This window comes from Halomonas smyrnensis AAD6, assembly GCF_000265245.1.
In the GTDB taxonomy this organism is placed as follows: Bacteria; Pseudomonadota; Gammaproteobacteria; order Pseudomonadales; family Halomonadaceae; genus Halomonas; species Halomonas smyrnensis.
In genome coordinates this window covers 281,894-337,281 of the sequence record NZ_AJKS02000002.1, presented here as the reverse complement: position 1 = coordinate 337,281, position 55,388 = coordinate 281,894, and the positions used below count along the sequence as shown (strand labels likewise).

The following is a 55,388-nucleotide window of genomic DNA, read 5'->3' as shown; positions in this document are numbered from 1 at the left end:
CCCCCCTGAGGCTGTTCGACGGCCACGGCAGCGAGGCCGAGGCGGTGCTGGTCGAGGCCGGACGCAAGCGCGTGGTGGCCCGCGTCGAGGCGCTCCATGAGGGTCGCGGAGAGTCGCCGCTGGCGGTGCACCTGGGCCAGGCGATCTCCAAGGGCGATCGCATGGACTACGCCATCCAGAAGGCCGTGGAGCTGGGCGTGGCCGAGATCACCCCGCTCTACACCGAGCACGGCGACGTGCGCCTCAAGGGCGAACGCGAGGTCAAGAAGCTCGCCCACTGGCAGGCCGTGGCCGCCAGCGCCTGCGAGCAGTGCGGCCGTGCCACCGTGCCGCCGGTGCATGCGCCGGTCGCGCTCGCCGAGTGGCTGGCCGGGCGCGACGAGGCGCTGCGCCTGGTGCTGCATCCCGGCACCCCGGGCGCGCTGGACCGCGAGGACGCCATCGCCAGCGCGGCGCTGCTGATCGGCCCCGAGGGTGGCCTCTCGGACGCCGAGATCGACGCCGCCACCGCCGCCGACTTCGCCGCCCTGACCCTGGGGCCACGCATCCTGCGCACCGAGACCGCCCCGGTGGTTGCCCTGACGCTGCTGCAGGACCGCTTCGGCGACGTCTGAGCCCCGTTCGCCCCAGTCCCTCGCGCCCGGCGCCTTTTCCCGCCGTCGGGCCGCGCCCATAATGACGGCACACTCGCAGTGGAATCCCGATCATGTCCGACTCCCGCCGATCCGCCCCACGCGCGGCCCATTCCCGCCGTGAGCCCATGCGCCGCACCCGTGAGCCGCGAGCCAGCGTCGGTGAGGTTGCCTACCTGCCGGTGGTGATGCTCAACGAGACCGGCGCCTTCCTCGACTGGGGCCACTCGCGGGACCTGCTGCTGCCCTTCGGCGAGCAGCGCTTCCGCCCCACGGTGGGGCGCCGGGTGCTGGTGATGATCCGCGAGGACGACCGCGGCCGGCCCTTCGCCACCCAGCGCCTCGACCGCTACCTCGACGACCATGCCGAGGGCCTGGCCGCCGGCAGCGCCGTGGCGCTGGTGATCGCCGACCAGACCGATCTCGGCTACAAGGCGGTGGTCGACGGCCGCTTCTGGGGCCTGCTCTATCACGACGACGTGACCCGGCCGCTGCGCCGCGGCCAGCGCCTGGAGGGCCACGTGAAGCGGGTCCGCGAGGACGGCCGCCTGGATCTGTCGCTGCTGCCGCCGGGCCCGGCGCGGCTCGACGTGGTCGGCGAGGCGGTGCTCAAGGCGCTGCGCGAGAGCGGCGGTTACCTGCCGCTGTCCGACGCCAGCCCCGCCGGCGAGATCAAGGCCCGGCTCGGGGTCAGCAAGAACGCCTTCAAGCAGGCCATCGGCCGGCTCTACAAGCAGCGCCGCATCACCATCGAGAGCGGCGGCATCCGCTTCGCGCCCGGCGGGGAGCAGGACTGAGCGCCTTGGAGTCCATGGCGGCCCTGCGGCATACTGCTCGCCATCATTCCCCGCCGGGATCGCCCGGCGCAGACGAGTAGACCGATGAGCCAACGCCCCCTCAAGGTCGGCGTGGTGATGGATCCCATCGCCGACCTCAGCTTCAAGAAGGACACCAGCCTGGCCATGCTGTGGGCCGCCCAGGACCGCGGCTGGTCGCTGCACTACATGGAGCAGGAAGACCTGTTCCTGCGCGATGGCCGGGCTCACGCCCGGATGTGCGACCTCGAGGTGTTCCGCGACGCCGAGCGCTGGTACACGCTGGGCGAGGCCGAGGCGCGCCCGCTGGCCGAGCTCGACGTGGTGCTGATGCGCAAGGACCCGCCGGTGGACGGCCACTTCCTCAACGCCGTGCACCTGCTGGGCTTCGCCGAGCGCGAGGGCGTGCTGGTGGTGAACCCCACCCGCGCGCTGCTGGAGTGCAACGAGAAGCTGTTCGCCCAGCAGTTCCCGCAGTGCTGCGCGCCAACCCTGGTGTCCTGCCGCGATGCCGAACTGCGCGCCTTCCACGCCGAGCACGGCGACGTCATCCTCAAGCCCCTCGACGGCATGGGCGGCAGCGGCATCTTCCACGTCCAGCCGGACGGCCGTAACCTGGGCGCGATCATCGAGACCCTCACCGAGGGCGGCCGGCGCCAGATCATGGCCCAGCGCTACCTGCCGGAGATCAAGAACGGCGACACCCGCATCCTGCTGGTCGACGGTGAGCCGGTCGAATACGGACTGGCGCGCATTCCCAGCGCCGGCGAGACCCGCGGCAACCTGGCCGCCGGCGGCCAGGGCGTCAGCCGCGAGCTGACCGACCGAGATCGCTGGCTGATCGGCCAGGTGCAGCCGATGATCCGCGAGAAGGGCCTGATGTTCGTCGGCCTCGACGTGATCGGCGACTACATCACCGAGATCAACGTCACGAGCCCCACCTGCGTGCGCGAGATCGACGACCAGCGCGGCACCGACATCGCCGGCCAGCTGATGGACGCCGTCGCCGACCGGCTCGCCGCGCGCCGGGGCTGACCCGGGAGACGCCGCCGTGGCCGCCCCCGTCAACGATCCGATCCGCTATGCGCCGGTGACGCGCGCCTACCGCTACTGGCTGGCCTGGGGCGTGTCGCTGCTGCTGCATCTGGCGGTCATCGGCGTGGTGGCCAGCCGCCAGTTCGCCCCGGCGCCGCCGGAGCGCACCAGCCTCGACGTGGTGCTGGTGACGCGCCCCGCCGAGGCGCCGGTGACGGCCGAGGCGCTGGCCGAGTCGGCCCAGCGCGCCGCCGGCGAGGCGGTGGAATCGCCGCCGGCGGAGTCACGCGCCACGCCCCGGGCCGAGGCGTCGGCGCCGCCGGCGGAGGTCGACCAGGCGGTAGACCCGGCCACGCCGGCGGAGCCCGAGGCCCAGGCATCTCCCGAACCCGAGGCGCGCCCGCTGCCGGAGGCGCCGGCCACCGCCGAGCGACCGCAGCAGACGGCCAGCCCCGAGCCGCGCNGAGAGCGCGCCCCGCTCGGCCGAGGCCACGGCCCCCGCGGCCGCCAGCGTGCCCGCGACCTCGGGGCGCGACCTGCTGGCCCAGGCCACCGCCAGCATCCGCGAGCAGGGGCTGTCCGCCGACTATGCCGGCGACGCCTCGGGGGCGGTGCGGCCGGCGGCCCAGCGGGCCGCCGAGGCCCGCTACATCGACGACTGGACGCGCCGGGTCGAGGACTACGGCAACCGCGTCCACCCGGCGCCGCGCGAGCTCGCCGGCCAGCTGCGCATCCGCGTGGTGATCGGCCGCGACGGTCAGGTCAGGCGGGCGGAAGTGATACAATCCTCGGGACATCCCGAACTCGATCGGGCGGCCCTGGACACCGTCCACGGCGCCGCGCCGTACCGCCCCTTCGATGCGGGCATGGGCGAGCTGGACAGCCTGTCCATCAGCCGCATCTGGCGGTTCGGCGAAGGCAACGATTACGGCGCGCGCTAGCTACCCGACGGCGGTGCGCGCAGACAAACGGCAGGCGCGCCCGATGCGCGCTGCCTTCCGCTGGGGAGCTCCATGCAAAGCTTGAAAAACCACTTCCTGATGGCGATGCCGCACCTGGAAGATCCCAATTTCGCCGGCACCCTCAGCTACCTCTGCGACCACGACGACAAGGGCACCATGGGCGTGATCGTCAATCACCCCATGGAGGAGCTGACCCTCGAGGCGCTGTTCGAGCAGCTCGAGCTGGAATGCAGCGCCAGTCCGCACCTTAGCGCCCCCGTCTACTACGGCGGCCCGGTGCACAAGGACCGCGGCTTCATCCTCCACGAGGGTGACAGCCAGCAGTGGGACTCCAGCCTGCAGGTGACCGACGACATCGCCCTGACCACCTCCATGGACGTGCTCGAGGCGCTGGCCGCCGGCCGCGGCCCGGAGAAGTTCCTGGTCTGCCTGGGCTGCGCCGGCTGGGAGTCCGGTCAGCTCGAGCAGGAGCTGATGGACAACACCTGGCTGACCGTGGAGGGCCGCGCCGACGTGCTCTTCGAGGTGCCGCCGGAGCAGCGCCTGGGCGCCAGCGCCAACCTGCTGGGCATCGATCTGAACCTGATGACCCGCGAAGCGGGCCACAGCTGACATGAACGGAACGGCCTGCGCTCGCCCAGGCGGTGTTGCCCGGAGACTCGCGATGCTCATTGAACCCCGCGTCAACTCCGCTGACTCGCCTCCGGGCGCCTGGCCTGGCCGTCGCTCGGCGCGTTCGTCGGTCGGGTGCCGCCTCGAGGAGCCTTGCCGATGAGTGCCAGTGGCCAGCGCCTGATCCTGGGCTTCGACTTCGGCACCCGCCGCATCGGCGTGGCGGTGGGCAACGAGCTCACCGCCAGCGCCCGGGCGCTGGAGCCGCTGCCGGCGCGCGACGGCATCCCCGACTGGGACCGGATCGCGCGGCTGGTGGACGAGTGGCGGCCCGACCTGTTCGTGGTCGGCCTGCCGCTCAACATGGACGGCAGCGAGAGCGTGATGAGCACCCGCGCGCGCAAGTTCGGCAAGCGCCTCTACGGCCGCTATGGCGTGCCCTGCGAGATGGCCGACGAGCGCGGCTCGACCCGCGAGGCCAAGAGCATCGCCCGGGAAGCCGGCCACCGCGGCAACTACCGCGAGGACAGCGTCGACGGCCTGGCCGCGGTGCTGATCCTCGAGGCCTGGCTGGCGCGGGCAGAGGGGCTGCCGCCGCGGCCCTGATCCTCTTCGCTCCCGCTCTCCTGACGGCAACGGGCCGGCATTCGCCGGCCCGTTACCGTTTCTGGCTGTCTGTCTCGTTCCTTCTTGCCCGTCAGAACTGGGCGTCGTCCACGCCGACGGTCTTCGGCACGAACCAGGGCACGTCGCGCAGGTCCTTCTCAATCTGGTCCTCGACCTGGAGCAGGGTGGCGAAGATCGCCATGCGCACCGGGATGCCGTTGTCGGTCTGGCGGAAGATCGCCAGGCGCGGATCGCCGTTGAGGTCCACGTCCAGGTCGTTGGCGTCCGGGCGGCTGTCGCGGGGCAGCGGGTGCATGACGATGGCGTGGTCGTTGACGCGCTGGTCCATGAACGCCTTGTCCACCCTGTACTCCCGCGACAGGCTGAAGCCCTCGCTCATCTCGGCGGTGAAGCGCTCCTTCTGGATGCGCGTGGTGTAGACCACGTCGACGTCGGAGAAGTCGCTGGCCAGGCTCTCGCGGGTCTCGACCCGATGGCCGCGGGAGGCGACCAGCTCGATCAGGTGCTGCGGCATCTCCAGGCCGGGGGGCGAGACCAGGGTCAGGCGCATCGGGTCGTGGAGCGACAGCAGCTTGATCAGCGAGTGCACGGTACGGCCGAACTTCAGGTCGCCAGTCAGCAGGATGTGGGCGCCGGTCAGGGCCTTGCCGCGCCGCGCGAATTCCTTCTCGATGGTGTAGAGGTCGAGCAGCGCCTGGCTGGGGTGCTCGCCGGGGCCGTCGCCGCCGTTGATCACCGGCACGTGGGTGGCCTGGGCGAACTCGGCCACCGCGCCCTGTTCCGGGTGGCGCATCACGATGGCGTCGCAGTAGCCGCTCATCACCCGGCTGGTGTCGTAGAGCGACTCGCCCTTGGCCATGGAGGAGAAGGTGAAGCCGGTGGTGTCGCAGACGCTGCCGCCGAGCCGGCAGAAGGCGGTGTGGAAGCTGACGCGGGTGCGGGTGCTGGCCTCGAAGAACAGGTTGCCGAGCACCGCGCCCTCCAGCACCCGGGTGACCTTGCGGCGTTGGGCGATCGGCTCCATGCGCGCCGCCACGCGCATCAGGTGATCGACGTCATCTCGTGACAGGGAATCGACGGAGAGCAGGTGAGAACTCATGCGCGGGCCTCGGCTGGCGGTGGGGGTCGCGCGCTAGTGTACTCCGCGTGGCGCCTGGCTTCAGCCCTCCCGCGCCAGGATGTCCTCGTCCGGCGCGGGCATCTGGGCGCACTCGTCGAAGACGCGCAGGGTGCAGTGCCGGCATACCTCCGGGTCCAGCGTCGGCACGATGGCGTCGAGCGCCTCCGCGGACGATTCGAAGAAGCGCTCCTCGCCCAGCCGGGCCAGGTCGCCGCGTCGGCGCAGCTCGTCGAGCACGGTGCCCTTGAGCGAACTGATCATCAGGTCGCCGCCCTGGTCGCGCAGCCGCTCGGCCTCCTGCAGCAGCAGCTCGACGCCGGCGGTGTCGATGAAATTGATGCCCTTGCCGATCAGTAGCACCCGGGTGCCGGGCGCGGCGCTGAACACCCGCAGGCGACGCTGCACGTGGTCGGTGGCGCCGAAGAACAGCGAGCCGTCGATGCGCAGCATCTTCAGTTGCGGGCACTGGGTGAGCTCGTAGCGGTGGACGTTGCGGATATGGCGGCGCGGATGATCCTGACGCGGCGCCACCTCCATCACCGTCGGCCGCGAGGTGCGCTTGAGGTAGAGCACCAGCGACAGCAGCACGCCGATGTAGATGGCGAACTCCAGCGCCACCAGCAGGGTGGCGGCGACGGTGGCCGCCAGCACCATCGCCTCGTGGCGGCTGGCGCGCACCAGCTGCACGATGTGCCGGGCGTCGATCAGGTTCCAGGCGATCAGCAGGATGCCGCCGGCCATGGCCGGCAGCGGCAGGTAGGCGGTGATGCCCGGGGCGAAGACCAGGATCAGCACCAGCAGCGCGGCGGCGAACACCGAGGCCAGCGGGGTGCGCGCACCGGCGTCGTAGTTGGCGCCGGAGCGGGTGAAGGAGCCGGAGCTGGCGTAGCAGGAGAAGAAGCCGCCGACGATGTTGGACAGCCCCTGGCCGATGAACTCCTGGTTGCCGTCGATCACCTGGCGCGAGCGCAGGGCGATGGCCCGGGCGATCGACACCGCCTCGATCAGCCCCAGCAGGGCGATGGCGAAGGCGCCGGAGGTCAGCACGCGCAGGCTGTCCGGCGACAGCTCGGGCAGCGTCAGCGGCGGCAGGGTGCCGGGCAGGGCGCCGACCAGCGCGACGCCGTGGGCCTCGCCGTCCAGCAGCCAGCAGGCCAGGCTGCCCGTGGCCAGGCCCAGCAGCAGGTGCGGGCTGCGGCGGTTGAGGCGCCGCGCGACTACCGAGGTGATCAGCGAGATCAGGGCGACGGCCAGCGCGTAGAGGTTGGTGTCCGGCAGCGCGCGGACGAGCCCGGCCAGTTCGACCAGGAAGCCCTGGCCGGGCACCTCGATGCCGAGCACGTGCTGCATCTGGCTGGTGGCGATCAGGATCGCCGCCCCGGTGGTGAAGCCGATCACCACCGTGTGCGAGATGAAGCTGACCAGGCTGCCGAGGCGCAACAGCCCCATGGCCAGCTGGATCACCCCGACCAGCAGCGTGACCGTGATCGCCGCGCCCAGGTACTCCGCCGGCGTCAGCGTGCCCAGGCCGCCGACCACGCTGGCCAGCACGATGGAGAGCGCCGCGGTGGGCCCCGAGATCATGTGCCAGGAGCTGCCGAACAGCGCGGCGACGGTGGCGGCGACGATGGCGGTATAGAGGCCGACCTCTGGCGGCAGGCCGGCGATGAAGGCGTAGGCGACGCCCTGGGGCAGCACCAGGATGGCGCCGGTGAGCCCGGCCATCAGGTCGGCGGAGAGCATCCTGCGATCGAGGTCCCGGCCCCAGCTCAGGAACGGCAGGTAACGCGAGAGTCGGGACGCCATGGGGGAACCTCGAATGTCGGATGGATGGGAGGCGCTAGCCTAGAAAAAAGCCGTTATCCTGAAAAACAAAATTTTTTGGCCTTCATGAACGGAAAAGCCGAAGGTGACCGCCCTGGATACTCAACTGCTGCAAACCTTCCTCGAGGTGAGCCGCCTGCGCAACTTCGGCCGCGCCGCCGAGAGCCTCAGCGTCTCGCCCTCCACGGTCAGCGCGCGCATCCGCCAGCTCGAGGAGCACATGGGCCTGGCGCTGTTCAGCCGCGGCCATCATCGCATCGGCCTGACCCCCGCCGGGGAGCGCATGGAGCGCCACGCGCGCTTCCTGCTCGACGCCTGGGAGCGGGCCTATGAGGACACCGCGCTCAGCGAGCGCCACCAGCGGCGGCTGGTGGTGGCCGGCGTCGCCAGCCTGTGGGATATCTTCCTCCAAGCGTGGCTCACCGACATCTATCGCGCCTACCCGGCGCTCGGCATCCGCGCCGAGGAGAGCACGCCGCTGCGGGTGGTGGAGAAGCTCGAGCAGAACATGATCGACGTCGGCTTCCTCTACGATACCCCGCGCATCCGCGAGGTGGGCGTCGAGGAGGTGGCGACCCTTCCGCTGGTGATGGTGTCGAGCCGCCCCGGCCAGCGCGCCGAGCAGGCGGTGGGCGATGGCTACATCCGGGTCGAGTGGGGCACCGCCTTCGCCAGCGTCCACGAGGGCCACTTCCCCCAGCGGCTGCTGGCGCGGGGCCGGGTCAACAGCGGGCGCATCGCCCTGAACCTGCTGCTGGAGTGCGGCGGCGCCGCCTACCTGCCGCGGGACATCGTGGCGCCTCACTGCCGGGAGGAGCGGCTGTTCATGGTCGAGGACGCGCCGCCGATCGAACTCAGGGCCTACGTGGCCTATCGCCTCCACGGCGAGCATCGCGAGCTGATCCGGGAGCTGCTCGGCAAGCTCAAGTGAGTGAGCGTTCACGTCGAAAAGAAGGGCGCCGTTGGCGCCCTTCTTCATCGGGGGAATATGAGATGGGATGTGGGGAGGTGCTGCCGAACGCTCAGCGCGCGTCGGGCTGCTCTCCGGGGGCCGCCCGCCGGAAGGCGTCTAGGGCGCGGGCGTTGTCGGCGATGCGCCGGATGCGCGGGTAGGCCGAGAGGTCGCAGTCGAAGCGCTCGGCGTTGAACACCTGGGGCACCAGGCAGGCGTCGGCCAGGCTCGGGGCGTCGCCGTGGCAGAACTGGCCGCTGCCGGCCTCGCGGCTGAGCATGGCCTCCAGCGCGGTGAAGCCCTCCTGGACCCAGTGGCGATACCAGCCAAGCTTGGCCGCCTCGTCGACGCCGAGCTCGCCGGTCAGGTACCTGAGCACCCGCAGGTTGTTCGGCGGGTGCATCTCGCAGGCCACCAGCTGGGCCAGGGCGCGTACCCGGGCGCGCTCGGCGGGCGCCTCGGGCAGCAGCGCCGGCTCGGGGTGGACCTCCTCCAGGTACTCGCAGATGGCCAGCGACTGGGTCAACCGCAGGCCGTCGTCGGTGACCAGCGTCGGTACCAGCCCCTGGGGATTGTCGGCCAGATAGGCCTCGCCGCGCTGCTCGCCGGCCACCAGGTCGATCGGGGCCTGGTCGTAGGCCAGGCCCTTGAGGTTCAGCGCGATGCGCACCCGGTAGGCGGCGGACGAGCGGAAATAGCCGTAGAGCGTGGTCATGGCCGGCCTCCTCACTGCGCCTCGTGCTTCACGACTCGCTGGTCGATGGCGCCGAAGATGCTCCGGCCCTCGCGGTCGAACATCTCGATGCGCACCCGGTCGCCGAAGCGCATGAAGGGGGTGCGGCTCTCGCCGTGGAGGATCTTCTCGACCATGCGTACCTCGGCCAGGCAGCTGTAGCCCACGCCGCCGTCGGCGACCGGCTTGCCGGGGCCGCCGTCGGCGTCGGGATTGGACACGGTGCCCGAGCCGACCACGGCGCCGGCGCCCAGGTGGCGGGTGCGGGCGGCGTGGGCGACCAGCTCGGGGAAGCCGAAGATCATGTCCGGGCCGGCCTCGGGCTCGCCGAACTTCTCGCCGTTCAGGTGCACGGTCAGCGGCAGGTGGACGCGGCCGTCCTGCCAGGCGTCGCCCAGCTCGTCCGGGGTCACGCAGATCGGCGAGAAGCTGGAGGCCGGCTTGGCCTGGAAGAAGCCGAAGCCCTTGGCCAGCTCGCCGGGGATCAGGCCGCGCAGGCTGACGTCGTTGACCAGCATGATCAGCTTGATGTGGCCGGCGGCCTGCTCCGGCGTCACCGCCATCGGCACGTCGTCGGTGATCACGGCGAGCTCGCCCTCGAAGTCGATGCCGTGGTCCTCGCTGACCGCCTCGATGTCTTCGGTGGGCGCCAGGAAGCTGTCGCCGCCGCCCTGGTACATCAGCGGGTCGGTCCAGAAGGTCTCGGGCATCTCGGCGTCGCGGGCGCGGCGCACCAGCTGCACGTGGTTGAGGTAGGCGGAGCCGTCGGCCCAGTGGTAGGTGCGCGGCAGCGGCGAGTGCAGGGCGGCGACGTCGAGGTCGAAGGCGCCCTCCGCGCGACCGGCGTTGAGCGCCGCGTAGCGCTCCTCGAGGCGCGGGGCGAGCTCGTCCCAGCGCTCGATCGCCTGCTGCAGGGTGGCGGCGATGTCGGTGGCGCGCACGGCGCGGGTCAGGTCACGGGAGACGACGATCAGTTCGCCGTCGCGGCCGACGTTCAGGGTGGCGAGTTTCATGGGGCGTTCCTGTTGGTATGTCAGAGGATTCGGGGCGTCCGGTTTCCAGAGCGTCTTGTCCCCGGCGCTCATCTTCTTCGGTAGCGGTTATCGCCGATTCGGGTCGAAGTGCGAGGCCAGCCCCTGCCACACGTCGACGTAGTCGCGCTGGCGGAAGTCCGCCGCCAGCGCCGTCTCGGTGGGCTGGAAGACGTAGCGGCTCTCGAACATGAAGGCCAGGGTGTCGCCCTGATATCGGGGCTCGAGCTCGGCCTGGGTGGCCTTGTCGAAGGTCTCGGCGTCCGGGCCGTGGGGCGACATGGCGTTGTGCAGGCTGGCGCCGCCGGGCGAAAAGCCCTCCGCCTTGGCGTCGTATTCGCCGTGGATCAGGCCCATGAACTCGCTCATCAGGTTGCGATGGAAGTAGGGCGGGCGGAAGGTGTCCTCGGCCACCATCCAGCGCGGCGGGAAGATCACGAAGTCGATATTGGCGGTGCCGGCGGTGTCCGACGGCGAGGTCAGCACGGTGAAGATCGACGGGTCGGGATGGTCGAAGCTCACCGTGTTGACGGTGTTGAAGTTGGCCAGATCGTACTTGTAGGGCGCGTAGTTGCCGTGCCAGGCCACCACGTCCAGCGGCGAGTGGTCGAGCCGGGTGCGCCACAAGCGCCCGGAGAACTTGGCCACCAGCTCGAAGTCGCCCTCGAGCTCTTCATAGGCGGCCACCGGGGTCAGGAAGTCGCGCGGGTTGGCCAGGCCGTTGGCGCCGATCGGCCCCAGGCCCGGCAGCTCGAAGGGGCTGCCGTAGTTCTCGCAGACGTAGCCGTGGGCCTGCTCGCAGCCCCGGGCCAGGCGCACCTGGAACTTGACCCCGCGCGGGATCACCGCGATCTCGCCGTTGCCGATCTCGAGCTCGCCGAACTCGGTGCGCAGCCGCAGGGCGCCGAGCTGGGGCACGATCAGCAGCTCGCCGTCGGCGTCGTAGAGGAAGCGCTCGGTCATGTCGCGGTTGCAGGCGTAGAGATGCACGCCGCAGCCGGTCTGGGTGGCGGCGTCGCCGTTGACGGCGACGGTCAGCAGGCCGTCGAGGAAGTCGGTGGGCGCCTCGGGCAGCGGCAGCGGGTCCCAGCGCATCTGGTTGGGGTCGGCGGCGGGGCGCGCCGGCGGCGCGGTGGCCACGCGGCCGGCATCGAGCGGCTCGTAGGCGCTCTGGGCCACCGAGGGGCGGATGCGATACAGCCAGCTGCGCAGGTTGTGCGGGCGCGGCGCGGTGAAGGCCGAGCCGGAGAGCTGCTCGGCGTAGAGGCCATAGGGGCAGCGCTGGGGCGAGTTCTGGCCCTCGGGCAGCGCGCCCGGCAGCGCCTCGCTGGCGAAGTGGTTGCGAAAGCCCGGCTGATGGTCGAGCGATGTTGTCATTGTGGTGCCCTCGCGGGATATGGTTTCAAATGAAACTATAGGGGCAGGCTAGCCCTCATTGGTTTCATATGCAACCATCTCGCGACCTTGGTAGTACGCCCGACACCGTCCCGACGAGATGCCCATGACGCCCGATGATGCCCCCGCCGAACGCTTCGACCTCGACCAGTTCCTGCCCTATCGCCTCAACCACCTGGCCGACCGCATCAGCCAGGCGCTGGCGCGCCTCTACGAGACCCGCCACGACCTGACCGTGGCCCAGTGGCGGGTGCTGGCCTGGCTGCATCATCGCGAGGAGCTGACCGCCAAGCAGATTCGCGAGGCCACGCGCATGGACAAGGCGCGGGTCTCGCGGGCGGTGCAGGGGCTGGAGGCGCGGGAGCTGATCCGGCGGCGGCCCTCGCCGGAGGATCAGCGCCGCCACGAGCTCAGTCTGACCGCGGCGGGCGAGGCGCTGCTGGCGGCGCTGATTCCCGAGGCGCGCGCCTGGGAGGCCGAGCTGGTGGCGCCGCTGTCGATCGAGGAGTATCGCCAGCTGTTCGAGCTGATGAGCCGGCTGGAGAGCCAGCTGACGAAGCTGGAGACGTGAGAAAGGTCTTGAGCCGAAAGGCCCGGCGGTGCCGGGCTCGAATCAGGCCGGCAGTTCGTCGGCGGCGGGAATGCGGCCGCCCAGCCGGGCGGTGATCTCCTCGGCGGCCTCGCGGATCTGCTCGCCGAGCTCGGGCAGGCGCTCCTCGGGAATCCGCGCCTTGGGGCCGGAGACCGAGATGGCGGCCAGCGGGATGCCCTGCTCGTCGTGGATGCAGGCGGCCACGCACTGCAGGCCGATGGCGTGCTCCTCGCGATCGCAGGCGTAGCCCTGGCGGCGGATCTCGGCCAGGCTCTCGCGCAGCGTCGACGGGTCGTGGAGGGTGTTGACGGTCACCCGCGCCAGGCCGCGCTCGTCGAGCACCCGCTCCAGCTCGTCGTCGGGCAGCCAGGCCATCAGCGCCTTGCCCACGCCGGAGGCGTGCAGCGGCGCCCGGGAGCCCAGGCGGGTGATCATGCGCATCATCTGCGGCGATTCGCTCTGGGCCAGGAACACCGCGGTGCTGCCGTCGCGCACGCCGAGGTTGGCGGTCTCGCCGGTCTGGGCGGTCAGCCGGCGCAGGAAGGGCCGGCTGGCGGCGACGAAGTCGCGGGCCTCGAGGAAGCTGTTGCCGATGCGGAAGGTCTTGACGTCGATCTTCCACAGCCCGAGCTCGTTGTCCTGGGTGATGTAGCCCTGGCTCTGCAGGGCCTGGAGCAGCCGGTGGGTGGTGGAGGGGGCGAGTTCGGCCTGCTCGGCGATCTCGGACAGCGCCAGGCCGCCGGGATTGCCCGCCAGGCGCTCCAGCAGGTTGAGTCCGCGCACCAGGGACTGGCTGTGGCCGCCGCTGCCCTTGCCGCTCGCCGGGCGTCCCGCCGTTCTGCGCTTGCCTTCACTCACTGCCTGATCTCCTGCTGCGACTGGTCGAGTAGTCGTTCAGCATACCGCGTCGGGCAGGAACTGTCTTGCCAGCGGAAATGGTTTCCAACTTGCCGGCCGGCGCGCAGGGGGCCAACGAGACGGCCGCCTCGGGCGAGGCGGCCGGGAGGGGGCCGTCGGGCTGGCCGGAGCGGGCCTCGCGCGTCAGACGTCGTTGCGGAACACGCGGTCGCGGCCGGGCAGCACCAGGTTGAGCACGATGGCGCACAGCGCGCCGGGAATCAGCCCGGACTCGATGATCGCCTGGACGTTGTCGGCGAGGCCGGCGTAGAGGCCCTCCTGGGCCGGCAGGCCGATGGCCGCCGACAGCGAGACGCCGATGATCACCATGTTGCGGCGGTTGAAGTCGATGTGGGAGAGCATCTTGATGCCGGCGCTGGCGATCATGCCGAACATGATCAGCACGGCGCCGCCGAGCACGGCGTTGGGGATGCTCGAGATCAGCCCGCCGAGCTTGGGCAGCAGCCCCGCCAGCACCAGGAAGCCGCCGCCGATGGCCACCACGAAGCGGCTGACCACCCCGGTCAGCGCCACCATGCCGACGTTCTGGCTGAAGCTGATCTGCGGGAAGGCGTTGAAGACGGCGGCGAACACGCTTGCCAGGCCGTCGGCCATCACCCCGCCGGAGAGCTCCCTGGCCGTGGGCTCGCGGTCGAGGCCGCCGGCGGTGGTGCCGACGATGTCGCCGATCGACTCGGCGCAGGTCACCACCGCCAGCAGCACCACCGGCAGGATGGCCGCCAGGTGGAATTCCAGGCCGATGGTCAGCGGCATGGGCAGCGAGACCCAGTCCGCCGAGGCGATCGGGCCGACGTCCACCAGGCCGAAGGCGGAGGCCGCCGCATAGCCCGCGACCAGGCCGATCAGCGGCGCGGCCTCGGACCAGATGCCGCGGCCGAACTGGTGCAGGCCCAGGGTGACCAGCAGCACCAGCGCCGCCAGCAGCAGGTTGTGCAGGGCGCCGAAGTCCTCGGCGCCGAAGCCGCCGCCGGCGTAGGCGAAGCCCACTGGCATCAGCAGGGTGCCGAGCATGATCACGAAGGTGCCGGTGACCACCGGCGGGAACAGGAAGCGGAACCAGGGCAAAAAGAGCCCCACCAGCGCCATGGCGATGCCGCCACACAGCGCCGCGCCGAGCGCCGCCGGCAGGCCCATGCCCACGGCGATGGGAATCAGCACCGGCACGAAGCCGAAGCTGGTGCCCATGACGATCGGCAGGCGGGCGCCGATCGGCCCCAGCCCCAGCGACTGCACCAGGGTCGCGATGCCGGCGACGAACATCGCCGCCTGGATCATGAAGGCGGTCTGGTCCTCGGGCAGGTCGGCGGCGCCGGCGATGATGATCGGCACGGTGACGTTGCCGACGAACATCGCCAGCACGTGCTGCAGCCCCAGCGGGATCGCCCGGTGCAGGGGCGGCATGGCGTTGACGTCGTGGGTGCTGCGCACCCGTGGCGTCGCCGCCTCGCCGGCGGTCTCGGTGGTCTCGGGGGTCGACATGGTGGTGGCTCCTGTTGTCGTTGTTGAAGCGGAAACCCTGTGATGTGTGCTGTCGCTTTACGGTTTGCCGTTGGCTACGCCCTCAGCGCCCGGGCCGCGCGGTCGTGGCGGGCCAGCAGCTCGTCGAGGTCGACGCCCAGCGGCCGGCCCTCGGCCACCCGCCACCGGCCGGCGACCATCACCCGGTCGGCGCGATGGGCGCCGCACAGCAGCAGCGCGGCGACGGGATTCTCGGCGCCGGAGAAGCGGGCCTCGTCGAGGCGGAACAGCGCCAGGTCGGCCTGCTGGCCGGGGGCGAGGCCGCCGATGTCGTCGCGGCCCAGGCAGCCGGCCGAGCCGCGGGTCGCCCAGCGGATCACGTCGTCGTGGCTGACCTCGCTCGGTGAGTAGCGCAGCCGGCCGAGCAGCAGCGCCTGGCGCATCTCCTCGGCGAGGTTGGAGTGGTCGTTGGAGGCCGAGCCGTCCACCGCCAGGCCCACCGGGCAGCCGGCGGCCTCCAGCTCCAGGGTGCGGCACAGCCCCGAGCCCAGCACCATGTTCGACGACGGGCAGTGGGCGATGCCGGTGCCGGCGGCGCCGAGCCGGGCGATCTCGCCGTCGTCGAAGTGGATGCCGTGGGCCAGCCAGGTGCGCGACGAGAGCCAGCCGGTGGCCTCCAGGTAGTCCAGCGGGCGCATGCCGAACAGCCGCTCGCAGTAGGCGGTCTCGTCCTCGGTCTCGGCCAGGTGGGTGTGCAGGCGCACGTCCCTGGCCTCGGCCAGCCGCGCGCTCTCCTGCATCAGCTCGCGGCTCACCGAGAACGGCGAGCAGGGCGCCAGGGCGATGGTGGTCATGGCGCCGTCGCCGCGCTGGTGGTAGGCGCCGATCAGCCGCGCGCTCTCGTCGAGGATGGTGCGCTCGTCCTGCACCACCGACTGCGGCGGCAGGCCGCCGTCGTCGCGGCCCACGCTCATCGAGCCGCGGGTCAGGGCGGCGCGCACGCCGAGCCGGCGGGCGGCCGCCACCTGGACGTCGATGGCGTGTTCAAGCGCGCCGGAGAACACGTAGTGGTGGTCGGCCACGGTGGTGCAGCCGCTCATCAGCAGCTCGACCATGGCCAGCTCGCTGGCGACGGCCAGCTGCTCCTCGGTGAGGTGGGCCCAGACGTCGTAGAGCGTCGTCAGCCAGGGGAACAGTGCCTTGTTCAGCGCCGGCGAATAGGCGCGGGTCAGGGTCTGATAGAAGTGGTGGTGAGTGTTCACCAATCCGGGCAGCAGCACGTGACGAGAGGCGTCGAAGGCGGCATCGATCGGCGTGGCGGGCGTGGCGCCCGCCGGCACGGCCTCGACGATGCGTTCATCGCGGATCACCACCCCGCCGGCGGCGGCGGGATCGCTGCAGGCGCGGGGGTGGCGGATCCACAGGGTCTGGGCATTGGCGGTCATGTTGTCCTCCCGAGGGTGCGGTGGACAACAAAGGGTTACCCAAGCCTCGTCGAGTCTCGGCGCGGGGCCTTGGTTCAGGTGCCTTTGTTGTGTTGTGTACGGCGTCTGTGTCGCAGACCAGGACAGTATTGTGTACAACACGGGGCGCTGTCGAGCCCGTCTCGCGACGAAAGTCTTAGAAAGTCTAACGGAGCCTGGCGTTTTCGCCCGGGCAAAAAAACCGCCGCGTCGAGGGCGCGGCGGTTTCGAGGGGCGAGGCCGGCGACGCCCGGGGCGCCGTGCCGGCTCAGTCGGTCTCGTCGGCGGTCGGCCGAGGCGCCGGCTTCATCTGCCGCGGATCGCGGCCCAGCGGATGCGGCTCGCCGCGCTCCTTGGCCAGGCGGATCTGCTTCTGGCGTTCGCGGGCGGCGGCGCGGGTCTTCTCCGGCAGCGAGTCGAAGCAGTGTGGGCAGCTGACGCCGGGCTCGTAGGTCTCGGAGCGCTGGTCCTCGGCGGAGATCGGCATGCGGCAGGCGTGGCACTGGTCGTACTCGCCCTCGCTGAGGTCGTGGCGCACGGTCACGCGGTTGTCGAACACGAAGCAGTCGCCGCGCCACATCGATTGGTCCTCGGGCACCTTCTCCAGGTAGTTGAGGATGCCGCCCTTGAGGTGGAAGACCTCCTCGAAGCCCTCGCCCAGCATGAAGCTGGAGGCCTTCTCGCAGCGGATGCCGCCGGTGCAGAACATCGCCACCTTCTTGTGGCGGCTGGGGTCGTAGTGCGCCTTCACGTACTCGGGGAACTCGCGGAACGACTTGGTCTGCGGGTCGACGGCGCCCTCGAAGGAGCCGATGGCGACCTCGTAGTCGTTGCGGGTGTCGATCACCAGCACCTCGGGATCGTTGATCACCGCGTTCCACTGCTCGGGATCGACGTAGGTGCCGACGGTGTCGTTGGGGTCGACGCCGTCCACGCCCATGGTCACGATCTCGCGCTTGAGCTTGACCTTGGTGCGATAGAAGGGGTGCTCGTCGCAGTAGGATTCCTTGTGATCGACGTCGGCCAGGCGCGGGTCGCGGGCCAGCCAGGCCAGCAGGGCGTCGATGCCCTCGCGGGTGCCGGACACGGTGCCGTTGATGCCCTCGCGGGCCAGCAGCAGGGTGCCCTTCACGTCGTGCTCGAGCATCGCCTGGCGCAGGGGCTCGCGCAGGTCTTCGAAGTCGTCGAGGGTGACGAACTTGTACAGGGCGGCAACGACGATGCCCCCCGTGGTCTGAGGTGTGGTCATGGTGATCTCCTGGTTGTCGTCCTCGCAAAGGACGGACCGGGTTGGGGTGGCGGCATTCTACCGCTCCGCCGATGCGGGCGCATCCCGGGCCCGAACGCGACGACCCCGGCGCGTGGCCGGGGTCGTCAGCGGGGCGAGGGGCGTTCGGGCGATCAACCCTCGAAGCTGGTCTCGGAGTAGAGCACCCGCACGCGCTTGGTGTGGGTGACCTGGCTCAGCGCTTCCAGTGCCTTCTGGCCGTAGTCCTTGTTGACGTCGATGACCACGTAGCCGATGCGCTCGTTGGTCTGCAGGAACTGGCCGAGGATGTTGATATCGTTCTCGGACAGCACCCGGTTGATCTCGGACATCACGCCCGGCACGTTGTCGTGGATGTGCAGCAGGCGATGCTTGCCCGGGTGCGACGGCAGCGCCACCTCGGGGAAGTTGACCGAGGTGATGGTGGTGCCGTTGTCGGAGTAGGTCACCAGCTTCTCGGCGACCTCGATGCCGATGTTCTCCTGGGCTTCCAGGGTGGAGCCGCCGATGTGCGGGGTGAGGATGACGTTGGACAGGCCGCGCAGCGGGCTGACGAACTCCTCGTTGTTGCCCTTGGGCTCGACCGGGAAGACGTCCACGGCGGCGCCGTTGAGGCGGCCGGCCTCGAGCGCCTCGGCCAGGGCCTCGATCACCACCACGCTGCCGCGGGAGGCGTTGATCAGGATGCTGCCCGGCTTCATCAGCGCGATCTGTTCCTCGCCGATCATCCAGCGGGTGGAGGGCAGGTCCGGCACGTGCAGGCTGACGATGTCGGCGCGGGCCAGCAGCTCCTCGAGGCTGCCCACCTGGCGGGCGTTGCCCATGCCGAGCTTGGTCACCACGTCGTAGTAGATGACGTCGAAGCCGAGCGATTCGGCCAGCACCGAGAGCTGGGCGCCGATGCTGCCGTAGCCGACGATGCCGAGCACCTTGCCGCGGGCCTCGTGGGAATTCTTGGCCGACTTCAGCCAGCCGCCCTCGTGGGCACGGGCGCTCTTCTCGGGGATGCCGCGCAGCAGCATGATCGATTCGGCCAGCACCAGCTCGGCCACCGAGCGGGTGTTGGAGTAGGGGGCGTTGAAGACCGGGATGCCGCGCACCAGGGCCGCGTCCAGGTCGACCTGGTTGGTGCCGATGCAGAAGCAGCCCACGGCCACCAGCTTCTCGGCGGCGCTGAACACGCGCTCGTTGAGCTGGGTACGGGAGCGGAGGCCGATGAAGTGGACGTCGCGAATCTTCTCGATCAGCGTTTCCTCGTCCAGCGAGGTCGGCAGGTGCTCGATGTTGGTGTACCCGGCATTGAGGAAGTGGTCCACCGCGCTCTGGTGGATGCCCTCGAGCAGCAGAATCTTGATCTTGCTCTTGTCCAGGGACGTCTTGGCCATGGTCGAATCAACCCTTCTACGGTGCGCGCCGCATGCCGCTCAGGCCGGTGCTGGCGCCCTTCGCCAGGGCGGAAGCCTGAACCGCTGTCGGCTCGAAATGAGGTGGCTAATGCTACCACAGCGCGGAAATCCCGGGATGAAAATGCTGCGTCGCCGACTTGAGCCGCATGCATGATAAGGCCCGCCCGGCGTGCCGTGCGGGGGCCGTCCGCCCCGGCACGCCCGGGGCAGACGACCCCCGGGGGGGAGCGTGTATACTGTCGCCCTCATGGTGGGAGCGACCGACGAGGAAAGCCATGGCGGAACAGCAAAGCCGGCCCCGGGGCGAGGCAGACAGTCCCTCCGAAGGCGAGGCCGCACCGGCGGACTTCGCCGCGACCGTCGAGCGCCTGGAGGCGCTGGTGGAGCGGCTGGAGTCCGGCGAACTGACCCTCGAGGGCTCGCTGGAAGCCTTCGAGAAGGGCGTGCGCCTGACCCGCGACGCCCAGCGCCGCCTCGACGAGGCCGAACTCAAGGTGCGCACCCTGACCGAAGGCGAGGGCGGCGGCATCGATCTGCAGCCCTTCGCCCCGCCCGCGGAGGACGATGGTGAACGCTGACACCCTGGTGGCGCGACTGGCCGCCGATCGCGCACGGGCCGATGCCCGCCTGGAGACGCTCTTCGCCCGCCGGGAGGTGGCCGATGCCCGCCTCGAGGCGGCGATGCGTCACGGCGTGCTGGTCGGTGGCAAGCGGCTGCGGCCGGTGCTGGTCTACGCCGCCGGCCGCGCCCTGGGCGCCGCCGATGCCGAGCTGGACGCCCCGGCCGCGGCCCTGGAGCTGATCCACGCCTACTCGCTGGTCCACGACGACCTGCCGGCGATGGACGACGACGACCTGCGTCGCGGCCAGCCCACGGTGCATCGCGCCTATGACGAGGCCACGGCGATCCTCGCCGGCGACGCCCTCCAGGCGCTGGCCTTCGAGGTGCTGGCCGAGACCGCCCATCCGCGGCTGCCGGCGATGATCGCCACCCTGGCCCATGCCGCCGGCCGCGACGGCATGGTCGCCGGACAGGCGCTGGACCTGGCCGCGGTGGGCGGCCACCCTGATGTCACCGCGCTGGCCACCATGCATCGCCACAAGACCGGCGCGCTGATCCGCGCCGCGGTGCGCCTGGGGGGCCTGGTCGCGGTGGCCGACGACGACCCCCGGCTGGCGGCCCTGGCGCGCTACGCCGAGGCCATCGGCCTGGCCTTCCAGGTCCATGACGACGTGCTCGACGTCACCGGCGACACCGAGACGCTGGGCAAGGCCTCCGGCGCCGACGCCGCCCGCGCCAAGCCCACCTATCCGAGCCTGCTGGGGCTCGAGGGTGCGAGGGCCCGGGCCGACGAGCTGGTCGAGGAGGGCGTGGCGTCGCTGGCGCCGCTGGGCGAGGCCGCCGCGCCCCTGGCCGAACTGGCCCGATACATGATCGAGCGTGACCACTGAGGCGGCCCGCGGCCGCCCTGACAGATAGAGTCTTCATGAAGCTGTTCGATGACATTCCGCTCGAGCGCCCGGCCACGCCGCTGCTCGACACCCTGGAAACGCCGGCCGCCCTGCGCGCCATGGACGATGCCCAGCTCGCTCGGGTGGCCGACGAACTGCGCGCCTACCTGCTCTACAGCGTGGGCGTCTCGGGCGGGCACTTCGGTGCCGGCCTCGGCGTCGTGGAGCTCACCGTGGCGCTGCATCATGCCCTCGAGACGCCCCACGACCGCCTGGTGTGGGACGTCGGCCACCAGGCCTATCCGCACAAGATCCTCACCGGGCGCCGCGAGGCCATGACCGGCATCCGCCAGTACGGCGGGCTGGCCGCCTTCCCGCGGCGCGCCGAGTCCGAGTACGACACCTTCGGCGTCGGCCACTCCAGCACCTCGATCTCCGCGGCGCTGGGCATGGCGCTGGCGTCCCGGGCCCGCGGCGAGAACCGCCGCGCCTGCGCGGTGATCGGCGACGGCGCCCTGACCGCGGGCATGGCCTTCGAGGCCCTGGCCCACGCCGGTCACGTCGACGCCAACCTGCTGGTGGTGCTCAACGACAACGAGATGTCGATCTCCGAGAACGTCGGCGGCCTGGCCAGCTACCTGGCACGGATACTGGCCAGCAAGCCCTACACCAGCATGCGCGAGGGCGGCAAGAAGGTGCTCTCGCACCTGCCCGGCGCGCTGGAGCTGGCGCGGCGCACCGAGGAACACATGAAGGGCATGGTCAGCCCGGCCACGCTGTTCGAGGAGATGGGCTTCAACTACATCGGCCCCATCGACGGCCACGACCTGCCGGCGCTGCTCCACACCCTGCGCAACATGCGCGACCTGGACGGCCCGCAGTTCCTGCACGTGAAGACCCGCAAGGGCCGCGGCTTCCTGCCCGCCGAGGCCGATCCCATCGGCTACCACGCGATCACCAAGCTGGAGAAGGGCGAGCCGCAGAAGAAGGACACCCCGCCGCCGCTCAAGCCGGCGCCTGCGCCCGAGCCGGAACCCAAGCCCAAACCGAAAAAGTACTGCAACGTCTTCGGCGACTGGCTGTGCGACATGGCGGCGGCGGACGAGCGGTTGATCGGCATCACCCCGGCGATGCGCGAGGGCTCCGACCTGATCCGCTTCTCCCAGGAATACCCGGAGCGCTACTTCGACGTGGCGATCGCCGAGCAGCACGCGGTGACGCTGGCCGCCGGCATGGCCTGCGAGGCCATGAAGCCGGTGGTGGCGATCTACTCCACCTTCCTGCAGCGCGGCTACGACCAGCTGATCCACGACGTGGCGGTGCAGGAGCTGGACGTGACCTTCGCCATCGACCGCGCCGGCCTGGTCGGCGAGGACGGCCCGACCCACCACGGCGCCATGGACCTGTCCTTCCTGCGCTGCGTGCCGGGCCTGGTGGTGCTGGCGCCGGCCGACGAGGCCGAGTGCCGGGCCATGCTCAGCGCCGCCTACCATCACGCCGGTCCCGCCGCGGTGCGCTATCCGCGCGGCACCGGCCCGGGCAGCGAGATGCCGGCGCACCTCGAGCCGCTCGCCATCGGCGAGGCGCAGACCCGCCGGCGCGCCGGCGGCGAGGGCCCGAGGGTCGCCCTGCTGGCCTTCGGCAGCCTCAACGTCCCGGCCGCCGAGGTGGCCGAGCGGCTCGACGCCAGCCATCTGAACATGCGCTCGGTGAAGCCGCTGGACCGCGCGGCGGTGCTGGCCGCCGCCGCCGAGCACGACCTGCTGGTGACCCTGGAGGAGAACGTGGTCGCCGGCGGCGCCGGCAGCGGCGTCAACGAACTGCTGATGGCGGAGGGCCACCGCGGCGCGGTGCTCAACCTGGGGCTGCCCGACGCCTTCGTCGAACACGGCAAGCCCGCCGAGCTGCTGGCCGAGTGCGGCCTCGACGCCGACGGCATCGAGGCGGCGATCCGCCGCCGGCTGGCGGGCGATGCCACCCAATCGGGAGAAGCCTCATGAGAATCATGATATTCATCGGCGCCCTGCTGGGCTTCCTGATCGGCGGGCCGCTGGGCCTGCTGATCGGCGGCGGCCTGGGCTACTGGCTGGCGCGCCGCCTGCGCAAGAGCATGCTCGGTAAGCTGGCCGGGGTGCAGGCGCAGTTCCTCGAATCGACCTTCGCGGTCATGGGCTGCCTGTGCAAGGCCGACGGCCGGGTCTCCGAGGACGAGCTCGAGGCCTCGCGCACCCTGTGGGACCGCCTGCGCCTCAACGAGCAGCAGCGCGCCAAGGCGCGGACCGACTTCAATCGCGGCAAGGCGGCGGACTTCGACCTCGACGCCGAACTGGCCAAGGTGCGCCAGATCGTCGGCGCCCAGCCGGCGCTGCGTCAGGTGTTCCTGCAGGTGCAGCTGGCGGCGATCGCCGCCGACGGCCAGCTGCACCCCGCCGAGCACGAGATGCTGACGCGGGTGATGCGCGGGCTGGGCTGTTCCGAGGAGGAGATCGCCCGCATCGAGGCGATGCTGCGCGGCGGCGGTGGCGCCGGCGCGGCGGCCGAGTCCGGCCCCTCGCTGGAGGAGGCCTACGGGGTGCTGGGGGTGTCGTCCGATGCCAGCGACGCCGAGATCAAGAAGGCCTATCGCCGCCTGATGAGCGAGAACCACCCCGACAAGCTCGCCGCCAAGGGCATGCCGGAGAGCATGCGCGAGGTGGCCAAGGAGCGCACCAGCGAGATCGGCAACGCCTACGAGCGCATCCGCAAGGCCCGCGCCGCGGCCTGATCGCCCCTGGCAGCATGCGTCAACGCGAAGAAGCCCCCGGCCTCGGTCGGGGGCTTCTTGTATCGGGAGGCGAGGCGAGATCGTGCTTGCCGGATCGTTCCGTGCCCCCTAGGATGCGCCTCGCCGTGACCGCGGCGAACGACATGACGACCCCGGAGATTCCCCTGATGTCATTCGGAGCCTTTTCCCTCCTGCCGCCCGTGCTGGCCATCCTGCTGGCGCTGGTGACGCGCAACGTCATTCCGGCGCTGTTCTGTGGCGTCTGGCTGGGCGCCACCATGCTGGCGGGCGGCAACCCCGCGGCCGGCCTCTACGACAGCTTCGGCGACTTCATCATTCCCAGCGTCGGCGACGAATGGAGCGTCACGGTGCTGATCTACTGCGGCCTGTTCGGCGTGCTGATCGGCGTGCTGCAGCGCACCGGCGGCGCCCAGGCGATCGCCCGCGCGATCTCCGCCCGGGTCGCCTCCCGGCGCGGCGCCCAGGGCGCGACCCTGGGGCTCGGGGTGCTGATCTTCTTCGAGGACTACTTCAACGCCCTGACCGTGGGCAGCGTGATGCGGCCGATCACCGATCGCATGCGGGTCTCGCGGGAGAAGCTGGCCTATATCGTGGACTCCACCTCGGCACCGATGTGCCTGCTGGGGCCGGTCTCCACCTGGGTGGTGTTCGTGATGGGCCTGATCGGCACCCAGCTTGCGACCATGGGGCTCGAGGGCTCCGAGTACCTGATCTACCTGTCGTCGATCCCGCTCAACTTCTACGCCTGGCTGGCGCTGGGGCTGATCGTCTTCCTGGTCGTCACCCAGGGCGATTACGGCCCGATGGCCCGCGCCGAGCAGCGCGCGCGCACCACCGGCGAGGTGATGGCCGAGGGCGCCAACCCGCCCTCCGGCCACGAGGTCGAGGAGATGATCTCGGTGCCGGAACATCAGTCTCGCAAGCGCAACATGCTGGTGCCTATCGGCGTGCTGGTGGGGATGATTCCCCCGCTCTTCCTGTGGACCGGCAACTTCCCCGAGAACGACCTGGTCACCGCGGTGGGCGAGGCCGACGGCGGCCAGTCGATCCTGATCGCCACCTTCGTGGCGGTGGCGGTGGGGCTCGTCATGGGCATGGCCCAGAAGCTGTTCGACTTCCGCGAGGCCATGGAGATCGTGGTCGACGGCATCAAGAGCATGACCCTGGTCTACATCATCCTCACCCTGGCCTGGTCGATCGGCAGCGTGACCACCGAGCTCGGCACCGCCGACTACCTGGTGACCCTGGCCGAGGCCAGCATCGCGCCGAGCCTGGTGCCGGTGCTGCTGTTCCTGATCGGCGCCCTGGTGGCCTTCACCACCGGCACCTCCTACGGCACCTTCGCCATCCTGATCCCCATCGCCATGCCGGTGGCCATGGCCATGGACCTGCCGCTGGCGCTGGCCATCGCGGCGGTGCTCAGCGGCGGCATCTTCGGCGATCACTGCTCGCCGATCTCGGACACCACCATCCTGTCCTCGGCGGGGTCGTCCTGCGACCACATCGATCACGTGCGCACCCAGCTGCCCTATGCGGTCACCGCGGGCCTGGCCGGCATCCTGGCGTTCTTCGTCGCCGGCCTGACCGGCAGCGCCCTGATCGGCGGGGCCACCGGCGCCGTCGCGATGGTGGCCACGGCCTTGGTGCTGCGTCGCTGCTGGGGCCTGCCGGCCGAGCGGGCCGCCGCCTGATCGCGCCTGGCAGCATGCGCCAACGCGAAGAAGCCCCCGACCGAGGTCGGGGGCTTCTTGCATCGGGACGCCGGGAGGCGGTCGCGATGTGGCTGGATGCCGGGCGGGGGAGGTGGTTTCCTCAGCCCTGAGTGGCCTGGCGGGCCAGCTCGGTGGCGTCGCCGCTGGAGGCGATGTGGGTCTGCTGCCGCTGGGCATTCAGCCGCAGGCGCGCCTGGGCCATGGCCTCGCTGGCGCCCCAGGTGGCGACGACGTCTTCCTGGCTGGCGTCCTGCGCCGCGGCGCCCTGGACGGTCGCGGTGGACAGCGGCTCCGGATTCAGCATCAGGGCGCGCTCGGAGGCGTTGTCGGCCTGGGCGGCGATGGGCAGGGCGGCGAGCAGCAGGCTGGCGGCGATCATCTTGGTCTTCATGAGGTGTCTCCTCTCTCTGGTCGGTCTTTTCCGTCGGTCTTTGTTTCGTGTGGCGTCCGGTGTGTCCCGGACCGTTCGATGAGGAGAATTATAGTAGCATGCTAAATATAAACAAGAGCACTGTTAGCTATGGCGCCGATAAAGTCGGCCTATCTTGGCCCGGCCCACGCCGTTGAGGGTCGCGAGCAAGCCTGCGAGAGCCTCTGACCGCGCGAGCGCAGGGAGGGCATCAGCCCGGATGGGGCAGCACGTCGACGACCACGGCGGCGAAGTGGCAGGCGCTGCCGCCCATCACGCACAGGTGCCAGGCCGCGTGGTTGTAGGGAATGGCGCGGACGGCGAAGAACACCAGGCCCAGCGAGTAGGTCAGCCCGCCGCCAACCAGCAGCGCCAGGCCGGTGGCGGTAAAGGCGGTCGGAAGCTCGCCGGCGGCGAGCACGATCAGCCAGCCCATCAGCAGGTAGTTGCCCATGTGCAGGCCGCCCAGCGCGAAGGGGCGCATGACCTTCAGGCCGATGCCGGCCACGGCCAGGGTCCAGATCACCGCCAGCAGCGGCGCGCCCACGGAGTCGCGCAGGTTGACCATCAGGAAGGGCGTGTAGGTGCCGGCGATCAGGGCGTAGATCGCGCAGTGGTCGAGCAGGCGGAAGGCGCGCTTGAGGCCGGGATGGCGCGTGCCGTGGTAGAGGGTGGAGGCGGTGTAGAGCAGCACCAGGGTGGTGCCGTAGAGGGAGACCGCGGTGAGCTTGTAGGGGCCGCCGGTCAGTTCGCGGCTGCCCAGCGCGATCAGCGTCACCAGCCCGGCGACGCTGAGCAGGGCGCCCACGCCATGGCTGACGCTGTGCAGCAGCTCCTCCAGGAGCGAATAGCCGGGATCGTCGCGGGGCGAGGGTCGAGGCATGACGGGCACCTCCCTTTGTCCTTCGACGGCGGCGTCGAAGGGGAGGTTCCCGTCAGGTCAGTGCGGAGTCGATCAGGACTTGCGCTCGATATCCACGTCGCTGGCCTGGGTGAAGTCGTCCAGCGCCATCATGTGGCCGAGCTTGCCGGCCTTGGTGGAGAGGTAGTGCTCGTTGTGCGGGTTGAGCCCGGTGGTCAGCCCCACCCGCTCGCTGACCTCGACGCCGACCTGGGTCAGGGCATCGACCTTGCGCGGGTTGTTGGTCATCAGCCGGAGCGCGCCGATGCCCAGCTGCTCGAGCATCGGCAGGCAGAGGTCGTAGCGGCGCAGGTCGGCATCGAAGCCGAGCTGCTCGTTGGCTTCCACGGTGTCGGCCCCCTGGTCCTGGAGGTGATAGGCGCGGATCTTGTTGAGCAGGCCGATGCCGCGGCCTTCCTGACGCAGATACAGCAGCACGCCGCGGCCCTCGGCGGCGATGCGCTTGAGCGCTTCCTGCAGCTGATAGCCGCAGTCGCAGCGCATCGAGAACAGGGCGTCGCCGGTCAGGCACTCGGAATGCACACGGCCCAGCACCGGCGCGCCATCGTCGACGTCGCCCAGGGTCAGGACGATGTGATCCTTGCCGGTGGCCTCGTCTTCGAAGCCGTGCATGGTGAAGGTGGCCCAGGGAGTGGGCAGCCGGGAGGCGGCGATGTAGCGAATCGTCACGGTGTACCTCGATGCATGACCATGGCGTGGCCGATGGATATGCCCGCATTCTATCAGGACGATGACGGGCTCACGAGCAGCCCGTGCGGTTCCGATGGGTTACAATGTCGCCACATTTTCCGTGGATGAGCGCCCGCATGGAACTCAAGAACGATCGCCTTCTGCGCGCCCTGGCGCGGCAGCCCGTGGACCGCACTCCGGTGTGGATGATGCGCCAGGCCGGCCGCTACCTGCCGGAATACCGCGAGGTGCGGGCCCAGGCCGGCAGCTTCATGGACCTGTGTCGCGATCGCGATCGCGCCTGCGAGGTCACCCTGCAGCCGCTGGAGCGCTATCCGCTGGATGCCGCCATCCTGTTCTCGGACATCCTCACCATCCCCGACGCCATGGGCCTGGGGCTCTACTTCGAGACCGGCGAGGGGCCCAAGTTTCGCAAGCCGGTGCGCACCACCGAGGCGGTGGAGGCGCTCACCGTGCCCGACGCCGAGCGCGACCTCGACTACGTGATGAACGCGGTCTCCACGATTCGCCGCGAGCTCAATGGCCGGGTGCCGCTGATCGGCTTCTCCGGCAGTCCCTGGACGCTGGCCACCTACATGGTGGAGGGCGCCTCCAGCAAGGACTTCCGCCACGTCAAGGCGATGCTCTACGACACGCCGGACACCATGCACCGGCTGCTCGACACCCTGGCCCACGCGGTCACCGACTACCTCAACGCCCAGATCCGCGCCGGCGCCCAGGTGGTGCAGATCTTCGACACCTGGGGCGGGGCGCTCTCGACGCCGGCCTACCTGGAGTTCTCGCTGCGCTACATGGAGCAGATCGTCGCCGGGCTGATCCGCGAGCACGAGGGGCGCAAGGTGCCGGTGATCCTGTTCACCAAGAACGGCGGCCAGTGGCTCGAGGAGATGTCGGCCTCCGGCGCCGACGCCCTGGGGCTGGACTGGAGCACCGAGCTGTCCGTCGCCCGGGAGCGGGTCGGCCATCGGGTCGCCCTGCAGGGCAACCTGGACCCCAACGTGCTGTTCTCGCGGCCGTCGGCGATCCGCGCCGAGGTGGCGCGCATCCTCGACAGCTACGGCGAGGGCCCCGGCCACGTGTTCAACCTGGGCCACGGCATCAGCCAGTTCACCGACCCGGATCACGTCAGTGCCTTCATGGACGCCCTGCACGAGCTGAGCCCGGCCTATCACCAACGCATCGCCCATGACTGAGCCCGCCCGGCTCATTGATCTGCTGCGGCGCTGGCACGACCGGCGCCGCCTGTGGGCCGGGCTGGCGCTGGCGGCGGCCCTGACGGTGGCCTGGGGCAGCCTGATGCCGAGCGACGAGCTGCCACGCTCGCTGCCCTGGGACAAGCTCAACCACTTCCTCGGCTACGCCGCCATCGCCGGGCTCGGTGGGCTGGCCGGGCTGCGCCTGCCGCTGGCCTTCGCCGCGGCGGCGCTGTTCGGCGTGGCGATCGAGTTCGCCCAGATCGCGGTGCCCGGGCGCTTCGGCGGCGATCCCGCCGACATCCTGGCCAACGCCTTGGGCGCCGGTTGCGCGGTGCTGGTGCTGGCCGGCCTGCGGAGGGCCTTGCTGCCCGGGCGCGCCTAGACGCCCCTGTACGGTCGCCGCGGCGGCCATGGTTTCCTTTCACTCGTCACCCCGAGGGTTTCCGATGAGTTCCTCTCTTGATACCGGCCCCGACGCTGGCCTCGATTCAGGCCCCGATGCTGGCCTCAATTCCGGTGATTCCGGCTGGTTCACCGAAGTCTTCGATAGCCACGGCAGCGCCTTCTCGCTGAAGGTCTCCGAGAAGCTGCACGAGGTGCAGAGCCCCTATCAGCACCTCGAGGTCTACGCGACCGAGACCTTCGGCAACCTGCTGGTGCTCGACGGCTGCGTGATGCTGACCGACCGCGACAACTTCCTCTATCACGAGATGATCGCCCATCCGGCGCTGTTCACCCACGCCGATCCGAAGCGGGTGGTGATCATCGGCGGCGGCGACTGCGGCACCCTGCGCGAGGTGCTGCGTCATCCCGGGGTCGAGAAGGTCACCCAGATCGATATCGACGAGGAAGTGACCCGGGCCTCCGAGCGCTTCTTCCCGGCGCTCGTCGAGTCCAACGGCGACCCGCGCGCCGAGCTGCGCTTCGACGACGGGGTGAAGTGGATCGAGGAGGCGGACGACGACAGCATCGACGTGCTGATCATCGACTCCACCGACCCGGTGGGCCCCGCCGAGGGCCTGTTCAAGACCGACTTCCTGCGCCGCTGCCATCGCGTGCTGCGCCCGGGCGGCGTGCTGGTGCAGCAGAGCGAGTCGCCGCTCTACCACAGCGGTTCGATCATCCGCGAGCTGCGCCATGACATGCGCGAGGCCGGCTTCGACAGCGTGGCCACGCTGCCCTTCCCGCAGCCGGTCTATCCCTCCGGCTGGTGGAGCGTGACCCTGGCCGGCAAGGCGACCGACGTGGCCAGCTTTCGCGAGGTGGAGGCCGCGGCCAGCGAGATGCCGCTCGACTACTACACCGTCGAGGCCCATCGCGGCGCCCTGGCGCTGCCGCCCTTCATGCGCCGGCTGCTGGCGGACTGAGCGAGCCTGGCAGAGACGTGAAACGACGAACCCCGGCCAAGGCCGGGGTTCGTCGCTTCAGGGCGGGCGCCCGCTTTGCGGCAGACAGCGCCTAGAGCCGCGGCTCGTTGGCGGGCGCCGGTTCCGCGTGGCCGCCGGCCAGGTCCAGGCTCGGCTCGTCGTGGCGGCGCTGTGGCGGCGCCTGGCCCGCCACCCGGGCCGGGCTCAGCACCGCGTCCTCGGCGTCGACCTCGCGGGCGCCGGGGACCCAGGCGTGCTCCCGGTCGTGGACCGCGGGGCGGTGCTCGATCGAGCGGGTGACCACCGAGCCGGCGGAGAAGCCGGCGCGCTGGGCGGCCAGATGATGGGGCAGCAGCCACAGCTCGGCCAGCAGCCGCAGGGCGACCATGGCCAGCAGCGTCGCGCCGCCGCCTAGGGCCAGTTCGGGCCAGGCCTCGCGCCAGCCGGACTCGGCCAGCCACGGCGTGTGCGGGGCCAGCCACAGGCCGCCGGCCGCCAGCAGGCCGAGCTGCAGCATGGCGTGGCAGAACAGCAGGGTGCGACGCGGCAGGGGATGCCGCGGGAACAGGAAGTGGCGCATATCGTGTCCTCCGGGAGTCGGCCGTCGGGATGCCGGGCAGTCGTGCCGGCGCTCCGTGCCGGCGAGGGCGGCATCCTACCCCAGCCGGCGGCCGCGCGGCAGTGTCCGCGGATGCCGACGGCGGGTGTCGCCGTTTGACGCTGGGCGGCGTCTTGCCAATGCTGTGGGAGAAGAGTGGCGAGCCCCTCACCGCTCTCTCATGCCCAGACAAGGAGCGACGATGACGACCTATATCGTGGTGGCCGATGCGGCCCGGGCCCGGGTATTCACCCGCGATGCCCTCAAGCTCGAAGAGAAGGACAGCCTGGTGCACGCCGAGGGGCGCCTGCACGAGGGCGACCTGGTGACCGACCGCGAAGGCGACGTGCATGAATCGTCCGCCACCTCCGCCCGTTCCGCCGGCGGCGAGAGCACGGCCTCCGACCATCACGAGGCGCTGTTCGCCCGCGAGGTGGCCGACCGCCTCTACCGCGCGCGGGTCGAGAACACCCTGGAGAAGCTGATCCTGGTGGCGCCGCCGCGCTTCCTCGGCCTGCTGCGCGACAAGCTCGACGGCCCCACCGCCAAGACGGTCATCCACTCCCTGGCCAAGGACCTGACCAAGGCCAGCGTCGAGGACATTCGCGAGGCGGTCAGCGACCTGCGCTGAGCCGGCGCCGACACGCCGCGGCGGTTTTCCGCCCGGAGGCGTCAAGTCTCCGGGCGGCCTGCTTCCCACGGACCTCGATTAGCTCTTGGCTATCGTCAGCATCGCCCTATTCAATTTAACCAATGAACGGGGGCTGGTTATTCTGACCGCGTCTTCACCACACATCCCCTCAATCAGGAGATAGACGCGATGTCACTGCTCAATACCGAAGTCAAACCGTTCAACGCCACCGCTTATCACAACGGCGATTTCGTCGAGGTCAGCGAAGAGAGCCTGAAGGGCCAGTGGAGCATCTTCTTCTTCTATCCGGCCGACTTCACCTTCGTCTGCCCGACCGAGCTGGGTGACCTGGCCGACAACTACGACGAGTTCAAGAAGCTCGGCGTCGAGATCTACGGCGTGTCCACCGACACCCACTTCACCCACAAGGCCTGGCACGACAGCTCCGAGACCATTGGCAAGCTCCAGTACCCGATGCTGGCCGACCCAACCCACGTCGTGTCGCGCAACTTCGAGGTGCTGATCGAGGAAGCCGGCGTTGCAGACCGCGGCACCTTCGTCGTCGATCCGGACGGCAAGATCCAGATCATCGAGCTGAACGCCGGCAACATCGGCCGTAACGCCGAAGAGCTGCTGCGCAAGGTCAAGGCCGCCCAGTACGTCCGCGCCAACCCCAACGAGGTCTGCCCGGCCAAGTGGGAAGAAGGCGAAGAGACCCTGGCGCCGTCCCTGGACCTGGTCGGCAAGATCTAAACGGACTGCCGATCCGCGCATCCGTCACGGATCGCCGATCTTCAGCGGGAGTCGCAGGCTCCCGCGCCCCGTTACCCCGCCGAGGCGCTGCGCCTCGATCGCCCAACCAGTCGCGCAAGCGAGATCGGGGCGACGTCCCGGCGGGGCCCGATTCCGGTTTTTCCTGACATTGCTTCCGGGTGCGAGCCCTTCGCGACCCGCACGGGGAAGTCGTGTCTGCGAGTCACATATCATCAAGGATTGCCGCCGTTATGTTGGACGACTCTCTGAAGCAACAGCTGAAAGCCTATCTCGGCAAGGTCACGCAACCCTTTGAGCTGGTCGCCACCCTGGATGACGGCGACAAGTCCAAGGAACTGCACGCTCTGCTCGAACAGATCGCGGGCCTTTCCGACAAGATCACCCTGTCCACCGAGGGCGGCGACCGGCGCGTGCCGTCCTTTGCCCTGCACCGCGACGGCGAGCCCACCGGCGTGGTCTTCGCCGGCATCCCCATGGGCCACGAGTTCACCTCGCTGGTGCTGGCCCTGCTGCAGGTGGGTGGCCATCCGCCCAAGGCCAGCGACGAGGTCATCGAGCAGATCCGTGCCCTCGACGCCGACCTGCACTTCGAGACCTACTTCTCGCTGTCGTGCCAGAACTGCCCGGACGTGGTCCAGGCGCTGAACCTGATGGCGATCCTCAACCCGCGCATCTCCCACGATGCCATCGACGGCGCCCTGTTCCAGGACGAGGTCGAGGCCCGCGAGGTGATGTCGGTGCCGAGCGTGTTCCTCAACGGCGAGACCTTCGACCAGGGCCGCATGAGCCTCGAGCAGATCCTGGCCAAGGTCGACACCGGCGCCGTCGAGCGCGAGGCCGCCAGGCTCAACGACAAGCCCGCCTTCGACACGCTGATGATCGGCGGCGGCCCGGCCGGCGCCGCGGCGGCCGTCTATGCGGCGCGCAAGGGCATCCGCACCGGCGTGGCCGCCGAGCGCTTCGGCGGCCAGGTACTGGACACCCTGTCGATCGAGAACCTGATCTCGGTGCCCCACACCGAGGGCCCCAAGCTGGCCGCGGCGCTGGAGGAGCACGTCAAGGAATACGACGTCGACATCATGAACCTGCAGCGCGCCGTCGAGCTGGTGCCGGGCGAGCCGGGCGCCGATCACGAGGTGCGCTTCGAATCCGGTGCCAGCCTCAGGAGCAAGACCCTGGTACTGGCCACCGGCGCCCGCTGGCGCGAGATGAACGTGCCGGGCGAGGCCGAGTACCGCAACAAGGGCGTGGCCTACTGCCCGCACTGCGACGGCCCGCTGTTCAAGGGCAAGCGCGTGGCGGTGATCGGCGGCGGCAACTCCGGCGTCGAGGCGGCCATCGACCTGGCCGGCATCGTCGGGGAGGTCACGCTGATCGAGTTCATGGACGAGCTGCGCGCCGACGAGGTGCTGCAGAAGAAGCTCTCAAGCCTGCCCAACGTCGAGGTGATCAAGGGCGCGCGCACCACCGAGGTCAACGGCGACGGCAACCGCGTCACCGGCCTGAGCTATGAGGAGCGCGCCTCCGGCGAGCTGCGCGAGCTGGCCCTCGAGGGCGTCTTCGTGCAGATCGGCCTGGTGCCCAACACCGAGTGGCTGAAGGACTCGCCCATCGAGCTCTCCGAGCGCGGCGAGATCGTGGTCGACGAGCGCGGCATGACCTCGGTGCCCGGCATCTTCGCCGCCGGCGACGTGACCACCGTGCCCTACAAGCAGATCGTGATCGCCATGGGCGAGGGCTCCAAGGCCGCCCTGGGCGCCTTCGATCACCTGATCCGCAGCTGATCGCCCCGCCGTTCGGGCTCGACGCCCTCGCCGCTTCGCGGCGGGGGCGTCCTGCGTTGGGCGAGAGGAAAACGGTGGCAGGAAACCGGGCGTCCTCAGCCCCCGCGGCAGAGCGTCTCCATGCGGGCCAGCGCGGCGTCGGCGCCGTTGAGGCTGAAGACCAGGAACCAGTGGTCGTCCTCGGCGCGATGGATGCGCAGGCGCAGCGTCTCGCCGTCGCGCATCTCGTCGAGCGCCTCGTCGGTGTCGGGCAGCACCAGGCGCGCGTAGAAGCCGCTGTTGCCGCGCTCGGTGATGAACTCGGCCCGGCCCTGGTGGACCCAGCCCTGATCGATCAGCAGGTCCACCGGCACCCGGTTGACGGTGCCGGTCTCGGCCTGGACCTCGTCGAGCTCGACGCGCAGCTCGAGCCAGGGGCGATCGCAGGCGCCCGGCGTGGCGTTGACGCTGAACACGCTGTCGCTATAGCTGTGCTGCTCGATGGCGCGCACGTGGCGTTCGTCGCCCAGCCGCAGCATCAGCGAGTGCCAGTCGCCGTGGGCCCGGGCGTCGTCGACGTTGAAGGTCTCGGCCGCGGCCGGGGCGGCGAGGGCGAAGGCCAGCAGGACACTCGGCAAGCGGGGCATCAGGCCGCGCGTCAGCCGGCGGCCAGACCGTGAGCGGAGAAAGCGTGGGCGAAGAGCAGGTGGGCGTGAGGAGAGCATGCGGGCATCCATGACCGTGGCGTCGGGAGACTAGCACGGGATTCCGAGAGCTGTCCTGCGGCTCAGGGCTGATCCGGCGACAAGCCTTGAGGAGGCGCTGTGAATACTTCCCTGTACGCTACCGACGCCGTCCCTGGCGTAGGACCTCCTCGCCGGCTTGTCTCCGGCGCCCTTCATATCCCGACAGGTCACGAGGCCTGTGAGGCGTCCTCGATATTCAGCAGCTGGATCAGCTCGGCGCGCCGCTGGCCCAGCAGGTCGGCGAGGGTGTAGCGGTCGAGCACCGACAGGAAGGCCGCCAGGGCCTCGCCGAGGATCGGCTGCAGCCGGCAGGCGGGGGTGATGGTGCAGGCGTTGTCGTCGCGGAAGCACTCCACCAGGCCGAGGTCGGGCTCGGTGTCGCGCACCAGCCCGCCCAGCGAGATCTCGCCGGGCGCCCGGTTCAGCCGCAGCCCACCGTGCTTGCCGCGGGTGGCGCTGAGGTAGCCGAGCCGGTTGAGCTCCTGCACCACCTTCATCAGGTGGTTGCGCGAGATGGCGAAGCGCTCGGCGATCTCGGCGATGGTGGCGCGGGCCTCTGGCGGCTCCGGCGTCGGCTCGTCGTCCTTCACGGCCAGGTAGATCAGCACGCGCAGGGAGTAGTCGGTGAAGTGGGTCAGGCGCATTCCATTCTCCAGGCGCGGCGAGGCAGGCGGGACTCGGGACGATTCTAGCACGCCCGTGCCGGCCTCCCGGAGCAGGCCCGTTGCCGCAGCGGGGCGCGCTCGAGCGGCCGAATTGATCGGCATCAACTCCGCGCGGAAAGGCGCCAACGGCCAAGATCGGGGCTGGCATAATGCGCTCAGGCGGCGACGGCGCGGGCCGTCGCCAGCGTTACCGGAGGTCCGATCATGCCCCAGCCACAGCCGTTCATCCGCCCCCTCGTCGAGAAGTACGACCGCCCCGGGCCGCGCTATACCTCCTATCCCACGGCGCCGCAGTTCCATGCCGCCTTCGCCGAGGACGATTATCGGGACCAGGCCGCCCTGAGCCATCGCGTCGCCGCGCCCAAGCCGCTGTCGGTCTACGTGCACGTGCCGTTCTGCGAGAGCCTCTGCTACTACTGCGCCTGCCACAAGATCGTCACCCATCGCCGCGAGCGGGCGGCGGAGTATCTGGCCCTGCTGAAACGCGAGATCGCCCTGCAGGCGGCGCTCTTCGACGGTGAGCGCTCGCTGACCCAGCTGCACCTGGGCGGCGGCACGCCCACCTATCTGAACAATGCCCAGCTCAGCGAGCTGATGGACGCCCTGGCGGCGGCCTTTCGCTTCGCGCCGCCCGAGGACAGGGAGTTCTCGCTGGAGGTGGATCCGCGCACCGTCACCCCTGAGCAGCTGCATGAGCTGCGCGGACTGGGCTTCAACCGCCTGAGCGTCGGCGTCCAGGACTTCGACCCCGAGGTGCAGGCGGCGGTCAACCGCGTCCAGGGCGAGGCCGAGGTGGCCGCCCTGATGAAAGCCGCCCGGGACGCCGGCTTCCACTCGGTGAGCGTCGATCTGATCTACGGCCTGCCGCGCCAGACCGTGGCCAGCTTCGCGGCCACCCTCGACAAGATCGTCGCCCTGCGGCCGGATCGCATCGCCACCTACAGCTATGCCCATCTGCCCGAGCGCTTCAAGGCCCAGCGGCTGATCCGCGACCGGGACATGCCGCCGCCCGAGCGCAAGCTCGAGCTGCTGGAGCTGACTGTCCGGCGCCTGACCGAGGCCGGCTACGCCTACATCGGCATGGATCACTTCGCATTGCCCGACGACGAGCTGGTCCGGGCCCAGCGCGAGGGCACCCTGCAGCGCAACTTCCAGGGGTATTCCACCCACGCCGACTGTGACCTGATCGGGCTCGGCGTCAGTGCCATTGGCAAGGTCGGCGACGGCTACAGCCAGAACGTCAAGGAAATCGCCGTCTACCGCGAGCGCCTCGAGGCCGGGCGGCTGCCGGTGCTGCGCGGCTATCGGCTCGACGACGAGGATCGCCTGCGCCGCGACGTCATCCACGCCTTGATGTGCCACGGCCGGGTGGACGTCGACGCCATCGAGGCGCGTCACGGCATCGACTTCGCCAGCCACTTCGCCGATGCCCTCGCGGCCCTGGCGCCGATGCGCGACGACGGCCTGATCACGCTGGGCCAGCGCCGCCTCGAGGTGCGCCCGCCGGGGCGGCTGATGCTGCGCAATCTGGCCATGACCTTCGACGCCTATCTGGGCGGCGAGGCGGTGCGCTACTCGCGGACCGTCTAGGTCCTTCCTGGGGCGTCGCGCGTCGGTACGAGTTTCCTGCTACCGATCCGGCAGCCGTTTGCCTGATCCCTCCGATGCGATAATCAGCGGGCCTTCCGATGGTGAAGCCTGCGCTCTGTGACGATGCTTATCTTGCGTGTAACAAAATGTTGTATGGCGTTATATCACGTCGACGGCGATGGCCGGCGGCGGGGGAGGGCGAGATGCAAGGGTTCAAATTGACTGCCCTGGTCGTCGCCGTGGGCTGTTTGTCAGCCGCCGGCGTACAGGCGCAGTCGGGAGTCGAGGGTTCCGGGGGCAGTACGCTCTCGGAAGACGAGATGGCGCGAGTCGCCAACGATCAACTGACCGAGCCGGCCGGGTCTGGGGGCCTGACCGATGCCGATATCGATGCGCTGCTCGAGGATCTGCCGGCGCCGGCCGCCGGGGGGGGCGGTGGCGGCTGCGGTGGCGGGCTGCTGGAAGGATGCGATGGTGTGTTCCTGCGCCTGGTTGCCGCCGTGCCGAGCGAGGACGTGATTCCCGCGCCGACCATGCCGACCGCGCCGACGGATGACGGAGACGACGGCGGCGACAACCCCGGCGATGACGCCGCCGGCGGCGGCGGCGGTGGTTCCGGTGGCAGCGGCGGTGGTTCCGGCGGCGGCGGCGGTGGTTCCGGCGGCGGCGGTGGTGGTTCCGGCGGCGGTGGCGGTGGTTCCGGCGGCGGCGGTGGTGGTTCCGGCGGCGGCGGTGGTGGTTCCGGCGGCGGCGGCGGTGGTTCCGGCGGCGGCAGCGGTAGTTCCGGCGGCGGTGGTTCCGGAGCCGGTGGCAACGGTGGCAGCGCCGGCGGAGGTGGCGGTGCCGGTGGTACCGGTTCGGGAGCCGGCGGTCGCTTCTGACGCCTGTTGCCCGATGCCGCACCTGGCGCCCGACCCTGATGGTCGGGCGCTTTCTTTTGTGCGCCGAGTTCACGCATGATCCATATCATGTGTGTTGAGAGTGTTTTTCGTCTATATATGGTAGTTGATGGCCTCGCTTCCGTCGTGGCCGGGCATCCATGATGCGCGACCGCGACCGTTCCCCTCACATAGAGAGAGACCCGATGCGCACCACCACTGCCAGGGAAGCCTCCCGCGTCGACGAGGTGCCGCTGCAGGCGCCTTCCCTCGATATCTGGGACAGCAAGTATCGCCTCAAGGACCGACACGGCCGGCCGGTGGACGCCGACCCCGGCGCCACCCGGGAGCGAGTGGCCCGGGCGCTGGCCGCGGTGGAAGACGACGCCGAGGCCTGGCTGCCCCAGTTCCGCTGGGCGCTGGACAACGGCGCCATCCCGGCCGGGCGCATCGTCGCCAACGCCGGGGCGGAGGCCGTCAAGCCGGCGGTCAGCCTGATCAACTGCACGGTGTCCCGCACCCTCCACGATGCGATGCGCGACATCCTCGAGGGCGTGGTCGAGGCCGGCATGACCCTCAAGGCCGGCTGTGGCATCGGCTATGACTTTTCCACCCTGCGCCCCCGCGGCGCCTTCGTGTTCGGCGCCGGCGCCGGCACCAACGGCCCGCTGGCGTTCATGGATATCTACGACAGGATGTGCTTCACCGTGGCCTCGGCGGGCGGGCGCCGCGGTGCCCAGATGGGGACCTTCGACGTCGGCCATCCGGACGTGAAGAGCTTCATCGAGGCCAAGCGCGAGGCCGGCCGGCTGCGCCAGTTCAACCTCAGCCTGCTGATCACCGACGAGTTCATGGAGGCGGTGCACGCCGACGCCGACTGGCCGCTGGCGTTCCCGCTGCACCCCGCCGAGCAGGACGACGTCGACGACGGCGAGCTGGTCTATCGCGACTGGCCGACCATCGGGGAGGGCTACCTCCTCGACGCCGAGGGCCGGGTGGCCTGCCGCGTGGTCGAGACGGTCCGCGCCCGGGCGCTGTGGGACACCATCATGCGCTCCACCTACGACTTCGCCGAGCCGGGCTTCATCTTGATCGACCAGGTCAACCGCATGAACAACAACTGGTTCTGCGAGGAGATCCGCGCCACCAACCCGTGTGTCACGGCGGATACGCGGCTGCATACCCAATTCGGCCAGGTGCCCATCGGCGATCTGTACCGACGCGGTGATGACCTGCAGGTGACGGTCGACAAGCGAGCGCTATGTACCGGTGATCGAGGCGTCGAGACGCGCCCGGCGGTGCCGGCCTTCATGACCGCGAGGCAGGCCGATGTCTACCGGGTCACGACGCGTGAGGGATACGAGATCAAGGCCACCGAATGGCACGAGTTATATACCCAGCGCGGCAAGATTCCGTTGAAGGACCTGAGGGTCGAGGATCGACTGTGGATGCAGTCCGGCAAGGGCCAGTTCGGCGATCAGGGCGACGAGCGCTTGGGCGTTCTGCTCGGCCTGATCGCCGGCGACGGCCACTTCACGCATCGTGGCAACGGCCACGAGGCGGTAATCGTCAATTTCTGGGAAAGCGATCGCACGCTGGCCGATATCACGGCCGACTACATCAACGAGCTGATCGCGGACTCCGCCAAGACCTCGCGTCGCTACCGTGTGGCGCCGGTCGCCGTGGCCGAACGCCGCCACGTCTTTATTCGCTCGGTGATTCTGGCGCGCCTGCTGGCGCATTACGGTTTCACTCGCGACACCAAGCTCAAGGTGCCGGAAGTGGTCTGGCGAGGCACCGAGGAATGCGTCAAGGGCTATCTGAGAGGCCTCTTTCAGGCAGACGGTACGGTGCAGCGGGACGACAAGAATGCCTATTGCACGATTCGTCTTGCATCCAGCGAGCGAAGCTTGCTCAAGGACGTACAGGCCTTGTTGAGTAACTTCGGTATTTTCTGTCGGATCCTAAAGCGGCGTACTGCTCAAGCCAGGTTGTTGCCGGATGGGCGCGGGGGGAAACGTGAATATCCGTGTAAGGCCGACTATGAGCTGCTGATTGGCTCCGCGTCGCGCGATCGCTTTATGCAGGAAATCGGCTTTCTGATTGGCGCCAAGAATCAGAAGTATCGCGAGTGGCAAAGCATGCGAACTAGAGCCGTGAGCACGACCTACATGGCGCAGGTAGGAGCCATCGAGTATGTGGGGCGTGAGGCTGTTTTCGACACGACTCAGGAGGATAAAAACAGTTTAATTTTCAATGGATTGGTTACAGGCAACTGCGGCGAACAGCCGTTGCCGCCCGAGGGCGCCTGCCTGCTGGGCTCGATCAACCTGACACGTTTCGTGCTCGAGCCCTTCGGCGAGGCGCCGCGCTTCGACTGGGAGCGCTATCGCCGGGTGGTGGCGATCTTCACCCGCATGCTCGACAACGTGGTGGAGATCAGCGGCCTGCCGCTCGACGGCCAGCGCCGCGAGATCGAGGCCAAGCGCCGCCACGGCATGGGCTTTTTGGGGCTGGGGTCGGCGCTGACCATGCTCAAGCTGCCCTACGGCTCGCCGGAGTCGCTGGCCTTCACCGAGGAAGTCAGCCGGGTGCTGGCGGTCGAGGGCTGGAAACAGGCCCTGGCGCTGGCCAGGGAGAAGGGCATGGCGCCGGTGCTGGCCGAGACCTTCGAGCTGACGCCACGCATGCTGCGCGAGCGCCCGGAGCTCAAGCAGGACGGCTATCAGGCCGGCGACCGGGTGCCGGGGCGGATCCTGCACGCCCGCTACAGCCGCTACATGCAGAAGATCGCCGAGGTCGAGCCGGAGCTCGTCGCCGAGCTCGCCGAGCACGGCGCGCGCTTCACCCATCACAGCTCCATCGCGCCCACCGGCACCATCTCGCTGTCGCTGGGCAACAACGCCTCCAACGGCATCGAGCCGTCCTTCTCGCACCGCTACTTCCGCAACGTCATCCGCGCCGGGCGCAAGACCAAGGAGCAGATCGAGGTGGTCTCCTTCGAACTGGCCGCCTATCGCCATCTGGTGGCGCCGGCGGCGGTGGAGAGCGACCTGCCGGATTACTTCGTCACCGCCGACGGCGTCTCGCCGGAGCAGCATGTGGCGGTGCAGGCCGCGGCCCAGGCCTGGATCGACTCGGCGATCTCCAAGACGGTCAACGTGCCCACCGAGTTCGCCTACGAGGACTTCCAGAACCTCTACCTGACGGCCTACGACAGCCGGCTCAAGGGCTGCACCACCTTCCGCTTCAACCCCGAGGCCTTCCAGGGCGTGCTGGTACGCGAGGACGACCTCAAGAACACCGTCTACGTCTTCGAGCTGGAGAACGGCGAGCGGCTGGAGCTCTCCGGCGACGAGACGGTGCTCTACGAGGGCGAGGAGCACACCGCGGCCAACCTGCACGAGGCGCTCAAGGAGGGCACCTATGGCAAGTGGTAAATCAGGGCTCGCGACGGCCGTGAATGGCCGTCCGTCCACCGTCACCGCATCCGCTTTCACAGGAGCCCCGTCATGAGCGTCGAGATCACCTCGAAGATCGTTTCCTCCCGCGTCCGCCAGGCCCAGGACGTGCCGCCGCCGGCCGACGAGGACCCGCTGACGCGGCGCATTCCCTCGCGCCCCGAGGGCACCCTGGAGGCGGTGTCGGAGAAGATCTCCTACGTCGGCGCCGAGGGCCGGCGCAAGGTCTACCTGCTGGTGTCCTTCATGCCGGTGGAGGGCGTGCTGAACGGCGAGCGGGTGGTCATCGAGCGCCCGGTGGAGTTCTTCCTGCCCTCCGGCCAGCTGTCCAGCGAGCACCAGTGGATCACCGCCACCATGCGCAGCCTGTCGCTGGCCGCCCGCGGCGGCTACGTCACCCAGGCGGTGGCCGATCTGCGCAAGGTGGCCTGGGACAAGGGCCGGGTGCGCTGCGGCATGAACCGCTGGGGCAAGCCGATGTTCCACGACTCCGAGGTCGCCGCCATCGCCTGGTCGATCCAGCAGATCCTCTACCGGCGCGGCTTCCTCGACCAGGACGGCCTGCAGGTGCCGGTGGAGGAGCTGGTGGCGCGCCACGCCCGGCGCCTGGCCGGCCGGCCCTGGTATCCGCCCGGCCCCGAGGAGCAGGCCGACGCCGAACGCGCGGCCGAGGCCGGCCAGGGCGGGCCCACCGTGGTCGGCCAGTGCCCCGAATGCGCGGGTGACCTGGTGATGATGGACGGCTGCCCGACCTGCTACTCGGGCTGCGGCTGGTCCAAGTGCGGTTGACCGGTGCGGATCGCCTCGCCGGTCAACGCTCGGCGAGACGACAGACGATCCCCGTCGCGACCGTCAGCCCCGGCCGATGCCGGGGCTTTCTTGTCGCGACGCAGCAGGTCAGGACGAATCGAACGTTTAAATGCAAGCCGGTGCGCCGGCTTGCGGCTCTGTTATGTTCGTCCTGCGAATAACAAGCACAAACCCTCTACCCAAAGCTATGGAGTCAAGATCATGCGCTACAACAACAAGACGCTGATCGCCCTGTCCGTCGCGACCCTCGGCCTGACGGCGGTCAGCAGCGCCTCGGCCGCCACCCTCGACGAGGTGAAGGAGCGCGGTAACCTGCGCTGCGGCGTCAACGTCGGGCTGTCCGGCTTCTCCTCGCCGGACGAGAACGGCACCTGGCAGGGGCTGGACGTCGAGACCTGCCGCGCGGTGTCCTCGGCCATCTTCGGCGACCCGGAGAAAGTGGTCTTCACCCCGCTGACCGCCAAGGAGCGCTTCACCGCCCTGCAGTCCGGCGAGATCGACCTGCTCTCGCGCAACACCACCTGGACCGCCACCCGCGACAACTCCCTGGGCCTCAACTTCACCACCACCACCTTCTACGACGGCCAGGGCTTCATGGTCGCCAAGGACCTCGGCATCGAGAGCCTGGAGGATTTGAACGGCGCCTCCATCTGCATCCAGTCGGGCACCACCCACGAGCTCAACCTGGCCGACTACTTCCCGTCGAAGGGCATCGATATCGACACCGTGACCTTCGACACCCCGGATCAGACGGCCCAGGGCTTCGCCAGCGGCCGCTGTGACGTCCTGACCTCCGACACCTCCCAGCTCAGCGCCCTGCGCCTGCAGTTGCCGGAGCCGGACAGCGTGGAGATCCTCACCGAGCTGATCTCCAAGGAACCGCTGGGCCCGGTGGTGCGCCAGGGCGACGACCAGTGGCTGGACATCGTCAAGTGGTCGGTGTTCGCCATGGTCAATGCCGAGGAGCTGGGCGTGACCCGCGACAACGTCGACGAGATGCAGCAGAACCCGCCCAATCCCCAGGTCGCGCGCCTGCTGGGCGACGACGGCAACTACGGCGAGCAGATGGGCCTCGAGAATGACTGGGCCTACGACATCATCGCCCAGGTGGGCAACTACGGTGAGGTGTTCGCCGCCACCGTGGGCGAGGAGTCTCCGCTCGCCATCGGCCGCGGCATGAACGCGCTGTGGAACGAGGGCGGCATCCTCTACGCACCGCCCATCCGCTGATCGGCATCGAACCTCCGTTCCCCCTCACCCCCACTCGGGGGTGAGGGGCCGTTACCCCGTATTCGAGGCCCGACATGCTGCGTTCTTCGTCTTCCGAGCGGGGGCCGCTGTGGCGCGACCCCGCCGTGCGCGCGCTGGTGATCCAGGCCCTGCTGCTGCTGGGACTGGCGGCGCTGATCGTGATGCTGGTAACCAATACCCTGGCCAACCTCGAGGCCCGGGGCATCACCACCGGCCTGGGCTTCCTCCAGGAGCGGGCCGGCTTCTCCATTCCCCAGACGCTGATCGCCTACAGCGGCGACAGCACCTACGGCCGCACCTTCGTGGTGGGGCTGCTCAACACCCTGCTGGTGTCCGGCCTCGGCATCGTCGCGGCGACGGTCATCGGCTTCGCGGTGGGCATCGCCCGGCTCTCGAGCAACTGGCTGCTGGCCCGGCTGGCCGCCGCCTACGTCGAGATCTTCCGCAACATTCCGCTGCTGGTGCAGATCCTGTTCTGGTACTTCGCCGTGCTCCAGGCGCTGCCCAGCCCGCGCCAGAGCCTGTCGCTGTTCGAGGCGCTGTTCCTCAACGTGCGCGGCCTGGTGATGCCGGCCCCGGTGGCCCAGCCGGGCTTCGACGCCACCCTCTGGGCGCTGGCCCTGGCGGTGGCCGCCGTGGTGGGGCTGTCGCTCTACGCGCGGCGCCTGCAGGCCCGCACCGGCCGGGCGCTGCCGGTCTACCGGCTCGGCGCGCTGCTCCTGATCGGCCTGCCGCTGGCCGTGTTCCTGGTGACCGGGCGGCCGCTGGCCTGGGACGTGCCGGCGCTGGCCGGCTTCAACTTCCAGGGCGGGGTGACGATCATCCCCGAGCTGATGGCGCTGTGGCTGGCGCTGTCGATCTACACCGCCTCCTTTATCGCCGAGATCGTGCGCTCGGGCATCCAGTCGGTGCCGAGAGGGCAGGTCGAGGCCGCCCGGGCGATCAGCCTTCCCGGCAACATCACCCTGCGCAAGATCGTCATCCCCCAGGCGATGCGGGTCATCGTGCCCCAGCTCACCAGCCAGTACCTCAACCTGATCAAGAACTCCTCGCTGGCCACGGCCATCGGCTATCCGGACCTGGTGGCGGTGTTCGCCGGCACCACCCTCAACCAGACCGGCCAGGCCATCGAGATCATCGCCATGACCATGGCGGTCTACCTGCTGATCAGCCTGGTGGTGTCGGCGCTGATGAACCTCTACAACGCCCGCACCCTGATGAAGGAGCGCTGACATGGCCGAGATGGCGACACGAATCGAGATGATCGAGGCGCGCCGGCCGCCGGACCTGCGCCGCGGCGTGATGGGCTGGCTGCGCGCCAACCTCTTCGACGGGCCGCTCAACAGCGTCATCACCCTCATCGTGCTGGCGGTGCTGGGCTGGGGGCTGTGGCCGCTGGTGCAGTGGGCGTTGATCGACGCCGACTGGCTGGGCTCGACCCGCGAGGCCTGCAGCGGCGAGGGCGCCTGCTGGGTGTTCATCAGCGCCCGCTTCGAGACCATCGTCTACGGCTTCTACCCCGAGGCCGCCCGCTGGCGGGTCGATGCGGTGTTCCTGATGCTGGGGCTGCTGATCGCCTGGCTGGCGATCCCCCGGCTGCCGGCCAAGCGCTGGGTGGGGCTGTTCGCCCTGGTCGGCTTCCCGGTGGTGGCCTACGTGCTGCTGCTCGGCGGCCACTTCGGGCTGATGGCGGTGCCGACCCGCGAGTGGGGCGGGCTGATGCTGACCCTGACGGTGGCCGTCGTGGGCATCGTCGGCTCGCTGCCGCTGGGCGTGGTGCTGGCGCTGGGGCGTCGCTCGCGGATGCCGCTGGTGCGCGGCGTGTGCGTGGTGTTCATCGAGTTCTGGCGCGGCGTGCCGCTGATCACGGTGCTGTTCATGGCCTCGGTGATGCTGCCGCTGTTCGTGCCCACCGAGGTGGAGTTCGACAAGCTGCTGCGGGCCCTGATCGGCATCATGTTCTTCTGGAGCGCCTACATGGCCGAGGTGGTGCGCGGCGGGCTGCAGGCCATTCCCAAGGGCCAGGAGGAGGCCGCCAAGGCGCTGGGCATGGGCTACTGGCGGCGCATGGGACTGATCGTGCTGCCCCAGGCGCTGAAGCTGGTGATCCCCGGCATCGTCAACACCTTCATCGCGCTGTTCAAGGACACCTCGCTGGTGCTGATCATCGGCCTGTTCGACCTGCTGGCGATCATCCGCGCCGGGCTCACCGACAGCAACTGGCTGGGCTTCGCCACCGAGGGCTACGTGTTCGCGGCGCTGATGTTCTGGATCTTCTGCTTCAGCATGTCGCGCTACAGCCAGTATATCGAGCGGCGTCTGCACACGGGGCACCGGAACTGAGCGGCAGGCATGGAATAACAAGCACGTAACAACACGCTTTCAAGAACGAGGAAACACCGGCATGGCGACCACCAACACGGCCAGCGCCCCCGCCGACGACGCGATGATCTCGGTCGAGGGGCTCAACAAGTGGTACGGCGACTTCCACGTGCTGCGCGACATCGACCTCAGCGTGGCGAAGGGCGAGCGCATCGTCATCTGCGGGCCCTCGGGCTCGGGCAAGTCGACCCTGATCCGCTGCCTCAACCACCTCGAGGAGCATCAGCAGGGCCGCATCGTCGTCGACGGCGTGACCATGACCCAGGACGTGAAGCGCATCGAGCAGATCCGCCGCAACGTCGGCATGGTCTTCCAGCACTTCAACCTGTTCCCGCACCTCTCGGTGCTCGACAACTGCTGCATCTCCCAGACCTGGGTGCAGAAGAAGCCCAGGGCCGAGGCGGAGAAGACCGCCATGGAGTTCCTCGAGCGGGTGCGCATCGCCGACCAGGCGCACAAGTACCCGGGCCAGCTCTCCGGCGGCCAGCAGCAGCGCGTGGCCATCGCCCGGGCGCTGTGCATGCGCCCCGAGGTGATGCTGTTCGACGAGCCGACCTCGGCGCTGGACCCGGAGATGATCAAGGAGGTGCTCGACGTCATGGTCGAGCTGGCCCAGGACGGCATGACCATGCTCTGCGTGACCCACGAGATGGGCTTCGCCAAGACCGTGGCCGACCGCGTCATCTTCATGGACCAGGGGCAGATCATCGAGCAGGCCCCGCCGGAGACCTTCTTCAACCATCCGGAGTCGGACCGCACGAAGCTGTTCCTGAGCCAGATTCTCGGTCATTAAGCGAGCCCCGGGCACCAACGACAACGGCCCGGACGCCAAGGCGTCCGGGCCGTTCTGGTTTTCCGCAACGATCAGGCGGCGTCGAGGGCGCGCGCCGGACCGAAGTGCTCGTAGTGGCGACGCTCGTCGGGAATGCCCAGCTCCTTCAGGCAGCGATCCACGGCGGACATGAAGCCCCGGGGGCCGACGAAGTAGCAGCGTGCGCCCTCGGGCAGGTAGCGGGCCAGCAGGTCGCGGTCCACGCGGCCGAGGTGATCGGCGCCGTCGCCGCGCTCGTGCACGCTGACCGCGGTCAGCCGCTCGGGATGCTCGGCGGCCAGGGCCGCGAGCTCGTCGGCGAAGGCGCGCTGTTCGGCGTCTTGGGCGGCGTGCAGATAGGCCACCCGGCGGCCCTCGGCCAGGGCCTGGCGGGCGATCGGCAGCATCGGCGTCTGGCCGACGCCAGCGCTTGCCAGCAGCAGGGGCTCGTCGCCGGCCACCAGGGTCAGCTCGCCGGCGGGCGGCAGCAGCTCGAGGGTGTCGCCCACGGCCATGGCATCGTGCAGGTGCCGGCTGGCCACGCCGCCGTCCTCGCGCTTCACCGAGATGCGAACGCTGCGGCCGTTGGGCAGCGCCGAGAGGCTGTAGTGGCGATGGACCGGACGGCCGTCGATGGTCAGGCGCACGCCGATGTACTGGCCGGGGAGGTGCTTGGCCACCGCGCCGCCGTCGGTGGGCTCCAGCACGAAGGAGCGGATCACCGCGCTTTCCTGGCGCGTCTCGGCGATACGGAACTCGCGCGGGCCGCGCCAGCCGCCGGGCCGCTGTTCGAAGGCCCGGTAGCTATGCTCTTCCAGCTCGATCAGCAGGTCGGCCAGCTCCTCGTAGAGCGCGCCCCAGGCGTCGGCGATCTCCGGCGTCACGGCGTCGCCCAGCACCTCGCCGATGGCCGCCATCAGGCACTCGCCGACGATCGGATACTGCTCGGGGCGGATGTCCAGCGACACGTGCTTGCTGACCACCGTGGCCAGCACCTCGCGCACCCGCTCGGGGTCCTGGCGCAGCTGCACGTAGGCCAGCACGGCGGCGGCCAGCGCCCGCGGCTGGCCGCCGTTGGCCTGGTGGGTCTGGTTGAACAGCGAAGCGACCTCGGGATAGCGCGCGAACATCAGCGGGTAGAAGCGCCGGGTGATGGCGTCGAGATGCTCGGCGACCACCGGGGCGGTGGCGGCGATCAGGCTTTCCTGGGCGTGGGTCAACATGGGCGGGCTCCTGGGGATGGGCGGCGTCTCTTAAAGATGCATTTAAATTACATCTAAAAGAGGCGGGCGAACACCCTGCCCCCTGGTCCAGATTGTCGCAGTCGCGCCCCGTGCCGATCCCGGTCGGGATCCGGCTCCGCCCGGGGCTTGTCCGGCCTTCGCCAGGAAAGAAACGGACGGCTAGGCTTCAAGGCAGGCGAAGCAGCGGCGGGGAATCAGGCATGGATATCATCAGGGTCTTCGATGCCAGCTACGCGCGCGCCCTGGCCCACGAGATCGAGGGGCAGGGCTTCTTCGATGCCTTCTACCGGCGCTTCCTGGACGGCTCGTCGGAGGTGGCCGAGAAGTTCCGCGACATCGACATGGCGCGCCAGCAGGCGATGCTCAAGAAGTCGTTCTACCACCTGCTGAGCCTCTACGCGGCCAGCCACGACGGCGACTACCTGGCGCGGGTGGCGATCCGCCACAGCCGCGGGCATCTGGACATCCGCCCGGCGCTCTACGACCGCTGGCTGGAGACGATGATGGCGACGCTGCGCGAATACGATCCCGAGTGCGGCGACGAGCAGGAGCTGGCCTGGCGCCTGGTGATGGCGCCGGGCATCGCCTACATGAAGTTCCACTACGACCGGGAGGCGCCGGTGGGGCATGACGGGGACGCATGATGGCATAGAACGGTCGGAGGGCTTTTTGCTGAGGCCGTCAGTCATCGCCCCAAGGAGCCCTCCTATGACGAGATAGGAGCGTCTCGCGGGTGCTGGCCAGGTGGCCGAGTGTCATCCCTAGGTATGGCGTGTCTTCTCGGCACTGGGCAAGGCCAGCGCCGAGAACGGTCCGCTGGACGCGCGCACCCGTCGCCTTGTCAAGTGGCGGTGTACGCTAGGTCCTAGGATGCCATGCACTCTCATGTGCGCCGAGCCCTGGCCGAAGGTGAATCCCCCCTAGGTGCTTGAGCAGGTGGCGCTGCTGCGCATCCCCACCCTGGGGATGCCGGCGAGCGTCGCGGCAATGATCTGGATCGAGGACATCACCGACGAGACACGAAGTCGTGAAGCGGTCACCGAGGCGGCCAGCATGCGTATCGCTTCACTCGTCGGAAAAAAGCGCTCATGAACCCTGACGCAAAACGCTCTGCCTAGTGCGCCGAACTGCGCATTTGGCAGGACTTCTCCTGCCCGGGGTCTATGGCGTCGGCGTCAGCTGGTCGGCTGAGGGCGGCGGTTATTGACCTGGCAGGCGCCCAGCTGGCCATGACCCCGTAGACTCTCTTGCGCTTGCTGGTCAGGCTACGTGAGGAAGGCGCGATTCCCATCGATCGCCAGCGCTACGACGACACGACCATCGCCGTGGTGAGCTGATCGCCGGGCTGCCAGTGGGGCGCACCGCCTCAGCCTAGAAGATGGCGCTCCCCTCACCCGCACTGATCAAGAGCATCCCATTGGTGTTACAAGGTATCTGCGGAGAGACCAAGGTGCCGCTGATGCCCATTAGTGTTGGCCCCACTGGAGATTAAGCGCCGAGTGGTGAAACGACTTACACACAGGGCCGTCGTCACCGACGCCAGGTTCTGCTCGGCGCACGGAGTTCCAGACGCCGGCGCCGCCCCTGACTTCGCGGCAAGGCATCACGTCAATACCCGCAGACACTGGCCCGTGTGGTATAGCGTGAAGCCTCCTTCGTAGGTCGAGCTCCACAGCGGCTTGGCGCGGACCGGCTTCGGGACGCGGAGCGGCAGTGGCATCAGTGCGTCTTCGTCGTGGATCAGGTAGTGGGCGAAGCCCTTGCCCACCACCGTGCCGGTGGTGACACCTCGGCCGTTGTAGCCGCAGGCGGCCAGTATCCCGGGGGCGGGCTCGAACAACCGCAGGGTATGGTCGGGCGTGAAGGCGACCCGGCCGGTCCAGGTGCATTCCCAGTCGACTTTGCCCAACTGGGGGAAGTAGTGGCGCTGGACACGGTCGGCCCAGCCACGGACATAGGCCTGCGGCCGGCCTTCCCCTTTGCCCAGACTGCCCAGGATTAGTCGTCCCTCGGCATCGCGGCGCATGCTGCTGAGCACCATGCGGGTGTCCCAGGCACCTTGGCGCTCGGGCAGGATGTCGCCGGCGATCTCATCCGGCAGCGGGCGTGAGGCGACCTGAAAAAAATGGCCGGGGAAGAAATGCTGGCGGACCTGATTCCAGTGGTCCTCGGTATAGGCGTTGGTGGCGATCACCAGGCGTGGCGCGGTGACGCTGCCCTCGGCGGTGATGACGCGCCAGTCTGAGCCCTGCCGCATGATGCCCGTCGCCCCGCTGTGTTCATGGAGCCGAGCGCCCACCGAGGCGGCGGCACGGGCCAGTCCCCGTGTATAGGCGGCGGGGTTGATGGTGCCCGCCCGATGGTCGAGCAGGGCGCGGCGGATGCGTCGGGTGCCGACCTTGTGTCGGCAGGCCTCGTCCTCCAGTAGCTCGACCGGTGCGCCCCGCTGCTGGAACTGCTCGATGCGCCGGAACAGTTCCCGCTCACCCTTGGCGTTGTGGGCCAGATGTAGGGTGCCAGTGCGTGTCGCGTCACACTCGATCCCATGACGCTTGATGAGGCCGAATACTTCGGCAGGTGCTCCGCCCAGGATCGCATTGGCGCGCTCACCGTCCTGCTCGCCTAGGGCCTGGCAGATGTCGTCTGGGGGAATCCACAGCCCAGCATTGACCAGCCCCACGTTGCGCCCCGAGCCGCCGCTGGGAATCTCGCCAGCCTCGATCAGCACTACATCGGTGCCGGCCTCGGCGAGGTGCAGGGCGGTACTGAGCCCGGTGATGCCCCCGCCGATTACCACGATGTCCGCGGTATGATCGCCTCGCAGGGTATCCAGGCTCAGGGAGTACTCGGGCGAGGTGTAGTACCACAGGCAGTGTTGCTTCATGACGCCTTCCTCTGGCTGAGTTTGTGGCGGTCGAGAAACCAGTCTGCAGCGGCCAGGTCCTCGATGGCGGTGCCTACCGACTTGAACAGGGTGATGTCCTCGGGCGAACGACGCCCGGATACCTCGTGGCGGCACAGCTCGTCCAGGGTGCCGCGTATATCGCCGTGCGCGATGGCACCGCTCTTGAGGCTCGCCAGGAGGTCGCCGGCCTCCTCCAGGCAGCCTTCCATCGTATCCACGTGCACCTCGGCGCGGCGCATGGTTGTGTCGTCGCACTCGCGCATGTCGGGGCGGAAGGCGCCCACCAGGTCGACATGCGTACCCGGGCTGAGCCAGTCGCCGTCAAACAGCGACTCCTTGGCCATGGTGGCACAGCTAACGATGTCGGCAGTCGGAACGGAGTCCGATAGCGACTCCGTGGTGAAGATCTCGAAGGGCCGGTCGCGGAACTCTTCGACGAGTCGATGCGCCTTGGCAGAGTTGCGCCCCCAGACCGAGACCGTTTCGATGGGCCTGACCGCCGTATGTGCCTCGATCAGGGTCCGAGCCATACGGCCGGTACCGAGCACCAGCAGGTGCGATGCGTCTTCGCGAGAAAGGTAGCGCGAGGCCAGCGCTGAAGCGGCGGCCGTGCGCCAGGCGGTGAGCCGGTCGGCCTCGAGGGTCGCCAACGGCTGGCCCGTGTCACCGTCGAACAGCACATAGATGGCATGCACGCCTGGCAGATCGAGGCGGACGTTATCGGGTGACACCGTCGCGCATTTGATGCCGAAACGGTGCCCCGATCGGTGGGCGGGCATGGTGAGCAGGGTGATGTCGGAGCCACTCGACCGTGGAATCTCCTGTTGGATCCGTACTGGTGCCTCGAGCCCCGCGATGAAAGCGCTCTCCAGCGCCCCCACCAACCCCGGCCAGTCCATTAGCGACGCCAAAGTTGCATTGTCGAGATACTGCATGTCTTGGCCTCCCTGGTTCAGTGCTCGGGCGCTGAGTTCTGTCCCGGCCAGGCATAGAAGTGTCGCGGATTGTCACGCAGGGTCTTGTGCTGCAGGTCGAGGAGCTCGCGTACCTCTTGAGCCGGCTCGCCTTTGGGATGACGTTCGATCCAGCTCTCGAGGTCACGTTGAGCGGCGGGGGAGAAGGATTCGAAGTTACCCTGAGCCTCGATCAATTCCAGTTTACGTTCCTCCTGGCGCATCGAGTGGACCAAGGTAAGACTGGCCACTCCCCACAGAGCGGCGATGGAGGCGAGCATGACGATAATGGCGGAAAGGCTCATGAGGTCCGACCTCCGGCGATGGTGGTGGAATAGCTGCCGTTCTGACGGCGGTTCATGATCCACATGCACAGCGGGATCATCAGCGTCAGCAGGGTCAGCCCACTGAGCGTCTTCCAGGGCGTAGTGCCGAGGTTGCTGTAGAGGAAATAGGCCATTATGCCGAGCATGATGGTGGGAATCTGGTAGCGCACGATGGCTTCCCAGAGGCTCGGGACATAGAGATCGGCGCCGCGGTTCAGGCTCAGGATGCGCAATCGGTTGGCATCGAACTTCCAGCCGATAGTGATCATGATGATGAAGGTCGCCAGCGGCAGGCCCCAGTTACCGATCACGAAGTCCAGGTAGCCGAGGATGTCGGCGTTCATGGCGCTCGGGATGCCCAGCAGCCAGATGATGCCGCAGATCGTCAACACGGCCTTGGTGCGGGACAGATTGCGCTCCTCCTTGTAGGTGGTAACGCCGACCTCGGTGATGGCGGTGGCGGTGGTCAGGTTGGCGAAGAAGAAGCTCATGAAGAACAGCAGCGCCCATATATAGCCACCGGTCATGCTGCCGAAGGCGCTGGCAAGAGCCACGAAGGCCAGCTCTGCGCCGGAGGTCGGCGAGATGCCGAAGGCGAAGACGATGGGAAAGACGGCGAAGATGGCCAGCAGGCCGAAGCTGGTGTTGCCCACGGCGGTGAAGATGCCGCCGCCCAGCGGGATATCGTCGTTGCGTCCCAGGTAGCTGCCGTAGGTCAGGGCGATGCCCCAGCCGAGACCGGTGGAAAACAGCGCCTGACCGAGGGCGGCGAGCCAGGTTTCGCCCCTGGCAAGGTAGGCCCAGTTCGGCGAGAAACTGAACTCCAGGCCGGCGATGGCGCCTGGCAGGGTCAAACCGCGGATGGCGATGGCGATCAGCGAGATCGTTAGGATCGGCATCATCCATTTTGCCAGTCGCTCGATACCGCCCTTGATGCCGAGCAGCAGGATGCCGGTGACCATCAGCATGGCGATGCTGTGCATGCCGACATTCAGCGCGGTGTTGCCGCTGAAGGCCTGCCACAGGGCTGCGGTGTCGAAGTCGGTCTGGGTGAATGTGCCGATCAGGGCATGGTAGGCATAGTAGATCGACCAGCCGACGATCGAGGAATAGTACGACATCAACACGATGTTGAAGATCAGGATAACCAGCCCGAGGCCCAAGAAGCGGTTGTTGCCGTAGATCTTGCGGAAGGTGCCGAGAAGGCCCTGGCGAGTGTAGCGGCCGAGGCTGGTCTCGCCCATCAGGCCGGGCACGGCGATCAGGTAGAGCAGCAGGAAGTAGGCGATCAGGAAGGCGCCGCCGCCGTTCTCGCCAGTGACATAGGGCATGCGCCAGATGTTGCCGGCGCCGACCATGGCTCCGACTACGGCCATCAGATAGCCGAAGCGGCTACCCCATTGTTCTCTCGAGATTGTTGTTGTCATTTCATGGCTCCATGACTCGTCGTTGGGAAGCACGGACGAAGCCGTCGCCACCCCGCGCGAGCGGGGTAGCGACGATCATGATCAGTCGAACTTGATGCCCTGGGCCAGCGGCAGTTCGCGGGAATAGTTGACGGTGTTGGTCTGGCGACGCATGTAGCTCTTCCAGATATCGGAACCGGACTCGCGGCCGCCGCCGGTCTCCTTCTCGCCGCCGAAGGCGCCGCCGATCTCGGCGCCGCTGGGGCCAATGTTGACGTTGGCGATGCCGCAGTCGCTGCCCTGGTCGGAGACGAAGGCCTCGGCCTCGCGTACGTCGGTGGTAAACACGCAGGAGGAGAGCCCCTGGGGGACGTCGTTTTGCAGGGCCAGCGCCTCATCGAAGTCGCGGTAGCTCATCACGTAGAGAATCGGGGCGAAGGTCTCGTGCTTGACCAGCTCGTCCTGGCGCTCCACCTCGACGATAGCCGGGGCCACGTAGTACCCATTGGGGTAGTCGTCGGCCAGCTTCCGCTCGCCGCCGAAGACGCTGGCACCCTGCTCGCGGGCCTTGCCCAGCACCGACTGCATCTGGTCGAAGGCCTGGGCGTCGATCAGCGGGCCGACTAGGCTGCCGCCCATCGGGTCGCCGATGGTCACGCCGGCATAGGCCTTCTTGACCCGCTCGACGACCTCATCGCGCACGGATTCGTGGACGATCAGGCGGCGCAGGGTGGTGCAGCGCTGGCCGGCGGTACCCACCGCGGAGAACAGGATGGCGCGCACGGCCATGTCCAGATCGGCGCTGGGTGCCAGGATCATGGCGTTGTTGCCGCCGAGCTCGAGGATGCTGCGACCGAAGCGCGCGGCCACGCGGGGCGCGACCTCGCGGCCCATGCGGGTGCTGCCGGTGGCGCTGATTAGTGGCACGCGGGGGTCGTCGGTGAGCACCTCGCCGGCCTCACGCTCGCCGATGATCACCTGACTGAGGTCCGCCGGTGCCTCGTCGCCGAACTCGGCCATGGCGCGCTCGAGCAGTGCCTGGCAGGCCAGGGCGCACAGCGGGGTCTTTTCGGAGGGTTTCCACAGCAGGCTATTGCCACAGACCAGCGCCAGGGCGGCGTTCCAGGCCCAGGGCGCCACCGGGAAGTTGAAGGCGGTGATCAGGCCGATCGGGCCCAGCGGGTGCCAGCTCTCGCGCATGTGGTGGCCGGGACGCTCCGAGGCGATGGTCAGGCCATACAGCTGGCGGGACTGACCGACGGCGAGGTCGCAAATGTCGATCATTTCCTGCACTTCGCCGAGGCCTTCCTGGTAGATCTTGCCGCATTCCAGGGTGACCAGGGCGCCGAGATCCTCCTTGTGGCGGCGCAATTGCTCGCCGAACAGGCGTACCAGCTCGCCGCGGCGCGGGGCCGGCACCTGGCGCCAGGCCTCGAAGGCCGACTGGGCGCGGTCGATACGCGCCTTGACCTGCTCGCTGCCTTCCAGTGCCACCCGGCCGAGCTCGCCGCCGTCGGTGGGTGAGGTCACGGCATAGTCGCCGCCACGGTACAGGGATTCGCTGACCCCGAGGCGTTGCATGATGGACTCGATCATTCTTCCTCCTACTGCTCGAATGCGTGTGATGGGAACGCGAGCAGTATTGCTAGGGTTGCGAGCGGGCCTCAAACGACGTTTTATACGGAGGTCATTCTATTTTTTCTTGTAGGGGTCGAGATGAGCCGTCGCCACCTGCCCACCCTCTCCGCCATGCAGTGTTTCGAGGCTTCGGCCCGGCACCTGAGTTTCACTCGGGCAGCCGAGGAGCTGAGCCTGACCCAGAGCGCCGTCAGCAAGCAGGTCGCGCAGCTCGAGTCGGTGCTCGAACATCCCCTGTTTCGCCGGGTTCGCAAGCGGCTGCAGGTCACTCCGGAGGGGTCGCTGTATCTGACCGAGGTCCGTAAGGTGCTGGCCCAGGTCGAGATGTCCACTCGCTATATGCAGTCCTACGGTGGCCAGAGCGAGGTGCTCAACGTCACCACCTTGCCGACCTTCGGTGCCCGCTGGCTGATCCCGCGGCTCAACGGTTATCGCTTCCGCCATCCCGGTGTCTACCTGAACATCGCCAACCGGGTGGAGCCCTTCGACCTCGAGGAGGAGCGGGTCGACGTGGCCTTCTTCTTCGGCCACGGGGCCTGGCCGAAGGCGGAGTGCATCAAGCTACTCGACGAGACCATGGTGCCGGTGTGCGCTCCAACGGTGATGCCTGTCGGTGGCATCGACAACCCGCTGGCCTTGACCGAGCTGGTGTTGCTGCAGAGCGCGACGCGGCCCGAGGCGTGGCACGACTGGTTCGAGGCCCAGGGCTGCTATACCGTCCACAGCTATCACGGGCCGCGTTTCGATACCTTCTACATGGCGGTGAGCGCCGCCCGGGCGGGCTGCGGCGTGGCGCTGGTGCCCCGCTTCCTGGTCGAGGAAGAGCTGGCGGCCGGCCAGCTGACGATTCCCTGGGCGTTCGCGCTGACCAGCCGTGATGCCTATTACCTGGCTTACCCCGAGTACAAGGGCGAGGTCGCCAAGGTCCGGGGTTTCATCGACTGGATCCTCGACCATCTCGAGGCGCCGGCGCACGTTCATGGCGCCCGCCCGGCGAACTAGCCCGATCCGAGGCCAGTCTCGGCGCAGGTCAGCACATGCGAGACGAAGTGGCGGACCTTGGCGAGCTCGCCGAGAGGTTCCGGGTAGACCAGGTAGTAGGCGTCGGGGCTGCGCAGCGCATGGGGCCAGGCGAGAGCCAGGCGCCCCGTGGCGAGTTCGGTGTCGACCATGAAGCGAGG

General features: G+C 69.0%; 54 protein-coding genes (2 of these 54 running past the window's edge). 30 read left to right on the top strand and 24 right to left on the bottom strand.

The window, feature by feature from the left end:
* The 3 genes from UYS_RS0203660 to gshB form a co-directional block, all read left to right on the top strand.
* A protein-coding gene (locus UYS_RS0203660; protein WP_016854139.1) for a 16S rRNA (uracil(1498)-N(3))-methyltransferase crosses the window boundary here: on the top strand, window positions 1-614 show its 3' portion. 118 nt of this gene lie to the left of the window's left edge; the window shows 614 of its 732 coding nt (coding positions 119-732); the start codon falls outside the window, past its left edge; the stop codon is at window positions 612-614.
* 146 nt (window positions 615-760) lie between these two features.
* Window positions 761-1,429, top strand: a complete 669-nt coding sequence (locus UYS_RS0203655) for a CvfB family protein (protein ID WP_016854138.1) — start codon at window positions 761-763, stop codon at window positions 1,427-1,429.
* An 84-nt stretch (window positions 1,430-1,513) separates the two neighbouring features.
* A complete protein-coding gene (gene gshB, locus UYS_RS0203650; RefSeq protein ID WP_016854137.1) occupies window positions 1,514-2,482 on the top strand; it encodes a glutathione synthase in 969 nt (322 codons plus the stop codon).
* Between the two features lie 72 nt (window positions 2,483-2,554).
* Here the strand turns inward: gshB and UYS_RS0203645 are convergent, their stop codons facing one another.
* Window positions 2,555-2,905, bottom strand: coding sequence for a hypothetical protein (locus UYS_RS0203645; RefSeq protein WP_156821529.1), 351 nt, complete (start codon window positions 2,903-2,905; stop codon window positions 2,555-2,557).
* A gap of 89 nt (window positions 2,906-2,994) precedes the next feature.
* On the opposite strand from UYS_RS0203645, the gene UYS_RS16840 reads away from it, so the two are divergent.
* The 3 genes from UYS_RS16840 (at window position 2,995) to ruvX (ending at window position 4,662) form a co-directional block, all read left to right on the top strand.
* The gene (locus UYS_RS16840) at window positions 2,995-3,423 is read left to right on the top strand and encodes a cell envelope integrity TolA family protein (protein ID WP_016854135.1); all 429 of its coding nucleotides are present in this window, start codon (window positions 2,995-2,997) and stop codon (window positions 3,421-3,423) included.
* 72 nt (window positions 3,424-3,495) lie between these two features.
* On the top strand, window positions 3,496-4,056 hold the full coding sequence (locus UYS_RS0203635) for a YqgE/AlgH family protein (protein ID WP_016854134.1): 561 nt from the start codon (window positions 3,496-3,498) through the stop codon (window positions 4,054-4,056).
* A gap of 159 nt (window positions 4,057-4,215) precedes the next feature.
* A complete protein-coding gene (ruvX, locus tag UYS_RS0203630; RefSeq protein WP_016854133.1) occupies window positions 4,216-4,662 on the top strand; it encodes a Holliday junction resolvase RuvX in 447 nt (148 codons plus the stop codon).
* Between the two features lie 91 nt (window positions 4,663-4,753).
* On the opposite strand, the gene pyrB is transcribed toward ruvX, so the two are convergent.
* Together pyrB and UYS_RS16835 are read right to left on the bottom strand one after the other, a co-directional pair.
* Entirely contained in the window at window positions 4,754-5,782 is a 1,029-nt protein-coding gene (gene pyrB, locus UYS_RS0203625; protein ID WP_016854132.1) for an aspartate carbamoyltransferase, read from the bottom strand.
* Between the two features lie 60 nt (window positions 5,783-5,842).
* The gene (locus UYS_RS16835) at window positions 5,843-7,609 is read right to left on the bottom strand and encodes a SulP family inorganic anion transporter (protein WP_051008799.1); all 1,767 of its coding nucleotides are present in this window, start codon (window positions 7,607-7,609) and stop codon (window positions 5,843-5,845) included.
* Window positions 7,610-7,712: 103 nt separating this feature from the next.
* On the opposite strand from UYS_RS16835, the gene UYS_RS0203615 reads away from it, so the two are divergent.
* Entirely contained in the window at window positions 7,713-8,558 is an 846-nt protein-coding gene (locus UYS_RS0203615; protein ID WP_016854130.1) for a LysR family transcriptional regulator, read from the top strand.
* A 91-nt stretch (window positions 8,559-8,649) separates the two neighbouring features.
* Here UYS_RS0203615 and maiA read toward each other — a convergent pair whose 3' ends face one another.
* From maiA to hmgA, 3 genes are all read right to left on the bottom strand, one after another.
* On the bottom strand, window positions 8,650-9,294 hold the full coding sequence (gene maiA / locus UYS_RS0203610) for a maleylacetoacetate isomerase (RefSeq protein ID WP_016854129.1): 645 nt from the start codon (window positions 9,292-9,294) through the stop codon (window positions 8,650-8,652).
* An 11-nt stretch (window positions 9,295-9,305) separates the two neighbouring features.
* Complete coding sequence (locus UYS_RS0203605) at window positions 9,306-10,325, bottom strand: fumarylacetoacetate hydrolase family protein (protein WP_016854128.1); 1,020 nt, start codon at window positions 10,323-10,325, stop codon at window positions 9,306-9,308.
* An 87-nt stretch (window positions 10,326-10,412) separates the two neighbouring features.
* A complete protein-coding gene (gene hmgA, locus UYS_RS0203600; protein ID WP_016854127.1) occupies window positions 10,413-11,720 on the bottom strand; it encodes a homogentisate 1,2-dioxygenase in 1,308 nt (435 codons plus the stop codon).
* Window positions 11,721-11,844: 124 nt separating this feature from the next.
* On the opposite strand from hmgA, the gene UYS_RS0203595 reads away from it, so the two are divergent.
* Window positions 11,845-12,309: a MarR family winged helix-turn-helix transcriptional regulator gene (locus UYS_RS0203595; protein ID WP_016854126.1), complete on the top strand. Its 465-nt coding sequence runs from the start codon at window positions 11,845-11,847 to the stop codon at window positions 12,307-12,309.
* 42 nt (window positions 12,310-12,351) lie between these two features.
* Here UYS_RS0203595 and UYS_RS0203590 read toward each other — a convergent pair whose 3' ends face one another.
* The 5 genes from UYS_RS0203590 to serA all read right to left on the bottom strand — a co-directional run bounded on the left by UYS_RS0203590 (window position 12,352) and on the right by serA (window position 18,821).
* On the bottom strand, window positions 12,352-13,188 hold the full coding sequence (locus UYS_RS0203590; protein WP_016854125.1) for an IclR family transcriptional regulator: 837 nt from the start codon (window positions 13,186-13,188) through the stop codon (window positions 12,352-12,354).
* Between the two features lie 183 nt (window positions 13,189-13,371).
* Window positions 13,372-14,727, bottom strand: coding sequence for a uracil-xanthine permease family protein (locus tag UYS_RS0203585; RefSeq protein ID WP_016854124.1), 1,356 nt, complete (start codon window positions 14,725-14,727; stop codon window positions 13,372-13,374).
* 74 nt (window positions 14,728-14,801) lie between these two features.
* A complete protein-coding gene (locus UYS_RS0203580) occupies window positions 14,802-16,151 on the bottom strand; it encodes an 8-oxoguanine deaminase (protein ID WP_016854123.1) in 1,350 nt (449 codons plus the stop codon).
* 286 nt (window positions 16,152-16,437) lie between these two features.
* Complete coding sequence (gene trhO, locus UYS_RS16830) at window positions 16,438-17,418, bottom strand: oxygen-dependent tRNA uridine(34) hydroxylase TrhO (protein ID WP_016854122.1); 981 nt, start codon at window positions 17,416-17,418, stop codon at window positions 16,438-16,440.
* A 152-nt stretch (window positions 17,419-17,570) separates the two neighbouring features.
* Window positions 17,571-18,821 (bottom strand): phosphoglycerate dehydrogenase, encoded by a 1,251-nt coding sequence (serA, locus tag UYS_RS0203570; RefSeq protein WP_016854121.1) that lies wholly within the window; start codon window positions 18,819-18,821, stop codon window positions 17,571-17,573.
* A gap of 296 nt (window positions 18,822-19,117) precedes the next feature.
* On the opposite strand from serA, the gene UYS_RS0203565 reads away from it, so the two are divergent.
* The 5 genes from UYS_RS0203565 (at window position 19,118) to UYS_RS0203545 (ending at window position 24,770) form a co-directional block, all read left to right on the top strand.
* Window positions 19,118-19,420: an exodeoxyribonuclease VII small subunit gene (locus UYS_RS0203565; RefSeq protein ID WP_016854120.1), complete on the top strand. Its 303-nt coding sequence runs from the start codon at window positions 19,118-19,120 to the stop codon at window positions 19,418-19,420.
* Window positions 19,407-20,294 (top strand): (2E,6E)-farnesyl diphosphate synthase, encoded by an 888-nt coding sequence (gene ispA / locus UYS_RS0203560; protein ID WP_016854119.1) that lies wholly within the window; start codon window positions 19,407-19,409, stop codon window positions 20,292-20,294. Before UYS_RS0203565 ends, ispA begins: the two co-directional genes overlap by 14 nt.
* A 35-nt stretch (window positions 20,295-20,329) precedes the next feature.
* Entirely contained in the window at window positions 20,330-22,294 is a 1,965-nt protein-coding gene (dxs, locus tag UYS_RS0203555; protein WP_016854118.1) for a 1-deoxy-D-xylulose-5-phosphate synthase, read from the top strand.
* Window positions 22,291-23,058, top strand: a complete 768-nt coding sequence (gene djlA, locus UYS_RS16825) for a co-chaperone DjlA (protein ID WP_040477862.1) — start codon at window positions 22,291-22,293, stop codon at window positions 23,056-23,058. Before dxs ends, djlA begins: the two co-directional genes overlap by 4 nt.
* Window positions 23,059-23,225: 167 nt before the next feature.
* Complete coding sequence (locus UYS_RS0203545; RefSeq protein WP_040477922.1) at window positions 23,226-24,770, top strand: Na+/H+ antiporter NhaC family protein; 1,545 nt, start codon at window positions 23,226-23,228, stop codon at window positions 24,768-24,770.
* Between the two features lie 121 nt (window positions 24,771-24,891).
* Here the strand turns inward: UYS_RS0203545 and UYS_RS16820 are convergent, their stop codons facing one another.
* The 3 genes from UYS_RS16820 to ribA all read right to left on the bottom strand — a co-directional run bounded on the left by UYS_RS16820 (window position 24,892) and on the right by ribA (window position 26,791).
* On the bottom strand, window positions 24,892-25,182 hold the full coding sequence (locus UYS_RS16820) for a hypothetical protein (protein WP_016854115.1): 291 nt from the start codon (window positions 25,180-25,182) through the stop codon (window positions 24,892-24,894).
* 229 nt (window positions 25,183-25,411) lie between these two features.
* Window positions 25,412-26,083 (bottom strand): PAQR family membrane homeostasis protein TrhA, encoded by a 672-nt coding sequence (trhA, locus tag UYS_RS0203535; protein WP_016854114.1) that lies wholly within the window; start codon window positions 26,081-26,083, stop codon window positions 25,412-25,414.
* Window positions 26,084-26,155: 72 nt separating this feature from the next.
* Window positions 26,156-26,791 carry a GTP cyclohydrolase II gene (gene ribA, locus UYS_RS0203530; protein ID WP_016854113.1) on the bottom strand — a complete coding sequence of 212 codons (636 nt, stop codon included), beginning with the start codon at window positions 26,789-26,791 and terminating at the stop codon, window positions 26,156-26,158.
* 137 nt (window positions 26,792-26,928) lie between these two features.
* Here ribA and hemE point away from each other — a divergent pair, with 137 nt between their 5' ends.
* From hemE to speE, 3 genes are all read left to right on the top strand, one after another.
* The gene (hemE, locus tag UYS_RS0203525; protein ID WP_016854112.1) at window positions 26,929-28,005 is read left to right on the top strand and encodes a uroporphyrinogen decarboxylase; all 1,077 of its coding nucleotides are present in this window, start codon (window positions 26,929-26,931) and stop codon (window positions 28,003-28,005) included.
* The gene (locus UYS_RS0203520; protein ID WP_016854111.1) at window positions 27,998-28,390 is read left to right on the top strand and encodes a VanZ family protein; all 393 of its coding nucleotides are present in this window, start codon (window positions 27,998-28,000) and stop codon (window positions 28,388-28,390) included. Before hemE ends, UYS_RS0203520 begins: the two co-directional genes overlap by 8 nt.
* A 64-nt stretch (window positions 28,391-28,454) precedes the next feature.
* Window positions 28,455-29,375 carry a polyamine aminopropyltransferase gene (gene speE, locus UYS_RS0203515; protein ID WP_016854110.1) on the top strand — a complete coding sequence of 307 codons (921 nt, stop codon included), beginning with the start codon at window positions 28,455-28,457 and terminating at the stop codon, window positions 29,373-29,375.
* A gap of 91 nt (window positions 29,376-29,466) precedes the next feature.
* On the opposite strand, the gene UYS_RS0203510 is transcribed toward speE, so the two are convergent.
* Window positions 29,467-29,955 carry a hypothetical protein gene (locus tag UYS_RS0203510; protein WP_016854109.1) on the bottom strand — a complete coding sequence of 163 codons (489 nt, stop codon included), beginning with the start codon at window positions 29,953-29,955 and terminating at the stop codon, window positions 29,467-29,469.
* Window positions 29,956-30,175: 220 nt separating this feature from the next.
* Here UYS_RS0203510 and UYS_RS0203505 point away from each other — a divergent pair, with 220 nt between their 5' ends.
* The 3 genes from UYS_RS0203505 to ahpF all read left to right on the top strand — a co-directional run bounded on the left by UYS_RS0203505 (window position 30,176) and on the right by ahpF (window position 33,162).
* Window positions 30,176-30,604 (top strand): host attachment protein, encoded by a 429-nt coding sequence (locus tag UYS_RS0203505; protein ID WP_016854108.1) that lies wholly within the window; start codon window positions 30,176-30,178, stop codon window positions 30,602-30,604.
* Window positions 30,605-30,793: 189 nt separating this feature from the next.
* On the top strand, window positions 30,794-31,357 hold the full coding sequence (gene ahpC, locus UYS_RS0203500; protein ID WP_016854107.1) for an alkyl hydroperoxide reductase subunit C: 564 nt from the start codon (window positions 30,794-30,796) through the stop codon (window positions 31,355-31,357).
* Window positions 31,358-31,608: 251 nt separating this feature from the next.
* Window positions 31,609-33,162, top strand: coding sequence for an alkyl hydroperoxide reductase subunit F (gene ahpF, locus UYS_RS0203495; protein ID WP_016854106.1), 1,554 nt, complete (start codon window positions 31,609-31,611; stop codon window positions 33,160-33,162).
* Between the two features lie 95 nt (window positions 33,163-33,257).
* Here the strand turns inward: ahpF and UYS_RS0203490 are convergent, their stop codons facing one another.
* Complete coding sequence (locus UYS_RS0203490; RefSeq protein ID WP_040477861.1) at window positions 33,258-33,788, bottom strand: invasion associated locus B family protein; 531 nt, start codon at window positions 33,786-33,788, stop codon at window positions 33,258-33,260.
* A 266-nt stretch (window positions 33,789-34,054) separates the two neighbouring features.
* A complete protein-coding gene (locus UYS_RS0203485) occupies window positions 34,055-34,531 on the bottom strand; it encodes an Rrf2 family transcriptional regulator (protein WP_016854104.1) in 477 nt (158 codons plus the stop codon).
* Between the two features lie 225 nt (window positions 34,532-34,756).
* On the opposite strand from UYS_RS0203485, the gene hemN reads away from it, so the two are divergent.
* The 8 genes from hemN (at window position 34,757) to UYS_RS0203445 (ending at window position 45,717) form a co-directional block, all read left to right on the top strand.
* A complete protein-coding gene (gene hemN, locus UYS_RS0203480) occupies window positions 34,757-36,142 on the top strand; it encodes an oxygen-independent coproporphyrinogen III oxidase (RefSeq protein ID WP_016854103.1) in 1,386 nt (461 codons plus the stop codon).
* A 320-nt stretch (window positions 36,143-36,462) separates the two neighbouring features.
* Window positions 36,463-37,023 carry a hypothetical protein gene (locus UYS_RS18960; RefSeq protein ID WP_016854102.1) on the top strand — a complete coding sequence of 187 codons (561 nt, stop codon included), beginning with the start codon at window positions 36,463-36,465 and terminating at the stop codon, window positions 37,021-37,023.
* 203 nt (window positions 37,024-37,226) lie between these two features.
* The gene (locus tag UYS_RS0203470; protein WP_016854101.1) at window positions 37,227-40,460 is read left to right on the top strand and encodes an LAGLIDADG family homing endonuclease; all 3,234 of its coding nucleotides are present in this window, start codon (window positions 37,227-37,229) and stop codon (window positions 40,458-40,460) included.
* 72 nt (window positions 40,461-40,532) lie between these two features.
* On the top strand, window positions 40,533-41,270 hold the full coding sequence (locus UYS_RS0203465; RefSeq protein WP_016854100.1) for a hypothetical protein: 738 nt from the start codon (window positions 40,533-40,535) through the stop codon (window positions 41,268-41,270).
* A 222-nt stretch (window positions 41,271-41,492) separates the two neighbouring features.
* Window positions 41,493-42,521 carry an amino acid ABC transporter substrate-binding protein gene (locus UYS_RS0203460; RefSeq protein ID WP_016854099.1) on the top strand — a complete coding sequence of 343 codons (1,029 nt, stop codon included), beginning with the start codon at window positions 41,493-41,495 and terminating at the stop codon, window positions 42,519-42,521.
* A gap of 74 nt (window positions 42,522-42,595) precedes the next feature.
* Window positions 42,596-43,774: an amino acid ABC transporter permease gene (locus UYS_RS0203455; RefSeq protein ID WP_016854098.1), complete on the top strand. Its 1,179-nt coding sequence runs from the start codon at window positions 42,596-42,598 to the stop codon at window positions 43,772-43,774.
* Between the two features lies 1 nt (window position 43,775).
* Entirely contained in the window at window positions 43,776-44,885 is a 1,110-nt protein-coding gene (locus UYS_RS0203450; RefSeq protein ID WP_016854097.1) for an amino acid ABC transporter permease, read from the top strand.
* 61 nt (window positions 44,886-44,946) lie between these two features.
* Window positions 44,947-45,717: an amino acid ABC transporter ATP-binding protein gene (locus tag UYS_RS0203445; RefSeq protein WP_016854096.1), complete on the top strand. Its 771-nt coding sequence runs from the start codon at window positions 44,947-44,949 to the stop codon at window positions 45,715-45,717.
* Between the two features lie 71 nt (window positions 45,718-45,788).
* Here the strand turns inward: UYS_RS0203445 and hmpA are convergent, their stop codons facing one another.
* Window positions 45,789-46,958 carry an NO-inducible flavohemoprotein gene (gene hmpA / locus UYS_RS0203440; protein WP_016854095.1) on the bottom strand — a complete coding sequence of 390 codons (1,170 nt, stop codon included), beginning with the start codon at window positions 46,956-46,958 and terminating at the stop codon, window positions 45,789-45,791.
* 221 nt (window positions 46,959-47,179) lie between these two features.
* Between hmpA and UYS_RS16810 the strand changes: the two genes are divergently transcribed.
* On the top strand, window positions 47,180-47,623 hold the full coding sequence (locus UYS_RS16810) for a globin (RefSeq protein WP_016854094.1): 444 nt from the start codon (window positions 47,180-47,182) through the stop codon (window positions 47,621-47,623).
* 280 nt (window positions 47,624-47,903) lie between these two features.
* The gene (locus UYS_RS18735) at window positions 47,904-48,071 is read left to right on the top strand and encodes a hypothetical protein (RefSeq protein ID WP_016854093.1); all 168 of its coding nucleotides are present in this window, start codon (window positions 47,904-47,906) and stop codon (window positions 48,069-48,071) included.
* Between the two features lie 511 nt (window positions 48,072-48,582).
* On the opposite strand, the gene amaA is transcribed toward UYS_RS18735, so the two are convergent.
* From amaA to amaB, 5 genes are all read right to left on the bottom strand, one after another.
* On the bottom strand, window positions 48,583-49,863 hold the full coding sequence (gene amaA / locus UYS_RS0203420; protein WP_016854091.1) for an L-pipecolate oxidase: 1,281 nt from the start codon (window positions 49,861-49,863) through the stop codon (window positions 48,583-48,585).
* Window positions 49,860-50,819: a bifunctional Delta(1)-pyrroline-2-carboxylate/Delta(1)-piperideine-2-carboxylate reductase gene (gene lhpI / locus UYS_RS0203415; protein WP_016854090.1), complete on the bottom strand. Its 960-nt coding sequence runs from the start codon at window positions 50,817-50,819 to the stop codon at window positions 49,860-49,862. Before lhpI ends, amaA begins: the two co-directional genes overlap by 4 nt.
* Before the next feature lie 17 nt (window positions 50,820-50,836).
* Window positions 50,837-51,142 (bottom strand): DUF8026 family protein, encoded by a 306-nt coding sequence (locus UYS_RS0203410; RefSeq protein ID WP_016854089.1) that lies wholly within the window; start codon window positions 51,140-51,142, stop codon window positions 50,837-50,839.
* Entirely contained in the window at window positions 51,139-52,590 is a 1,452-nt protein-coding gene (locus tag UYS_RS0203405; protein ID WP_026068319.1) for a sodium-dependent transporter, read from the bottom strand. The genes UYS_RS0203410 and UYS_RS0203405 overlap by 4 nt, the downstream gene beginning before the upstream one ends.
* An 81-nt stretch (window positions 52,591-52,671) precedes the next feature.
* Window positions 52,672-54,165: an L-piperidine-6-carboxylate dehydrogenase gene (gene amaB / locus UYS_RS0203400; protein WP_016854087.1), complete on the bottom strand. Its 1,494-nt coding sequence runs from the start codon at window positions 54,163-54,165 to the stop codon at window positions 52,672-52,674.
* Between the two features lie 120 nt (window positions 54,166-54,285).
* Between amaB and UYS_RS0203395 the strand changes: the two genes are divergently transcribed.
* On the top strand, window positions 54,286-55,209 hold the full coding sequence (locus tag UYS_RS0203395; protein WP_016854086.1) for a LysR family transcriptional regulator: 924 nt from the start codon (window positions 54,286-54,288) through the stop codon (window positions 55,207-55,209).
* On the opposite strand, the gene UYS_RS0203390 is transcribed toward UYS_RS0203395, so the two are convergent.
* Window positions 55,206-55,388 carry the final stretch of a LysR substrate-binding domain-containing protein gene (locus tag UYS_RS0203390; RefSeq protein WP_016854085.1) on the bottom strand. It continues 723 nt past the right edge of the window, so 183 of the gene's 906 nt are visible here — the last part of the coding sequence; its start codon lies off the right edge, out of view; it ends in the stop codon at window positions 55,206-55,208. The two genes, UYS_RS0203395 and UYS_RS0203390, sit on opposite strands and share 4 nt — an antisense overlap.

Coding starts and splice junctions, on each gene's coding strand:
- djlA (WP_040477862.1), top strand. CDS start 22,291: ATGAGAATCATGATATTCATCGGCGCCCTGCTGGGCTTCCTGATCGGC.
- amaA (WP_016854091.1), bottom strand. CDS start 49,863: ATGAAGCAACACTGCCTGTGGTACTACACCTCGCCCGAGTACTCCCTG.
- hmgA (WP_016854127.1), bottom strand. CDS start 11,720: ATGACAACATCGCTCGACCATCAGCCGGGCTTTCGCAACCACTTCGCC.
- lhpI (WP_016854090.1), bottom strand. CDS start 50,819: ATGCAGTATCTCGACAATGCAACTTTGGCGTCGCTAATGGACTGGCCG.
- UYS_RS0203445 (WP_016854096.1), top strand. CDS start 44,947: ATGGCGACCACCAACACGGCCAGCGCCCCCGCCGACGACGCGATGATC.
- UYS_RS0203485 (WP_016854104.1), bottom strand. CDS start 34,531: ATGCGCCTGACCCACTTCACCGACTACTCCCTGCGCGTGCTGATCTAC.
- UYS_RS0203585 (WP_016854124.1), bottom strand. CDS start 14,727: ATGTCGACCCCCGAGACCACCGAGACCGCCGGCGAGGCGGCGACGCCA.
- UYS_RS0203470 (WP_016854101.1), top strand. CDS start 37,227: ATGCGCACCACCACTGCCAGGGAAGCCTCCCGCGTCGACGAGGTGCCG.
- ahpC (WP_016854107.1), top strand. CDS start 30,794: ATGTCACTGCTCAATACCGAAGTCAAACCGTTCAACGCCACCGCTTAT.
- UYS_RS0203605 (WP_016854128.1), bottom strand. CDS start 10,325: ATGAAACTCGCCACCCTGAACGTCGGCCGCGACGGCGAACTGATCGTC.
- UYS_RS0203545 (WP_040477922.1), top strand. CDS start 23,226: ATGTCATTCGGAGCCTTTTCCCTCCTGCCGCCCGTGCTGGCCATCCTG.
- UYS_RS16810 (WP_016854094.1), top strand. CDS start 47,180: ATGGATATCATCAGGGTCTTCGATGCCAGCTACGCGCGCGCCCTGGCC.
- ruvX (WP_016854133.1), top strand. CDS start 4,216: ATGAGTGCCAGTGGCCAGCGCCTGATCCTGGGCTTCGACTTCGGCACC.
- serA (WP_016854121.1), bottom strand. CDS start 18,821: ATGGCCAAGACGTCCCTGGACAAGAGCAAGATCAAGATTCTGCTGCTC.
- UYS_RS0203595 (WP_016854126.1), top strand. CDS start 11,845: ATGACGCCCGATGATGCCCCCGCCGAACGCTTCGACCTCGACCAGTTC.
- UYS_RS0203465 (WP_016854100.1), top strand. CDS start 40,533: ATGAGCGTCGAGATCACCTCGAAGATCGTTTCCTCCCGCGTCCGCCAG.
- amaB (WP_016854087.1), bottom strand. CDS start 54,165: ATGATCGAGTCCATCATGCAACGCCTCGGGGTCAGCGAATCCCTGTAC.
- hemN (WP_016854103.1), top strand. CDS start 34,757: ATGCCCCAGCCACAGCCGTTCATCCGCCCCCTCGTCGAGAAGTACGAC.
- UYS_RS0203655 (WP_016854138.1), top strand. CDS start 761: ATGCGCCGCACCCGTGAGCCGCGAGCCAGCGTCGGTGAGGTTGCCTAC.
- UYS_RS0203460 (WP_016854099.1), top strand. CDS start 41,493: ATGCGCTACAACAACAAGACGCTGATCGCCCTGTCCGTCGCGACCCTC.
- UYS_RS0203565 (WP_016854120.1), top strand. CDS start 19,118: ATGGCGGAACAGCAAAGCCGGCCCCGGGGCGAGGCAGACAGTCCCTCC.
- maiA (WP_016854129.1), bottom strand. CDS start 9,294: ATGACCACGCTCTACGGCTATTTCCGCTCGTCCGCCGCCTACCGGGTG.
- trhA (WP_016854114.1), bottom strand. CDS start 26,083: ATGCCTCGACCCTCGCCCCGCGACGATCCCGGCTATTCGCTCCTGGAG.
- UYS_RS16835 (WP_051008799.1), bottom strand. CDS start 7,609: ATGGCGTCCCGACTCTCGCGTTACCTGCCGTTCCTGAGCTGGGGCCGG.
- ispA (WP_016854119.1), top strand. CDS start 19,407: ATGGTGAACGCTGACACCCTGGTGGCGCGACTGGCCGCCGATCGCGCA.
- trhO (WP_016854122.1), bottom strand. CDS start 17,418: ATGACCACACCTCAGACCACGGGGGGCATCGTCGTTGCCGCCCTGTAC.
- hmpA (WP_016854095.1), bottom strand. CDS start 46,958: ATGTTGACCCACGCCCAGGAAAGCCTGATCGCCGCCACCGCCCCGGTG.
- UYS_RS0203635 (WP_016854134.1), top strand. CDS start 3,496: ATGCAAAGCTTGAAAAACCACTTCCTGATGGCGATGCCGCACCTGGAA.
- UYS_RS0203395 (WP_016854086.1), top strand. CDS start 54,286: ATGAGCCGTCGCCACCTGCCCACCCTCTCCGCCATGCAGTGTTTCGAG.
- dxs (WP_016854118.1), top strand. CDS start 20,330: ATGAAGCTGTTCGATGACATTCCGCTCGAGCGCCCGGCCACGCCGCTG.
- speE (WP_016854110.1), top strand. CDS start 28,455: ATGAGTTCCTCTCTTGATACCGGCCCCGACGCTGGCCTCGATTCAGGC.
- UYS_RS0203455 (WP_016854098.1), top strand. CDS start 42,596: ATGCTGCGTTCTTCGTCTTCCGAGCGGGGGCCGCTGTGGCGCGACCCC.
- UYS_RS0203580 (WP_016854123.1), bottom strand. CDS start 16,151: ATGACCGCCAATGCCCAGACCCTGTGGATCCGCCACCCCCGCGCCTGC.
- gshB (WP_016854137.1), top strand. CDS start 1,514: ATGAGCCAACGCCCCCTCAAGGTCGGCGTGGTGATGGATCCCATCGCC.
- UYS_RS0203405 (WP_026068319.1), bottom strand. CDS start 52,590: ATGACAACAACAATCTCGAGAGAACAATGGGGTAGCCGCTTCGGCTAT.
- UYS_RS0203520 (WP_016854111.1), top strand. CDS start 27,998: ATGACTGAGCCCGCCCGGCTCATTGATCTGCTGCGGCGCTGGCACGAC.
- UYS_RS0203490 (WP_040477861.1), bottom strand. CDS start 33,788: ATGCCCCGCTTGCCGAGTGTCCTGCTGGCCTTCGCCCTCGCCGCCCCG.
- UYS_RS0203505 (WP_016854108.1), top strand. CDS start 30,176: ATGACGACCTATATCGTGGTGGCCGATGCGGCCCGGGCCCGGGTATTC.
- hemE (WP_016854112.1), top strand. CDS start 26,929: ATGGAACTCAAGAACGATCGCCTTCTGCGCGCCCTGGCGCGGCAGCCC.
- pyrB (WP_016854132.1), bottom strand. CDS start 5,782: ATGAGTTCTCACCTGCTCTCCGTCGATTCCCTGTCACGAGATGACGTC.
- ahpF (WP_016854106.1), top strand. CDS start 31,609: ATGTTGGACGACTCTCTGAAGCAACAGCTGAAAGCCTATCTCGGCAAG.
- UYS_RS18960 (WP_016854102.1), top strand. CDS start 36,463: ATGGCGCGAGTCGCCAACGATCAACTGACCGAGCCGGCCGGGTCTGGG.
- UYS_RS0203510 (WP_016854109.1), bottom strand. CDS start 29,955: ATGCGCCACTTCCTGTTCCCGCGGCATCCCCTGCCGCGTCGCACCCTG.
- UYS_RS0203450 (WP_016854097.1), top strand. CDS start 43,776: ATGGCCGAGATGGCGACACGAATCGAGATGATCGAGGCGCGCCGGCCG.
- UYS_RS0203410 (WP_016854089.1), bottom strand. CDS start 51,142: ATGAGCCTTTCCGCCATTATCGTCATGCTCGCCTCCATCGCCGCTCTG.
- UYS_RS16820 (WP_016854115.1), bottom strand. CDS start 25,182: ATGAAGACCAAGATGATCGCCGCCAGCCTGCTGCTCGCCGCCCTGCCC.